Genomic DNA, 57,671 nt, shown 5'->3' with positions numbered 1-57,671 from the left:
GCTTCTGCCATAACACGCAAAAGGGGTTCTGTTCCACTTGGGCGGACAAGGATACGACCGTTCCCTGCCATCTCTTCTTCCATCTTTTCGATGATTGCCTTGATGGCTGGTACTTCCATGGCTTTTTCTTTCATAGCATTTTCCACTCGGATATTAACCAGTTTTTGTGGGTAAATCGTCACTTCTGATGCTAGTTGAGACAAACTCTTACCTGTTTCTTTCATGATTTTAGTCAATTGGACAGCTGATAATTGACCATCACCTGTTGTATTATAATCCATCAAGATAACGTGACCAGACTGTTCACCACCAAGATTGTAGCCTGATTTTCTCATTTCTTCAACGACATAGCGGTCACCAACTGCAGTGACTGCCTTATTAATGCCTGCGCTGTCCAAGGCCTTATGGAAACCAAGGTTAGACATAACGGTTGTTACGATAGTATTTTGGGCTAACTGGCCTTTTTCAGAAAGGTATTTCCCGATGATATACATGATCTTATCACCATCAACGATGTCGCCATTTTCATCAACAGCAATCAAACGGTCACTGTCTCCGTCAAAGGCCAAACCGATAGCTGACCCACTTTCTTTGACCACTCCTTGAAGGGCTTCTGGGTGTGTAGAACCCACATTCAAGTTGATGTTAAGACCATCTGGTGTCTCACCGATAACTGTCAACTGGGCACCAAGATCAGCAAAAATCTGACGGGCACTTGTAGACGCTGCACCGTTTGCTGTGTCCAAGGCCACTTTCATTCCCTCAAGAGGAGCTCCAGTTGAAACAAGGTAGCCTTCATACTTACGTAAGCCTTCTGGGTAATCCACCAAGGTTCCCAAGCCTTCTGCACTTGGACGAGGAAGAGTATCTTCAGCAGCATCCAGCAAGGCTTCGATTTCTGCTTCTTTTTCATCATCAAGTTTGAAGCCATCCCCACCAAAGAATTTAATTCCATTATCAAGGGCTGGGTTGTGGCTAGCGGAAATCATGACACCTGCACTGGCTCCCTCAGTTTTGACCAAATAAGCTACTGCTGGTGTCGCAAGGACACCGAGTTTGTAGACGTGAATTCCTACAGAGAGAAGACCTGCCACCAAGGCAGATTCTAGCATTTCTCCTGAGATACGTGTATCACGTCCTACAAAAACTTTAGGGGCTTCTGTTTCGTGTTGGCTAAGAACATATCCACCAAAACGTCCCAGTTTAAAGGCCAATTCTGGCGTTAGTTCTACGTTTGCTTCTCCACGGACTCCATCAGTCCCAAAATATTTACCCATTTTATTTATCATCCTTTTCTATTATTTATTATTGTTTAGACGAATCTGATTTCGTTTCTGAACTCGTTGAAGACGAACTGCCCTCTGAGGAACTTGTTGACGAGTTACTCGAACTAGACGCTGCTGTTTTTGTTGTAATTTTCATAGTCGTATCAAATGGCATAATGACACTTGGCAAAACATTTCCATTTTTATCAACTGCTTGTAGAGGAACAGAAGCCGAGTAGTTACCTGTTATCCGTTCACTCGTCGGTAATATGGCAATGACACGATCTACTTTGGAGAGGGTTTCCTCATCACTAATAACCGTTACTTTTTCATCTGACACAGTAACTGTATCGATTTTCACACGAGAATCAATCTGGCTAGGATCAATCTCTGGCACAACGATTACATTGCCTCGTTTTGCTTTTTTACCGACCTTCACTGTTATCTTTTGCGGTGTTGCAACAGCGGTCAAACCACTTGGTAGATTTTCTATGTTTAGAGGAACTTCGATGGTCCCTACACTGGCATTGGTTAAGTCAGCTGTCACCTTGAATTTACGCGTACTTTCCTGCATTTCGCTTGCCAAAGCAACTCGATTGGAACCTGTCAAGAAAACCGTTACTTCTGACGTAAAGCCACTAATAAAGTACTGATCACTATCATAGTGGATATCAATTGGTACATTGAGCACCGTATTGGTATAGGTTTCTGTCCGCACCTGTCTGGCACTATTGCTATTCTGATAGTTTGTTGAAGTCGCATAGATAAAGAGAATGCAGGCGAAAAAGAAGGAAGAAATAATATAAAGACTATTTTTTCTCATGTTTCAATCCTCCTAGCAAGCGCTCTTTCAGACCATGTTTTTCCTCTGATGTTGGAAGCAGGATTCTTCTCAACTCAGATTCAAACTCTTCCAAGGTCAAATCGTGCTTAAAGACTCCATTATAGGTGATTGAGATGCCACCCGTTTCTTCCGAAACCACAAAGGTAAGAGCATCTGATACTTCCGACAAACCAATCGCCGCCCTGTGGCGTGTTCCAAACTCTTTGGAAATCTCTGTATTTTCAGTTAGTGGCAAGTAAGCTGAAGTAACAGCAATCCGATCTTCTCGGATAATGACCGCTCCATCGTGCAAGGGAGTGTTAGGAATAAAAATGTTGATGAGCAATTCAGCTGAAATCTTGGCATCTAGGGGAATCCCCGTCGAGATGTATTCCTGCAAGGTTCTCACTCGCTGAACTGCTACCAGCGCACCAATCTTACGCGGGCTCATGTATTCGACTGATTTCACAAAGGCACGAATCATCTGCTCTTCTGCGCTAATCGGAGCATTGGAAAAGAAATCCGTTGCCCGGCCCAACCGCTCTAGACCCGTCCGAATCTCTGGTGAAAAAATGACTACTGCTGCAATGACCCCGTAGGTGATGATCTGATTAATCAACCAGGAAATGGTCGTCAAACCAATCATATTGGACAGAATCTGACCTAAAATAAAGACCAAGACTCCCCGCACCAAAATCATGATTTTGGTCCCTGCAATCGCTTTGGTAAAATGATATAAAATATAAGTCACAATGAGAATATCTATCAGATTGATGACTATCGTCCAAGGACTTGAAAACAAACTCGTCCAGTATTGTAAATTGGATAATTGTTGAAAATTCATCCCTGGCCTCCTCCCTGTCGAAACACTTTCTGTACCATTATACCATTTTTTGCCCATTTTTTCCCTATCCTACCTCATTTTAAATTAAGCAAAAATATGATAAAATAAACTGATTAGAAAAAACGAAGGAGAAATCATGTCTCAACTCTATGATATTACCATTGTCGGTGGCGGTCCTGTCGGGCTCTTTGCTGCCTTTTACGCCCACCTACGCCAAGCCAAAGTCCAAATCATTGACTCCCTTCCCCAGCTCGGTGGTCAACCTGCCATCCTCTACCCTGAAAAGCAAATCCTTGATGTGCCAGGTTTTTCAAACCTAACTGGGGAAGAACTGACCAATCGCTTGATTGAACAGCTAAACGGCTTTGAAACACCTGTTCACCTCAACGAAACCGTTCTTGAAATTGAGAAGCAAGATCAAGGATTCACCATCACAACCAACAAGGGAAGCCATCTGACCAAAACAGTCATCATTGCTATGGGTGGAGGTGCCTTTAAACCACGTCCGCTCGAATTGGAGAACGTTGAGGACTATGAAAATATCCACCACCACGTTTCCAACATCCAACAATACGCTGGTAAGAAAGTGACCATCCTTGGTGGTGGGGACTCAGCAGTGGACTGGGCTCTGGCTTTTGAAAAGATTGCCCCAACCACTCTCGTTCACCGCAGAGATAATTTCCGCGCCTTGGAACATAGTGTGCAAGCCTTGCAAGAATCATCTGTGACCATCAAGACACCGTTCGTTCCTAGCCAACTTATCGGAGATGGAAAAACACTCGATAAACTAGAAATCACCAAAGTCAAATCAGATGAAACCGAAACTATCGAAGTAGACCACCTCTTTGTCAACTATGGTTTCAAATCATCTGTTGGCAATCTTAAAAATTGGGGTCTGGATCTCAACCGTCACAAGATTATCGTCAATAGCAAACAAGAATCCAGCCAAGCAGGTATCTATGCTATCGGCGACTGCTGCTACTATGAAGGTAAGATTGATTTGATTGCGACAGGACTGGGTGAAGCTCCAACAGCTGTTAACAATGCCATTAACTACATTGACCCTGACCAAAAAGTACAACCCAAACACTCGACCAGTTTATAATAAAAGAACCACGGATCAACGATTCGTGGTTTTATAGTTCATCTGCAATCTTGTTTATTTTTCTGAGTCTGTGGTTGACACCACTTTTGGTCAGGGGATTGCTCAGGCTATCCGCCAACTGCTGGATAGAGTAGTCTGGGTGCTGGATCCGTAAGCGAGCCACCTCCTGCAAATCCACTGGTAAATTTTCCAAACCCATTCTATCTTTGATTTTACTGATATTGTTGATAGTCTTCATACTAGCAGAAACCGTTCGAGCGATATTGGCTGTTTCAGCGTTATTGGCTCGATTGAGATCATTACGGGTTTCACGCAAAATCTTGACGCGCTCAAAATTATCACGCGCCAGCATGGCCCCAATCACGATCAAAAAATCCATGATGTCTTCTGCACGTTGGAGATAGGTAACTGCACCTTTCTTGCGCTCAATAACCTTGGCGTCCAGCAAAAACTGCTGAAGGAGAGAGGCCAGTCCTTGGGCATGGTCCAGATAAACGGAACTAATCTCCAACTGGTACTTACCAGACTCAGGATCTCGGATGCTACCATTTGCCAGAAAGGCCCCACATAAGTAAGCACGACCGGCTTCTTCATCTGCTAAAATATCGGGATCAATACCCGTCTCCAAACCAAAGAAGGAATCCGCAAGCCGCAAATCAGCTAAAAGCTCCTGCACCCTCTCATCGGTATAGACCGTGTAGACACGATTCTTGCGAAGATTGCTTCTCTGATGGTGACGAATCTCTGACTTGATTTCATAAAAATGGAGAAAGGACTCATAAAGGTGCCGAGCTAACTTAGCATTTTCAGTTACAACTGACAAGGTCAAGCCCGAACTAGATAGACCGATACTGCCAGACATCTTGATAATGGCCGATAGTTCATAACGACTGAGATGGTGTTGACCAAGAATTTCCTCTTTTACTGCGACTGTAAAACTCATTTTCTCACCTGTATAATGCGCATCAATTCGTCTACAATCAAATCGCCATCATGGAAGGCTCCTCCATTTTCCAAACGAAGGAAGTTGGATGAAATCACACGAGGAACCTGCTTGCAAAGACCAGCAAAGTCATGCTCTACCTGTACCAAATATTCATCGAAACGGTTGGTATCCATGTATTCTCTAGGAACCTTTTCAATATTGACTAAGACTGTATCAATAAAAGGCCGACCTAGATGGCGATGGAGGACTTCCACGTGGTCACTGTCTGAAAAGTGCTCTGTTTCCCCACGCTGGGTCATGATATTGCAGACATAGGCGATCTCTGCCTTAGTCTCCAAGAGAGCCTGCCCAATCTCCTCAATGACAATATTGGGCAAAATCGATGTAAAGAGGGAACCAGGCCCCAAGACAATCATGTCACTCTCGAGAATGGTATTGACTACTCGACGGCTGGCTTGGGGTGTTTCATCATCCAAGGTATTGGTCACATAGACATGGTCAATCATGCCTGGGTGATCTGCAATGTGGCTCTCACCTGCCACCTCAGAACCGTCTTTAAAGACTGCATGCAGTGTCAAAGGCTGATCGCTTGATGGGTAGATTTTTCCTGTTGTGTGAAAGAACTTACTAAGTAGTTGCATAGCATTGTAGGTAGATCCTTGCATTTCAGAGAGCCCTGCTATGATGATATTCCCCAGTGGATGACCCGCAAAAGCTCCAGCCTCTTCTGAGAAACGGTACTGAAAAACCTTCTCATAAAATTTAGGCATATCCGACATGGCTACCAGAACATTGCGAAGATCACCTGGTGGTGTCAGCTGTTGAATATTCTTTCTTAGTTCACCAGAAGATCCGCCATCATCGGCAACTGTTACGATGGCTGCGATATCAACATCCTTTTCTCGCAAGCTTTTCAAAATGACGGGGATACCAGTTCCTCCACCAATTACCGTTATCTTTGGTTTTCTCATGAACGGTTTACCGTTTCCTTTCTTCTGTCTTTGTCACGATGGCTTTCATTGACAGGCCAGTTTTTAGCAAGGTCCTCAGCGATTCGTTTTGCAAAGGCCACACTACGGTGCTGTCCACCTGTACATCCTACTGCGATAGTTAAAACAGACTTGCCTTCTTTCTTGTAACTTGGCAAAATGGGCTCAATCAAGGCGAGTAGGTGCTGATAAAAACTTTCAGACTCTTCATGATGCATCACATAGTCATAAACTGCTTGATCCTCACCTGTCTGATTACGGAGTTCCGGAAGGTAGTATGGGTTTGGCAAGAAACGGACATCAAATACCAAGTCCGCATCGATCGGGATCCCATACTTGAATCCAAAAGACATGACCTCGATACGGAAAGACTGGGCTTGTTCTTGGTCTGAAAATTGCTCAGCAATGGTTTTACGAAGTTCACGCGGGGTGAGTTCTGTCGTATCCACCACATTTTGGCTCATGTTTTTCAAAGGTGCCAAAAGTTCACGTTCCAGCTTAATGCCATCTAAAATCCGACCATCCGCTGCTAGAGGGTGACTCCGTCTGGTTTCCTTGTAACGGGCCACCAATTCCTTATCTTTTGCATCCAAAAAGAGAATTTTGAAATCCAATTCATCCTGGTTTTCCAATTCATCCAAAACAGCTTGAATCTCAGAAAAGAAGGAACGACTACGCATATCCACTACCAAGGCCAGTTTGTGGTCATCATCTTTGGTTTCGACCAACTGTAAAAACTTTGGCAAGAGGGCTGGTGGCATGTTGTCAATCGTGAAATATCCTAAATCCTCGAAGGACTGAATGGCTACGGTTTTTCCTGCACCACTCATCCCTGTCACAATTACCAGGTGAAGTTGTTTCTTTGTCATCTATCTCTCCTTATATCAAAAAAAGTTTGGCAGAGCCAAACTTCAACTAGCTTATCCAATCTCTGCGATCACTTCAATTTCGACTTTTACATCACGAGGAAGACGTGCAACCTCTACAGCTGAACGAGCTGGAAACTCCTCTTTAAAGGCAGTCTGGTAAACCTCGTTAAAAGGAACAAAGTCATTCATATCACTCAAGAAGCAAGTTGTTTTGACAACATGGTCAAAGTCTGTTCCTGCTTCTGCCAAAATAGCACCGATATTTTTCAAAACTTGTTTTGTCTGTTCTTGGATCGTTTCTCCTACAATTTCTCCAGTTTCAGGAGATAGGGGAACTTGACCGCTAGCAAACAAAAGATTGCCAACGATTTTTCCTTGAACATAAGGTCCGATTGCTTTTGGAGCTTTGTCTGTATGAATTGTTTTTGCCATTTCTTTCCCTCACAATTTTTCTAATATTGCGTCCCAAGCCTGATCCATCCCTGCCTTGCTGACAGATGAAAAGAGAATGAAGTCGTCACTTGGGTCAAAGTTTAATTTCTTTTTGATTGCTGATTCATGCTTGTTCCACTTACCACGGGGAATCTTATCTGCCTTAGTCGCAACGATGATAACCGGAATCTCATAATACTTGAGAAATTCGTACATCTGCACATCATCTGCTGACGGGTCGTGGCGGAGATCCACCAAACTGACAACCGCACGGAGATTTTCCCGAGTCGTTAGGTACTCCTCAATCATGCGCCCCCATTTTTCACGTTCCTTTTTAGAAACGCGGGCATAGCCATAACCTGGTACATCCACAAAACGCATCTTGTCATCAATGTTGAAGAAGTTGAGTAACTGGGTCTTCCCAGGTTTTCCTGATGTACGAGCAAGATTTTTGCGGTTCAACATGGTGTTGATAAAGCTAGACTTGCCGACATTTGAACGCCCTGCAAGGGCAATCTCTGGCAGTTCATCCTGCGGATAGTGGGACTTGTTTGCCGCACTGAGCAGGATTTCAGCATTGTGTGTATTGATTTCCATAGTCACCTCTAGGCTGTTTCTAGAATGGGTTTTTCCGTTCCATCAACAGCTTCTTTTGTGATGCGGACCAATTTCACATTTTCCTGACTCGGTACTTCAAACATAACATCTAGCATGGTTTCTTCGATAATAGACCGAAGACCACGCGCACCAGTTTTGCGTTCGATAGCCTTATTGGCGATTTCTTGAAGGGCTTCATCTTCAAATTCCAACTCAACATCATCATAAGAAAGTAAGGTCTGATATTGTTTAACCAAGGCATTTCTTGGTTCCTTCAAGATGCGAACCAAATCATCTACAGTCAACTGCTCCAAGGCTGCAAAGACAGGCAAGCGTCCAATTAATTCAGGAATAATACCGAATTTTTGAATGTCTTCTGCGATGATCTCTTGCATGTAAGAACTGTTTTCGTCAATAGCCTTGTTATTTTGTCCAAAACCAATGACTTTTTCTCCCAAACGCTGTTTGACAATTTCTTCAATGCCATCGAAGGCACCACCCACGATGAAGAGGATATTCTTGGTATCCACTTGAATCATTTCTTGTTGTGGATGTTTACGTCCGCCTTGAGGAGGGACGCTAGCTACAGTTCCTTCGATAATCTTGAGGAGGGCTTGTTGCACCCCTTCACCAGAAACATCACGTGTGATAGAAACATTTTCGCTCTTCTTAGCAATCTTGTCAATCTCATCCACATAGATAATTCCACGTTCTGCACGTTCGATGTTAAAGTCAGCTGCCTGCAAGAGTTTGAGGAGGATATTTTCCACGTCCTCACCTACATAACCCGCCTCAGTAAGAGCCGTTGCATCAGCAATAGCAAATGGTACATTCAAACTTCTAGCAAGGGTTTGAGCAAGGAAAGTCTTCCCTGAACCAGTTGGACCAATCATCAAAATGTTTGATTTTTGCAAATCCACATCTTCTGACTCTTCACGAGTGTCATGGAAATTGATGCGTTTGTAGTGATTATATACAGCTACTGCCAAGGCACGTTTAGCACGATCTTGACCAATCACATAGTGGTTCAAGATGTTTAAGAGTTCGATTGGTTTTGGCACCTCAGACAAGTCTGCCAAGACTTCCTCAGCTAACTCTTCACGAATGATTTCCTGGGCTAACTCCACACACTCATTACAGATAAAGGCGTTGTTTCCAGCGATTATTTTTTTAACTTCTTCTTGGCTTTTGCCACAAAATGAGCAATAAACCATCATATCATTTTTCCTATTTGTAGGCATGATTCCCTTCCGTTCTAACTATTCATTCTATCTAAAATAAGGTCATATAAAAAGCATGAATGCTATTCACCAAGTTTGTAAAGGCATTAAGCCAGAGTAGAGTAGCAAGTCCAAAGCGCTTTTTACGAAAAGCGTGTGTTCCAGCTACAAGACAGACAGCACACAAAAGAGCTGTAAAAAATCCAAAAATACTACGCTCCATTAGACTTCCTTTCTCTTTCTATATTCGATGGTAAAATCAAATGCATTTTTCTCATCTTTGCTATAAGATTTGCTTGCAAGAGTCTCAAAAACAGTCAAGTCAAAATCTTCTGGGAAATAGGTATCCCCTTCAACTTGAGCATGAATTTGTGTCACAATAATCTCATCTAAGTAAGGTTCAAAAAGCTGAAAAATCTGCTTGCCACCAAGGATATAAAGATTTTTATCCTGGTTCTGATACCAGTCTAAAACGTCCTCAACATTTTGGAAAACCAGAACACCCTCAATTGACTCTTCAGGGTTGCGCGTCAAAATCAGGGTCTCACGTCCTGGAAGCAAACGTCGTCCCATTCCATCAAAGGTTACACGCCCCATCAAGATGGCATGATTCAAGGTTGTTTCTTTAAAATGTTTTAACTCTGCTGGCAAATGCCAAGGAAGACGGTCTTCTTTACCAATCACACCTTTTTCATCTTGAGCCCAAATGGCTACGATTTTCTTTGTCATGCTTCCGTCCTTTTTATTGATACTACTATTTTATCAAAATTCTCCCAAAAAGGCTGTTTTGAAACGCGCGCAAAAGAGAGAAAAGGAGCAGGCTTCATTTAGCCTGCTCCTCTTGTCCCTAGGACATATATTTTTTTGCTTCTGATTCGATTTTTTCGACCACTTCCTGGATACTTAGTCCAGTTGTGTCAAGGTAAACTGCGTCCTCAGCCTGTTTGAGAGGCGAGGTCTCACGATGACTATCCTTGTAGTCACGCGCCGCAATCTCTTCTTTCAGAGTTTCCAGATCTGTCTCAATACCTTTAGCAATATTTTCCTTGTAACGACGCTCTGCTCTTTCTTCAACAGATGCTACTAGGAAAATCTTGAGTTCAGCTTGTGGTAAAACAACTGTCCCGATATCACGTCCATCCATGACAATGCCACCTTGCTGGGCAATCTTCTGTTGGAGAGAGACCAGTTTCTCACGCACTTCTGGAATAGCCGCAATACTTGAAACCTTGTTGGTCACTTCATTTTCACGGATAGGATGAGTAATATCTACATCACCAACAAAGACAAGTTGTTCACCTGCCTCTGAACGCCCAAAACTAATGGGGTGTTGGTCTAGGAGATGAAGAAGTTGGTCTACAGTTTCAGCATCTACTTGGTGTTTGATGGCCATATAGGTAGCCGCACGGTACATAGCTCCCGTGTCGAGATAAGTGTAGCCAAAATCTTTTGCGACGATCTTTGCGACCGTACTCTTACCACTGGAAGCAGGACCATCAATAGCAATTTGAATTGTCTTCATTTCCGACTCCTATCTTGTCTTGATGACATCACCTGGGTTAGCAAACCAAGAGCCCGATGACATATGAGAAGGATTCAAAGCTTCCAACTGGGCAATGGAAATCCCTGCACGTTGTGCAAGAGCTGCTTCACCCTCTCCTGGCTGAACAGTAATTGTTCCTTCACCGTCGGTGTGCTCTTCAGAGCTACTTTCTGACGGAGTTGTTTCAGAAGAAGCTGTTTCCTCTACCTTGCTACTTGAAGATGATGATTCTTCCACTTTAGAACTTGCACTTGTAGAAGGAGACGATGCATCATAGAAATCCTTCAAAGATGAAGTACGATTGCTTCCACCGGTTGATAGGTAAATCAATACAACTACCATCGCTACAACGATTACAAAGAAGAGGCTAGCTAGAACCGTCAAGACACGATTCGCAACAACGCCTTTCCCTTTTTGTTTCCGGTGTCGACGCTCTGATCTTGTTTCTTCCTCATTGTTTTCGTAGATATCTTCTTGCCACGGTTCTTTTTCCATACCTTACTCCTTGTTTTTTTTACATTTTCTTATTACAATATAAATATGAAAGTCACACTTATACCCGAACGGTGCATCGCCTGCGGGCTTTGCCAAACCTATTCTGAACTCTTTGATTACCATGATAATGGAATTGTTCGATTTTACGATGATCCAGTCGAATTGCAAAGAGAAATCGCTGAGACCAGCGATGTTCTGGAGGCCATCAAAAATTGTCCTACACGTGCACTCCTAAAAGATCCATCGTAGGAAGCAGGGAATAAATATAATTGATTTTTTCTCATTTTTCCCACACTTATTAGTTTAGCATATTTCTAGGTAAAATTATAGTCTTTTTTGGTTATTTTTTCCTTCAATAATAGAAAGGTCACTTTTTTCTTTGACGAGATAGAGTGGTCTTTTTTTGGTCTCTAGATAAATCTTACTGATATACTTGCCGAGAATCCCAATCGTCAGGAGTTGAATGCCTCCAAGAAAGAGAATGACAGCCATCAAAGACGTCCAACCAGATGTCGGATTTCCCAAGATAAGAGTCCGAAACACTACAAAAAATGTCATCACAAAAGAAAGAAAACAAGATAGGAGTCCCGCTACAAAGGCTATACTCAAGGGGAAATCTGAAAAGTTAAGAATCCCTTCAATCGAGTAGAAAAAGAGTTGTCTAAAACTCCAACTGGTCTTGCCAGCCTGTCGTTCAACGTTTGGATAGTCCAGATAGTGCGTTTTAAAACCCACCCAGGCAAAGAGTCCTTTAGAAAAACGATTGGACTCGGTCAGGGTCAAAATAGCATCTACCACAGACCTTCTCATCATGCGAAAATCACGGACACCTGAGGGTAGAGCCACTGGGCTAATTTTTTTCATGAGGCGGTAAAAGAGGTCCGCACAGAAACTACGGAAAAAGGGTTCTCCCTCCCGACTAGTTCTCCGTGTCCCAACACAGTCTATATCTGCATTTTGGTCTAGTAAGGCTTTCATCTCAAGTAGCATACTTGGAGGATCCTGAAGGTCTGCATCCATCACGACCACCAGGTCTCCAGTTGCATGCTGCAAGCCTGCATACAGAGCTGCTTCTTTCCCAAAATTTCGCGAGAAAGAAATGTAATGTACCGCAGGATTTTGCATCCGATAGGCCTTTAGCAAGTCTAAGGTCCCGTCGCTAGACCCGTCATCCACAAAGACATACTCGATCTCTGCTCCCAATTCTGGAAGCAGTGCTTCAACAGACTGATAAAAAAGAGGAAGTACTTCCTCTTCGTTTAAACATGGGACAATGATTGAAATCATGATCTTAGTCTTCAAATCCATTTGGATGCTTGCTTTGCCAACGCCATGCGTCTTCACACATTTGGGTGATGTCGAGTTCTGCTTCCCAACCCAGTTCTGCTTTAGCTTTTGCAGGGTCTGAGTAGCAGGCAGCAATATCACCTGGGCGGCGTTCTACGATGCGGTATGGAATAGGACGTCCCACCGCTTTTTCCATGTTTTGGATAATTTCAAGAACTGAATAGCCTTTACCTGTTCCAAGGTTGTAAATATTAAGGCCTGAACCTTTTTGGATCTTTTGTAGAGCTGCAACGTGACCTTTGGCTAGGTCCACAACGTGGATATAGTCACGAACACCAGTTCCGTCCTCAGTTTCATAGTCATCACCGAAAACTTGTACTTGTTCTAGTTTGCCCACTGCTACTTGTGAAACATAAGGCAAGAGATTGTTTGGAATTCCGTTAGGATTTTCTCCCAAGTCACCGCTCTCATGTGCTCCGATTGGGTTGAAGTAACGCAGCAAGACCACATTCCATTCTGAGTCTGCCTTGTAGATATCCGTCAAAATTTCCTCTAACATGAGCTTGGTACGACCGTATGGATTGGTCACTGAAAGTGGGAAATCTTCTAGGATTGGCACTGTATGAGGATCACCGTAAACAGTCGCAGAAGAACTGAAGATGATGTTCTTACAGTTGTTCTCTTCCATGGCTTTCAAAAGGCTGACAGTTCCAGCGATATTGTTGTCATAGTAGGTTAGAGGGATACGTGTTGATTCGCCAACAGCCTTCAAACCAGCAAAGTGAATGACACCAGTCGGCTCTTCCTGCTTGAAAATATCTCTGAGAGTATCTGTGTCACGGATATCTGCCTCATAGAAAGGGATCTCAACTCCTGTAATTTTTTCAACAACTTCTAAACTCTTACGATTGCTGTTGACAAGATTATCCACCACAACGACTTGATGACCTGCTTGGATCAATTCAATAACAGTGTGGGTTCCGATAAATCCGGCACCGCCAGTTACCAAAATCTTTTCTTGCATCTTTTTTCCTCGATTCTCGGATTATTTTTTCTTATTTTATCATTTTTGATAGGGAATGTCATTTGCCATCCTAGAGGGTAGGCTAAAATTTCAGTAAAATTCTATTCTCTTTTTACTCGTTTGACATAGTTTGCGATTGGATAATTTACTGGGTCCAAGGTCAACTCCTTGTCTTGGATCAGTTGAGCTAAGTGGTAACCAATGATAGGCCCAGTTGTGAGACCTGATGAACCTAGTCCACTAGCCGCATAGACACCTGCTAAACCTGGCACCTGTCCAAAGAAAGGGGAGAAATCACTGGTATAGGCTCGGATTCCTACTCGCTCACCTCTTATAGTAGCTTCAGCCAAGGCTGGGTAGTATGGCAAGGCTGCTTCCTCCATTTGTTGAAGCAAGGGTTCATCCACCGTCAAGTCAAATCCCATATCATTTTCATGGGTAGCACCTAGGGACAATTTCTCATCTGCAAAAGGAATCAAATCCCACTCCCTTTCTGGCATGACAACAGGGTAAGATGCTAGGTCTTTGGAGAGCTGATAATCTCGGAGTTGTCCTTTTTGGGGACGAACATCTACCTCATATCCTAAAGGTTCTAAAATATCCCCCAACCAAGCTCCTGTCGCCAAAATAACCTGATCAAACATCTCTTCACCAATCTGGTAACCGGATGCTAAAGGTGTCAGACTCACTTTTTCTTTGACCAGCTTGACCTGACTGGCTTCTAGCAAACGAGTCACTAAGAGCTGGCCATCCACCCGTGCCCCACCAGAAGCGTAGATCAGGCGGTCGAATCCCTGCAAGCCAGGAAATAATTCATTTGCAGACGCTTGATCCAGAATAGCTAACTGGCCTATCAAGGGAGATTCTTCCCTACGCTGAAGAGCTAGTTCATAGAGTTCTTCCAACTTGGATTCGTCCTTTTTCAAGAGAAAAACTCCTGAGCGTTGATAAAAGTCGATTTCCTGACCAGACTTTTCTAAATCAGCCAACAAACCCACATAAAAGTCAGCTCCCAAGCGCGCCATCTTGTACCAAGCTTTATTACGGCGTTTGGAAAACCAAGGACTGATAATTCCCGCTGCTGCCTTGGTAGCCTGACCCTGTCCATGATCAAAAACGGTTATCTCTAAGTCAGCTTCTCTAGAGAGGTAGTAGGCAGCAGTTGCCCCTACAATCCCTGCTCCAATAATGGCAACTTTTTTCATTGTCTTCACTTCCTAACTAGATATGGTGGAAAGGATTGGTCGATGCTTGACTAGGCAAAATATCAATGCCCCAGCCCTTCTCTGCCTTCCATTGAGTAAGGAGTGCAGCGGTTTTTTCCACAAAAAGCACTTCGATATAATGTCCTGGATCCAATGCCAGTAGGCCATCAGAAAGCATATCCTGAGCTGTATGATAGTAGATATCCCCAGTGATGTAGACATCTGCTCCCTTAGCTAAAGCATCCTTATAGAAAGACTGCCCGCTACCACCACAGATGGCTACTCTTGAAATAGGCTTCTGCAAATCACTCTCTTGATAATGGACCATGCGAAGGCTATCTAGACCAAAGACTTGCTTGACATGCTGGGCCAATTCCCCAAAGGTCTGAGGCTGAATATTCCCAATCCGTCCAATTCCACGTTCAGGACCTGTCTCCTGAAGATAAGTGGTCTCCTCGATTCCTAGCATCTGGCAGAACCAGTCATTGAGACCATTCTCAACGATGTCAATATTGGTGTGACTGACATAAACGGCAATGTCATGCTTAATCAAATCAATGTAAATCTGATTTTGTGGACGGCTGGCTACCAAATCCTTAATCGGACGGAAAATTGGCGCGTGCTTAACGATAATCAAATCCACACCCTTTTCAATAGCCTCTGCCACCGTCTCTTCTCGAATGTCGAGGGCAACCATAACCCTTTGAATATCCTTGTCCAAAGTACCGATTTGCAGGCCACGACTGTCACCCTCCATGGAAAATTCCTGAGGGCAAAAGGCTTCATAAGCTTGTATCACTTCACTTGCTAGCATGGAGTACCTCCTTGATGGCTTGAATTTTATCTACTAGAACTTGACGTTCTTCTCGATTTTTCTCTGGGATTTGTCCGAGGGCAAATTCTAGCTTAGTAGATTCTTTTTGCCATTTTTTGATAAAGACTGGGCTGACTTCTTTGGACAAGAAGGGTCCAAAGCGAACATCACTAGCTGATAGATTCATTTGTCCAGCTTCCACCACTAGAATTTCATAAAACTTGCCAGCCTCTTCTAGGATGCTTTCTGCTACAATCTGAAATCCGTACTCTTGTAACCAAATGCGCAAGTCGTCTTCACGATTATTGGGCTGGAGGATCAAACGTTCTACATTAGCTAGCTTTTCCAAACCTTCTTCCAATATGGTAGCAATCAAACGGCCTCCCATACCAGCAATGGTGATAACCGAGACTTGGTCTACCTCCTCAAATGCTGCCAAGCCATTGGCTAAACGAACCTGAATTTTCTCCTTTAGACCGTGAGTCTCAACATTTTTCACCGCTGACTGGTAGGGGCCTTCCACCACCTCACCTGCAATGGCGCTTTTGATTTGGCCTCTCTCGACTAACTCGATCGGCAGATAAGCATGGTCACTCCCCACATCTAGTAAAATGGCACCTTGTGGCACAAAGGACGCCACCAATTCTAATCTCTTTGAAATCATCTTCTCTCGCTTTCCAAAACTCTATTACCTCTTATTATACCACATTTCAGCTAGCAATCTTGCACCTAAAAAGACCGCAATCCACAGATTGCAGTCTTTCTTTATTTTTTAACTTGGTAGCGACTGGTTAGAATGAAAATCACAGTAAATACCAACATCATAACCCCATAGACAGGCAACGTTTGTTCAGTTAAGGTCGAAATTTCAAGTAGCTTTTGAATCATTGGGAAAAGAGCTGTGGCTAGGAAACCACCTACTGACCAGACAACCAAGAGGACACGCCAGAGGGTAAATGGCATGCAAGCTCTAAATACGGATAAGAAACCGATAGACCCAAGGAGATAATAGAGTAGGGTTGAGATTTCTATCTCAGACCAACCTTGACTACTTCCAAATAGTTTCACAAAAAGAACGCTGAACACAACCATCAGTGCGCTTGGTAGGGCACGAAGCATGGATTTTCTGAGGAAGTTTGGTTCAACAGGTTTGATATTTCGCTCAAAAGTCAGAACGAATGGTGGGAACCCTTCCACAAACTGGTCGATCATGGTAATCTGAATCGGAATGAAAGGGAAAATCAAGATCCACTCAGACCGCCCTAGTAAAACACTAGCAATACAAATCACCGCAAGCAAAAAGGAATAAATGGTCTTAATCAAGAAAATCGGTGCGATATGGGCGATGTTATTGACTACGCGACGGCCTTCAAAGAGAATCTCAGGAACATCATTAAAGTCTGAGTTCAAAAGAACCAGATTGGCAATCTGACGAGTCGCAGGATCCCCCTCAGCCATCACGATAGAACAATCCGCCTCACGAAGAGCCAGGATATCATTGACCCCGTCCCCTGTCATAGCCGTTGTATGACCCGCTTTTTTCAGCGTTTGGATGATGAGTTTCTTTTGATGAGGGGAAACACGCCCGAAAATAGCTGTTCCCTCAGCCATAGCAATCAATTCCTCATCCGTAATTTTTGAGCAATCTACATAGCTGTGATAGTCGGCAAAACCAGCTTTCTGGGCAATACTGGACACTGTAACGGGATTGTCACCAGAGATAATCTTGAGTCCCACTTCCTGAGAACGGAGATAGTCTAGCGTCTCAGCTGCTCCTTCTCGAATGGGGTCCAAAATCTCCAGCAAGGCCAGAGCCTGAATATCAGATGGTTTCTGTGGTTTGTGATGGTCTAGTTTTTCCTGACTGAGGGCTAAGACCAAGACTCGTGACCCTCTCTCCAAGGCCTCTCTGGCTTCAGGGACTTCAGAGTCAAGCAACATCTCAGGTGCCCCTAGGAAAACCGTTCCCAGACCTTCCAATTCCATTGCACCCCACTTGCGGTCGCTAGAGAAGGGAAGATTCGAGAGCATAGGATAGGCAACCTGTCTTTGAAAACGCTGGCGAATGGCTTGGGCTGTTGGATTTTTATCCTCACTATGAGCTATATAGCTGGTCAAAATGCTGGCAATAGCCTCGTCATCATACGTTTCCGTCAGAGGAAGAACCGCCTCCACCTGCATCTTTCCTTGGGTGATGGTGCCTGTCTTGTCCAGACAGAGCATATCCACGCGCGCCAAGGTCTCAACAGAGTACATCTCCTGCACCAAGACCTTTTTCAAACCCAGTTTGATCACAGCTGTTAAGAGCGAAGTGATGGTTAAAAGGGCAATTCCCTTGGGCAACATACCCAAAAGGGCTGTTGACGAATTTACTACGGATGACTTGAGGGGTAAGCCTTTTAAAATAAAGGCTTCTAGCAAGAGAGCAAGACCAAAGGGAATGATAATCTTCCCAGTAAAACCAGCTAGCTTGTCCAGCGATTTCATGATACGGGAGTTGATTGGTTTCACTGTCTTAGCTTCCAACATGAGTTTGGCAGCATAGTTGTCTGCCCCGACATGGTGGACTTGAGCCAAAACTGCGCCACTGGCTAGGAAACTCCCTGATAAAAGCAAGGCATCCACTTCCTTTTGCACCAAATCACTCTCCCCCGTCAACATGGCTTCATTGACTTCTGCAAATCCTTCTAAAACCCGCGCATCACTAGGAATCTGCTCTCCCGCAGACAAACGAATAACATCTCCTAGAACCAACTCTTCTGGATTGAGAGCAACTTCTTGACCATCACGAATGGTTTTGACCTTTTCCTTGGTCATGAGATTGAGCTTGTCCACCATGTGTTTGGCTCGCAGCTCAGTCACAATCCCAGAAAAAGCGTTAAAGCAAATAACGGCAAAGAAAACCAAATTGCTCCAAGCCTGTACAAAGGCAAGCGCTAGGGCAATAACAAAGTTTAATGCGTTAAAAAGTGTAAAAACATTTCGTTTGATGATTTGCCAAGTACTGGTACTGGCCGAAGCGGTAAAGTCATTGACCAAACCTTGAGCCTGTCTTTCCTTGACTTCTCTTTGGGTTAATCCCATTATCTTATTTTTATCCATAAACTCTATCATATCATTTTTTTTAAAAGAATTCTAATCCCATCTAAAACTGTGGGCTGATAACTGAAAAAGTTTGCCAGTAGTCTTTTGATAATGTATAATAATAAAAGCAATACAATCGAAGGAGATCTCATGTTTTATACTTATTTGCGTGGACTAGTCATGCTGATCTTGTGGTCCATCAATGGCAATGCCCACTATCACAATACTGATAAAATCCCTAGCCGAGACGAAAACTATATCCTCGTCGCACCTCACCGTACCTGGTGGGATCCTGTTTACATGGCCTTTGCGACCAAGCCAAAACAGTTCATCTTTATGGCCAAAAAAGAGCTGTTTAACAACCGTATCTTTGGCTGGTGGATCCGTATGTGTGGCGCCTTTCCTATCGACCGGGAAAAACCTAACGCCTCTGCCATCAAGTACCCTATCAACGTCCTCAAAAAAAGCGACCGCTCTCTCATCATGTTTCCAAGTGGGAGCCGTCACTCAAACGATGTCAAGGGTGGAGTTGCCTTGATTGCCAAAATGGCCAAGGTTCGTATCATGCCTGTTACCTACACCGGTCCCATGAACTTGAAAGGCTTGATTAGCCGTGAACGTGTCGATATGAACTTTGGAAATCCTATCGATATCTCGGACATCAAGAAAATGAATGATGAAGGAATCGAAATGGTTGCAGATCGTATCCAAGCAGAATTCCAACGTTTGGACGAAGAAACCAAGCAATGGCACAATGATAAAAAACCAAATCCACTCTGGTGGTTTATCCGCATCCCTGCCCTTATCCTTGCAGTGTTTGTTGGTATCCTAACGATTATCTTTAGCTTTATCGCAAGCTTTATCTGGAATCCAGATAAGAAGAGAGAGGCTCTTGGTTAAAAAATACAATTATCCCTTGGCTTTTGCCAAGGGATAATTCTTTTATTTGATTTTCCATTTTTGGACCAACCAACTGGAAAAGGCTAGAAATCGCTCAGCCACTTGCTCATGATGCCCATAGGGATCAAAGACAAACCGACCAGTCGGATAGCATTGCTGAAGACTAGTATGGATTTCCTCAGCATAAACTGGCGCTTGAGCCAGACGATTACTATGATGGGCTCCTTCTGTTTGTCCATTCTGTAAATACAGTAAACAGTCCAAATTTTTCACCTTTTCTTCCTTACAATAAGTCACAAAATCAGGATACCAAAAGGAACCACAGATAGAGAAGACACAGGAGACCTTGTCAAAGCTGAAAAGACTGTATACTGCCACCAAACCACCTAGTGAGTATCCTCCATAAGCAAGGCGATTTTTGTCCAGACGATAAAGTGACTGCAACTTATCTAAAAGACCTCCAAATAAATGACCATGATAGGCATTTGCCTGACCGCCAAAATCTGGAGCCCCATCTCTCAGAGCAGATGCCTTCCATGGAGTGTAGTCATCTAGGCGATGTTTAGAGGTCAAACCAACTAAAATCACAGATTCTGAAAGTGAAGATAGGAAATCCAAGTTTCCATCATTCAAGAGGATAGCTGGATAGGTTTGATTGGGGTCATAGGTCGAAGGAAGGCTGACCTTGACTTGGATCCCTTCCCAATCAAACTCATTATTTATTGACAAAGTCATTGATTTTCTCAAGGGAATCAATCACTGCTGGACCATAATCCATCAACTCATCGTAAGAAATGGTCATGATTTTTTGATTCTTAATTGCAGGAACATTTTCCAAAACAGCATTTTTCTTCATCAACTCTACTGCGTTGGCATCCAATTTTTTATTGCGGTCGCTAGTCACATAAATAATCAACTCAGGATCCATTGACACGAGATTTTCCAAGGTCAAGCCTGATGTTCCCGTTGCAACGTTGGTATAACCAAGTTGATTCAACAAGCTTTCTTGCAAAGCAGACTTGTAAGCACCAAAGGTTTCGTCATTATAAGCAACCATAATCAAAGCCTTTTTCTTTTCACCTTGGCTTGCTGGGTTTGCTTTCTTAACAGCGTCAATTTTAGCTTGTAATTGGGCTGCGTATTCATTGGCCTTGTCCTGCACATTAAAAATCATTCCAAAATTTTTAACGTCTTCTACGATATTTCCCAAATCTTGCTGAATCGTTGAGAGAGAAGCTTTTTGCGTATAGACTGGGATTTTGTTTTCATTCCAAGTGCTAACTGTTCCCAAGGATTTTTCAGAAAACATCATGTTTCGACCCATCACAGCATCTGGCTCATAAGAAAGGACTGTCTCTTGAGAGACTGTTTTTTTATCCCCAATTTGAGGAATCGTCGCAATCGCGTCCTTGTATTTGTCCGTCACAGCATTGTCAGGGTTGAGCATGCCAGCAATTTTATCCTTCAAGCCTAACTCCAACAAAATTTCAGTGGTTGAAAGATTGTTGGTGATAACTTTTTCAGGTGCCTTGTCAAAGACTTGTTCGACTTCATTTCCCTTAGCGTCATAGGTCTTGACCGTTAACGGATAAGTCGTCTCTGTGCTGGCCTTCTGACTTGTTTCTGTGCTAGACTGTGTGGTAGCTTTTTCTGTAGTAGTATTACCACAAGCTGCCATGGTTAGGGTAGCTACTGTTACCAGTAAAATGCTTAGTGTTTTTTTCATCTTGTTTTCCTTTTCATTCTTATAAATAGTGAATCATGGCTTGCTGATCCTCTGTCCAAGTAACCTGACTTTGAACTCCGTATACAGTTTTCAATGACTCAGGGGTGATGGTCTCCTTTGGAGTCCCTTGGTAAAGGATTTCTCCCTCTTTCATCAGATAGAGATAATCCGAATAGCGACAAGCAAGTTGAATATCATGTAGGACAGCTAGAACATTGACCTTGAGATTTTTCACAATGGCCAACAAGTCTAGCTGATACTTGATATCCAGGTGATTGGTTGGTTCATCCAGGAGCAAGAGAGTTGGTTCTTGCGCCAAGGCGCGGGCTAATAAGACTCGTTGTTTCTCTCCCCCTGAAAGAGACGAATAGAGACGAGTTTTCTTCTCAAGCATATCCACCTTGACGAGAGCATCTTGAACGAGGGCATAATCCCTTTCCCTTTCCTTCTGTAGAAAAGAGAGGTGGGGCGTTCTTCCCAGCAAGACGATTTCCTCAACTGTACAATCAAACTGCAATTGATTAAACTGGGTGACAACTGCCATTTGCTTGGCTGTTTCTTTGAGTGACCAATGCTCCAGTGGCTTTCCATCTAAACTTATCAAGCCTTTGTCCGCCTTTTCCTGACGATAGAGGAGTTTAAGCAGGCTGGTTTTTCCACTTCCATTTGGCCCAAGTATCGTATGAAATTGATGCCCCTCAACCTTAAGAGAAACTCCTTTGAGGATTTTTTTCTCTCCTAGTCCAAAGTGGATATCCTGACAAATCAAGTCCATATCAGACCCTCACCTCCCTTCGCCTACCACCAACAATATAGATAAAGAAGGGAGCGCCTACCAAGGCTGTGAAAATACCAATTGGCAACTCGGCATTTGGAATGACGACACGAGAGAGTACATCTGCCCAGACGACAAAGAGGGCACCCAGTAAGGTCGCAACGGGAAAAAGTCTCCTGTAATTCGTTCCTACTAACCCTCGAGCTAAGTGAGGAGTAATTAGACCAACAAATCCAATAATCCCACAAGTTGCTACTAAGACTGCTGTCAGCACAGCTACCATGGTCACATAAAGATACCAATAAAAGCGTAAGGGAATCCCTAAAGTTAAAGCAGCCTCATCTCCCATCATCATCGCATTAAAAACACGATACTGAGTAGAGAAAAATAGAAAGGCCATTCCTACTACTATAGTTGGCAGGACCAAGTCTGCCCAGGTAGTCCCAGCAAGCGAGCCCATGGTCCAAAACTTAATGGTCATCACACTGTCAGCATTAGCACCAACTGAGATAATAAAGTTGGAAAATGCCAGAAAAAGGGCATTGACCACCGTTCCTGATAAGATTAGACTGGAAGTTGTCATCCTGCCCTGCATAGAGGCAATGATGAGGACAGCAATTGTTGCCAAAATAGCTCCAAGAAAAGCTCCAAGGCTAATCATCACTTTTAAGCCAAGAATGATGCTCAAAGTTGCCCCTAGAGTTGCACCCGCAGAGATTCCTAAGACATAGGGCTCAGCAATAGGATTATTCACTGTAGACTGCATCACGCTACCACACATAGAAAGTCCAGCCCCTACTATCAGACCTAACAATACTCGGGGGAATCTCATGTTCCATACAATAGCAAGAGTAGACTTGGAAACCTCTCCTATCTCAAGAGGAATCCCCAATCTGCTCAAAATAATCCGATAGGTATCTCCTAGATCAATCGCAACAGACCCCATAGAAACAGCTAGAAAGAGGGAAATTCCTAAAACACTTAGCAAAATAACCAAAAACAACACAAATTGCAGGTCCCGTCGGCTTCCAGAAAATTTGGAAAGCATGCAAACCTCCTTTGATAGAATCTTAAAAATTTAGAAAATTCTCATAAAAAGTATACCATATTTTCATTAGATGAACAAGGATAGAAATATATATAGAAAAAGCCCTCTGATATCAGAGAGCTGATTTGAGCTCGGGCTAAAATCCTAGCGAAAAAGACGAAACTCCTTGTATTCATCGAACACTGTGTCGTTTCCCTATTTTCATACGGATTTTTAACTCCCTTAGCATCCTATTTATTGCTGGATAAAATGTTTATAGATTAGGCGACAAGCCGAAGATTGTACGAAAATTTTAGTGTAACAAAAAATCTCCCCGAAGGGAGACATATCTGGTTTATTTTACCTTACAGTGCTAGGAAACATAACCGAAGATTATACTTGAGTATATTGAGGTATGGTAACAACATAAAAAGCTCTCTGAAATCAGAGAGCTTTATTCTTGCTGGATAAAACGTTTATAGACTAGGCGACAAGCCGAAGATTGTACTGATGGTACATCGAGGCGAAGGCAACGAAGTATAGAAACGTTTTAGACGTAAGATTAGCGACGAAGTCCTAGAGAGTTGATCAACTCACGGTAACGGTTAACGTCGTTCTTACGCAAGTATGCAAGCAAGTTACGACGGCGACCGATTTTCTTCATCAATCCACGGTAAGTAGCGTGGTCTTTTTTGTGTTGTTTGATGTGTTCGTTAAGGTGGTTGATTTCCCAAGTAAGGACAGCAACTTGAACCTCTACTGAACCTGTATCACCTTCGTGACGTGCATATTGTGCGATGATTTCATTTTTTTTCTCTTTTGAGATTGCCATGATGTTTCTCCTTTTTATTTGGCTTCATCCGAGTGACAGGTTGGCATGCCTGTGACCAAGAAGAAGTTATTTGTCTTTACGACAGTTCTTATTCTACCAAGAAGCAGGGACTTTGTCAACTGATTTACTGTTTAAAAGTTTGAATTACTCTACTGATTTCAGGGCTTCAAGCATATCCACTTTTCTCAAGTGGCGATTGACAAAGAGACCTAGTAAAGTCAAAATCACAGTCACTGCGACGATTGGAAGAGCATAGACTTCCCAGCTGACTTGTGGATAAAAGAGTATAGCGGCTGGTGAAATCATTTGAATCAAAAATTGATGTAAATAGTGACCAGCTACCAAACCGAGAACAATCCCCACAAAGGACAGCACCATGGTCTCGCGGTAGATATAGAGGGTCACTTCTTTATTGTGGAAACCGAGAACCTTGATAGTCGAAAGTTCACGGATACGTTCTGCCACATTGATATTATTGAGATTGTAAAGAATAACAATGGCTAGCAAGACGGAAACAAGGACAAGGATTGCCATAGTTTTATTGAGCGAACTAGCCACGGATTCAAAGAGATGGATGGCCGTTGCATTTTGGATGACCCCAGAAACAGCAGCTTTTTCCATGAAGGTAGCAGCTTCTTTCTCCGTATTGGAAGGTGTTGGGTCTTTTAATTTTACTAGGTAGGTATTGTCTTGTGGACTGGTGCCATAGACTTGTTCGTAAGTCGCTCGGTTGAGATAAACAAAGTGTCCAACATAGTTTTCAGAAATAGCCGCGACCTTAATTTCCTTCCCATCAAGCTCCAGCTTGTCTCCAATCGTAACACCTGCTAGTTGGGCTAATTTTTGACTCACGACCGCTCCATCAGTGACCTGCACCTCTCGCCCATTTTCCTCTAATGTGATAAAGGGTTTGAAGTCTTCGCCACTAGTAACCATCATGGTAATCGTTTGAAGTCCTGCTTTTCCTTTGAAATCTTTTTCAATGGATTTAGAGTAAATCTTTTGGTAAGCATGGATACGGTCCGCTTGCAAGGCACTTTCTAAATCGGCCTTTTCTTGCTCCGTTGCACTGCTCTTTTCCGCTACAATCATCTGGTATTGCTGAATTTGTTCAAATTGGCGCTCCACAACCCCTCCCACAGAAGACTGAATGCCCAGACCTGCAAATAAGAGAGCAACTGAACCTGCAACTCCAAAAATGGTCATCAACATTCGTTGCTTATAACGGAAAATATTTCGCGCAGTAACCTTATGAGTAAAACTCAGACGACTCCAAATAAAGCTCAGGCGTTCCAGTAAAATCTTTGCTCCCTTAACGGGAGGTTTGGGAAGCAAGAGTTGGGCTGCTTCATCGTGTAATTCCCTCCGCGCCACCAGATAAGCTGGCAAGACACTGGATACCCAACTCAAGGCTAGGGCAAGGAGGCTATAAGACCAGTAAAAATACTCCTGGCTTTTACCAACGACCATTCCTGCTGTTATAACATCCGAAATCACTCCTGCAAGGAGATAATGTCCAAGAAGTGTTCCTATAACGGTCCCCACAGTTCCTGCAAGAAAACCATAGAGGACAAACTTGGCAACAATATCTCGATTCCGGTAACCTAGAGCCTTAAAAATACCAGCATTGGTACGCTCTTCATCTACAAAGCGAGTCATCGTTGTAAAGGTCACCATTGCAGCGACCATATAAAGCACAACGGGGAAGATATTCCCGACTGATCGAATGCTTGACGATGCATTACTGTACATGAGATAACCTTGACCCCCTGGCATGGTTTGACGATTGTATACGTGGTATTTCGGCTCTGCCAGTTCATCAAGCTCTTTCTGACGCTGTTCTAGCTTCCATTTTTCCTTAGATAGATCACTCTCCGTCTGAGCCAGTTTTTCTTTTTTAGTCGCCAATTCTTCCTTAGCTTTTGTCAGCTGTCCCTCGATTTGACTCTTTTGCGGTTCTGGTAAAGCGGTCGCTTGTTCTTCTTGCGTTTTCAAGCGACTTTCGGCCTGTTCTAACTGACTCTTTCCTTTTTGAAGGTTACCTTCTGCTGTTTGGAGCTGTTCTTTGCCCTCTTCTAGGCTCTTTTGCCCATTTGCTTTGATACTTGCCAATCTTTTTTGACCATTATCGGCAAGCAAATCTTGCAACTCTTCCTGATGTTGGGTTCGTTTGGCCTTATAGTCTGATGAAAAAGCATCCAGATTTTTTAAATCATCATAGCGCACACGCGCAATACTGTAGACTTCTGTATCAAACTGACTGGGTAAAATCACTCCATAGCCAGCCAAGCTTCCATTTCCACTACTAGCACTTCCTAAATCTTTTTGAGAAAGCATCTCGCCCGACTGAACAAATCCAGTAATTGTGAAAGTTTGGGATTTTACGACGGACTTTTCTTCTTTCTTAGTAAAGGTAATGGTCTGCCCAATCTGATAGCGGTCTTTCCAGAAGTCGGCTAGGGCAATTTCCTCACCAGCTTCTGGCAGTCGCCCTTCTGTCACTTGAAAGGTTGAAATGCTCTCTGGTTTGGAATAAAGTCGAACCGCTTCTTCACTATTTTCAACGGTTAGGTCTGCCATATAGCCAAACTCAACACTCGCTCCTTGAAGTGTCTTTAGTTCGTCTTGGTCTTCTTTGTCCAAGCCATAATCAGCTATCACGGCCAGATCCAGAGTATTGGCTTTACGGAGATAATCTTCTGCCGTACGTTCCATGTTTGGACTGGCCACTTTGAGGCCAACTAGAGCTAAAGAACCCAGCATCATCAAGGTCAAGATAGAAACAAAGCGTCCCTTTGAAGTCGTCACTGACTGAAATAGGTCTTTCCGATATGTTTTTTTCATGCTAATACTCCAAGGTATCGATATCCTGCGGACGCTCATTGATCGTCATGCTCTTAACCGTGGCATCGCGCATGTGAATCACCCGATCTGCAATAGGAGCTAGCGCGCCATTGTGGGTCACGATAATCACCGTCGCTCCTTTTTGACGTGACATGTCTTGGAGAATCTTCAAGACTTGCTTCCCCGTCTGATAATCCAAGGCACCCGTCGGTTCATCACAGAGGAGAATTTTAGGATTTTTGGCTACAGCGCGTGCGATGGAGACTCGCTGTTGCTCCCCTCCAGAAAGCTGGGCTGGAAAGTTATTCAGGCGATGACCTAGCCCTACGTCTTTTAGCACTTGCTCTGGATCTAGGGCATCCGCTACGATTTCCGAGGCCAACTCCACGTTTTCCTTGGCTGTCAGATTGGAGACTAGATTGTAAAACTGAAAAACAAAACCTACATCTTCACGACGGTAGTTTGTTCGTTGGTGCGAAGTGTAGTTGGCAATATTGGCACCATCAATCCAAATCTCCCCCTCATCATTGGTATCCATACCTCCTAGGAGATTGAGAACAGTTGATTTTCCAGCACCTGAAGCACCAAGTATGATAACCAGCTCCCCCTTTTCAATTTCAAAATTCACATCGCGATTAGCCACAATCTCCGTATCCCCAACCTGGTAACGCTTGTAGCTGTGTTTCATCTCAATATAAGCCATCAGACACACCTTCTCTCAAACAAATTGCTTCCTATTATCATTATAACGCTTTTTCAACTAGTTGAAAACTAGGAGCGAATACAAAAAAGCCTAGGAATTCCTAGGCTTTATGTTTATAGATTATTTTCCAAGGTAGTATTCAGCAACCACGTTCAATTTTTCGTCGAATTCGAATACCAATGGTGGGAAGTTAGGGATTTCCACGTCCATGATTTCGTCGTCTGACAAGCGTTTGATGTGTTTTACAAGGGCACGAATTGAGTTACCGTGAGCTCCTACGAATACGTTTTTACCATCTTTAAGTGCTGGAGCGATTTTGTCTTCCCAGAATGGAAGGGCACGTTCCAAAGTCACTTTCAAGTTTTCAGCATCTGGGATTACTGAGTCGTCAAGTGAAGCGTAACGACGGTCAGTGTGAGCTGAGTGCTCATCATCACGGTCCATTGCCGGAGGCAATACATCGTATGAACGACGCCAGATGTGAACTTGCTCATCACCAAATTGTTCAGCAGCTTCAGCCTTGTTTTTACCAGTCAAACCACCGTAGTGACGTTCGTTCAAGCGCCATGATTTTTCAACTGGAACCCACAATTGGTCAGCAGCTTCAAGAGCCAAGTTTGTTGTTTTGATCGCACGTTTCAATACTGAAGTGTAAGCTTGGTCAAATTCGATACCAGCTTCTTTGATCAATTTACCAGCGTCAATCGCTTGTTGTGTTCCTTTTTCAGACAAATCAACATCAGCCCAACCAGTGAAAAGGTTAGCTTTGTTCCATTCAGACTCACCGTGGCGAGCAAAAACCAATTTTACCATTAGATGGATTCTCCTTTTATTTTTCGAGGTTGTCCTCGTTTATCTATTCCATTTTACACAATTTTTCACAAAAAAGCTAGTGAAAATCAACGAAAAAGAGAAGAGCTTCTCAGCCTTCTCTTTATTATATTATCATAATTGTTCTCAACAGAAAATGAAGCAGTCTCTCCTAAATAATTAAAAAACTACTACTCTTCAATTACAAATTTTTTCAATGTTCCAAAGTAGAGTGAACCACCAATAATGGTTAGAATTCCACCTACCCATCCCAAAAGTGGAATCAAACCGACCGCACCACTACAATGAGCAAAACAGAAGGTGCATTCGTAACACGTTCATCATCTTTATAATAAACAATAGCAACAATTCCCAACACCAAAACAGCAATTTAAACCAATAACAAAATAATTGAAATCCCTGTCAATGTTCCAAGTGTTACATCTGAGTCTTCAGTCGCTGCAGCAGCTCCAACAGCCATCATAAACATGATGACTGGCGCTAAAAGCAATACAATTCCTGAATAAGACCAAAATAGCGTTAACACGAGCAAGTGTATTTGTTTTCATAATAATCTCCTTAAAATTTTTATAGGTATTATTCAATCATAATTTCAATAAAAATTAAACATTTCTATAAAATTTTATAATGAATATTAATACCCTTTAAACTCTCTAAAGAATTTTAAGCTCCATAATTCTTTTATAATTATTAGCAAATATAAAATCATGAGAAAACTGAATACTAGATTATGTTAACCATCTACACGTACAGGACAGGAAGAACTTCATTTTAGGAAATGGACTAGTAAATTTTCCCATGATAAAACGCATAATATCAAAGCACTTGAACTCTTGATATTATGCGTTTTTATGATTTTAGCGACCTTTCTCAGTCTCTTTCTGATTATTTTGCTTCAAATCCTTCTGCGACCGCATCCGTAAAGTTTTCTTCTACGATGCTTGCACAATGGTCACAGATGACTGCATGGTAGCTACGATCTGCAGTAGTTGGATCGATACGACGGCAACGGTCACATACTTCACCTGCAGCACGTTCAACTGTGAAGACAACATCCTCAAAGCTAACTGCGCCTTCTGGAGCTGTACCTTCAGCGATGGTCAATTCTGACACGATCAAAAGTTGAGCCACATTGCTATCTACTGCTCCAAGAAGAGTTTTCACCACTTCATTTGGATAAACTGTCAAGTGTGCTTCAAGTGATTTCCCGATAACTTTTGCATTACGCGCTTCTTCCAAGGCTTTTTGAGCTTGTCCGCGGAAATCCATGAAGGCTGACCATGTATCCAAGATTTCTTCTTGGTTGGCAAAAGTTTCCGCTTCTGGCAATTCTGACAATTGCACAAATTCTTCAGCTTCAAACTCAAGATATGACCAGATTTCCTCTGCTGTGTGAGGAAGGATTGGTGTCAAGAGTTTGGTGATTTTGACAAGAACGTCATAGAAGACAGTTTGCATTTGACGACGTTCGAGTGATTTGGCACCTTCGATGTAGACAACATCTTTGGCAAAGTCAAGGTAGAAGGCTGACAAGTCAACGTTGATAAAGTTCACCAAGGCCTTATAGATTGTCAAGAATTCGAAGTTTGCATAAGCATCACGAATCGTTTTCACAAGCTGGTTAAAGCGGATGGTCATGTACTTATCAACTGAACGTAGTTCATCGTAAGCGACTGCGTCCTGAGCTGGATTAAAGTCAGATGTATTGGCAATCAAGAAACGAAGGGTGTTACGGATCTTACGGTAAGTTTCAGAGACTTGGCTCAAGATATCCATAGAGATACGCACATCGTTGCTTGAGTCCACACTTGTTACCCAGAGACGCAAGATTTCCGCACCAAATTGTTTTTCAACATCGCTTGGAGCAATGGTATTCCCAAGGGATTTAGACATCTTCTCACCTTTACCATCAAGGGCAAATCCTTGTGACAAGATTTGTTTGTAAGGAGCCACGCCATGGTTGGCAACAGATGTAATAAGAGATGAGTTGAACCAACCACGGTATTGGTCAGAACCTTCAAGGTAGAGGTCAGCTGGGTATTTGAGTTCTGGACGGTTGACCACCACTCCATTCCATGACGAACCTGAGTCAAACCATACGTCCATGATGTCTGTTTCTTTTTTGAACTCGCCATTTGGTGAACCTGGATGGGTAAATCCTTCTGGCAAGAGATCTTTGGCATTACGCTCCCACCAGATAATAGACCCGTGTTCCTCAAAGAGTTGAGCCACGTGCTCGATCGTTTCAGCAGTCATGATTGGTGTGCCATCTTCAGCGTAGAAGATAGGAAGAGGAACTCCCCAAGCACGTTGACGAGAGATAACCCAGTCGCCACGGTCACGAATCATGTTGTAAAGGCGTACTTTACCCCATTCTGAGTGGAATTTCACTTTTTCAATTTCATCCAAGATTTCTTGGCGGAATTTAGATACTGAGGCAAACCACTGTGGTACTGCACGCCAGATGATTGGTTTTTTCGTACGCCAGTCAAATGGATAGGAGTGAGAAATTTCTTCTTGCGCAAGGAGAAGATTACCAAGTTTTTCGATAACAGTTGGTACAACCTTGTCATAGAATTGACCTTCAAAGTCAGAGCCAGCATTGGCCATCATAATACCGCGTTCGTTAACTGTTACAGCAACTTCAAGACCGTTAGCAACACCGACATTGTAGTCGTCCTCACCAAAACCAGGGGCTGTATGGACGATACCAGTACCAGAGTCAGTCGTAACGTGGTCACCAAGGATTACCAACTCATCTACAGCCGTATCCCAAGGGTGAGCTGTTACGATATGGTTCAATTCTTGACCACGGTAGGTTGCCAAGACCTGAACATCAGCCCAGCCAAATTTTTCAGACAAACTAGTCAACAATTCTGAAGCAACCACAAACTTACGAGATTCACCAGCTGGTTGTACGACTACGTAATCGATATCCGCACCAACAGTCAACCCACGAGATGCTGTAATGGTAAATGGAGTAGTTGTCCAAACAACGATGTAAGTATCAGTATCTAGGACACCTTTTCCGTCTTTGACACGGTTAGCATAGTAAAGGGAAGTTGAAAGCAAGTCATGATATTCAATTTCTGCTTCTGCAAGAGCTGATTCAGATGACCATGACCAGTAAACTGGCTTGGCACCACGGTAGATATAGCCTTTTTTAGCCATTTCACCGAAGACACGGATTTGAGCCGCTTCATAGTCTGGAGTCAAAGTCACATAAGGATTTTCCCAGTCACCAGAAACACCCAAACGTTTAAAGTCTTCACGTTGTTTATCAACTTGAGAAAGAGCGTACTCGCGGCAAAGTTTCAAGTACTCAACCAAGTCCATTTCTTTGCGTTTGACACCTTGTTTTGCCAAAACTTGCTCGATTGGCAGACCATGTGTATCCCAACCTGGAATATAAGGCGCATAAAAACCTGACATCGATTTTGAACGAACAATAATATCTTTAGAAATCTTGTTCATAGCATGTCCAACGTGGATATTTCCGTTGGCATAGGGAGGTCCATCGTGCAAGGTGAAATGCGGTTTTCCTTGGTTCAATTCTTGACGACGTTGGTAAAGTTTCGCTTCGTCCCACTCTTTTTGCCATAGTGGTTCTTTAGTGGGAAGTCCAGCACGCATTGGAAATTCAGTTTTTCCAAGATTTAGGGTATCTTTGAGTTTCATTATATCTCCTTTATTATATAGACAAATTAAAAACCACGAATCGCTAAAAAGGACGAAAATCGTGGTACCACCTTTGTTCGAAAAAAGACAAAGTCTCTTTTCCTCTTTTCCCGTAACGTGGGGAACGTCCAATCTTACTGCTTTCAGACTGGATTACTTGAGAGGATAATCTGACCACTAGGGATTGCAGGACTCACACCATCTCCTACTCGCTGGAAATATAGTTGGCCAGATATTGTTCTCACATTTATTTCTTATAATATTGTAACGGATTCTTGTTGTGCTTCATGTCTAGTAGTTGAAGAAGCAGTTCCAGTTGCTGATGGCGATACTGAGAAATACTCTGTCATCATTTCTGAATCGTCATGTTGTGGTTCAACTGAATGAGACTGTATCTCTTCTACAACCGTATTGATGTCTAACACATGACTTTCCGCTTGACTGTTAGCCTGCTGAGCTTCAAACTCAGCTAATTCTTTGTTACCTGCTTCGATGCGGGCTTGTAACTCAGCCATTTCTTCAGGTGAAAATTGGCGAGTCACATCAATCGGCTCTTCTTCTGGTTGCGAAGGAACAGCTTCTCCCAAGACCTCACCTACGACTTCCTTGAAGGCTTCATCACTTGTTTGGAGATAAGTCGCAGTCGGACGAAGAATATCTTCCCAATCTGAAGATTCGACAATGGCCAACTGGCTCTCAATTGTAGACTTGAGGCGTTGATGGAATACACGGCTTTTGTTTTTCAATTCCTCTGTCTCAACAGCTACTTTCTTAGCATTATCTGTTGCCTGACGTAGGATTTCATTAGCCTTGTATTTCGCCTCTTCAAGGAGACGCTGGGCATCTTGCTCAGCCTGTTGAATAATATTGTTTGAGCGCTCTTGAGCAGCTTGCTTTACACGTTCAGCCGTATCTTGAGCAATCAAAACAGACTGGCTCAACGAATCCTTCATCTCATCAAAGTAAGATAAGCGCTCTTCTAAACTTCTAATGTGTCTTTCCATTTCGTGATTATTGCGAACTAAGTCCTCGTAATCACGAACAACAATATCAAGAAATTCATCTACTTCTTCTGGATCAAACCCTCTGAATTTCGTAGAAAAGGTTTTATCTTTAATTTCTAATGATGTAATTGGCATACTTTTCCTCACTTACTTAATAATAATTGGATAGTCAGTTTTATCTTATCCCTTTTAGTTTGCCCATTTTCTTTGACAATCTTCAGACGACCAAACTTTCTCACACTAATCAAATCCCCTACAGCTACTAGATAATCTAATTTTTCAATGGGGTGGTAGTTTACCTGAACAGATTTTTTCTCTATGAGTTGACTAGCCTGCTTTCTGGATAATTTCAAAGCACTTGATAAGAGGGCATCCAAACGAAAACTGGAAATCAAAATCTCTTGTTCTTGGTAATTGATCTCAGATATGATTTTATCGGTGAAAGGACATTCCTCCAGCGACACAGGTAGTCTGGCAATCTTTTGTATCCCGTCCTGAAACAGAGGGATAAAATCACGATTGACAAAAATCTGTGCTCTCTTTTCATCTACCAAGATATCACCAAAGAGCTTACGATCAATTCCTAGTTGATTGATGATTGTCCCCAAAATCTTTGCATGTGTCAGTTTTTCAAATCTACTTGGATAACGGATCTCTAGCAATGCCATTTCAAAATCTGACAGTGTCGGACTGAAATAGTCCGGATACAGAAGGACACGGACAAATTCCGTATGGATATATTCTCCGCTACTCACACAGCCCAGTCCATAGGTCCCAGCCAAAACCCTCAGTATCTGTTCCTGATGCGGATTGACAAAAGCAGTGAGGACAGGAGTATAGGTATCTTCCACCCGCTTGATCCACTCTAATCCCTTATCAATAAAAGGAGCATCATCAAGAGAAAAGTGCTGGTAAATCGCTTTATTTGTCATCATAGTATCAACAAGAAACGAATCAAGCTGTCACCCAAAAAACGGACGATTAAGATTGCCAGCCAAATGGATAAATCCAAACCTCCAAATTGTAAAGGTAAACGGCGAAGTGGATCAACAATCGGTCTAATCAGCTTTTCCAGTAAACGTTCTAGTGAACTACCATAAGAATTTGGAAACCAAGAGAGGAGTGCATAGATTAACAAAAGCAGGGAATAGATATTCACTGCATTTTGGATCAGACGAATTAGAAAAATCATTATTTCGCTCTACTTCGTTTAATATCAAAACCAAATTCTGCACTTTGAGAATCATCAGGCAACTTGATATCTTCAATATTCACAACCACATTGACTGGTGTCAACAAATACATTGTACTCGCAACTTTTTTCAGATTACCTGCCAAAACATGACGGGCACCGTCCAGATAGTCTAGACAACGACGAGCCTGAACCTCTGTCATGTACTGGAAGTCAATCAAGATACTTTCATTTCCAGCCAATAAATCCACAATTTCTGTTGCATCCTCATATTTTCTAGGATAACGAACATCAATCGTTACTTTTTCATCTGTACGATGGCTTTGCATAGCCAATTCTTGTTGGCGAGCATGTAAGCGAGTGATGTTTGCATCTTTTGAAGTGGTTGATTGAAACTGCGCTGGCAGTTCTTTAGAAGCTGAACTCGATGAAGCAATCATCTGCTCATCCTGAGGTTGATAAGTCGCAGTTGTTTCTTCCCCATCTTCTGTAAAATAATCTATAAATTTATCAAATCTATCTTTTAAAGACATAGATCTCTCCTATTTAAAAAATGCTGTGCCGATTCGAACAAAGGTCGAACCAAATTGAATCGCTTCCTTATAGTCACGACTCATCCCCATGCTCAACTCTGTCATCGGCATATTAGGAATCTGTTTTTCTCTAATCACTGCTTGCAGTTCCTGAGTTTTCTTGAAAATTTGTTTCAATTCATCAGAATCTGCCTCAAAAGGAGCCATGGTCATCAAACCAACATACTCAATCTGATCTAGCTGAGCCAAGTCCGGCAAAAGTTCTAGTAATTCTTTTTTTGAAAAACCGTGCTTACTTTCTTCTCCTGAAATATTGACCTGTAGGAAACACTTGATAACATGATCTGTTCTCTTTTGAATCTCCTGTGCCAATTTCAAGGAATCTAAAGCATGAAAGTAATCCACAAAAGGGATTACTTCTTTGACCTTCCGTCTTTGTAGCGTCCCAATCAAATGCCAAGTGACAGGGAATTCTTTTAACGTCTGATATTTTTCTAAAAATTTATCAACACGATTTTCACCAATATGATGAACACCCAGGGGAAGCAGGGCTTCCGCTGTTTTTACGTCCACATATTTCGTCACTGCAATAATGGAAACAGAAGCTGGATCACGATTGGCTTCTCGGCTAGCTTCAGCGACCTGCTGAAAAACGAACTCTGTATTTTTTTTCAAATCCATTGATTAACGATTCTTGAAGAATGGAGGTGTGTCCAACTCATCTTCGTCCTGATAAGTCGGTGCTTCGAAACGTTCTACAGGTGATACGACTGAATCAGTTTGACGAACGATTGATTCACGGCGCAAGTCCCAATCACCAAAAGCAGAAGATTGACTTGTTTCAAAGCGTCGTTGGCTTTGTTTTGGTAATTCTGCTGTATCTTCTAGGTCAAAATGACGATCAAAATTTTGAGGGTGCGATTGTCTTGAAGCTTCACGACGAGCCGCTTGTTTTACTGAAGAACCAACAACTTTTTCTACACGTTCTTGACGAACACCAGTCGCTACAACTGTTACACGAATTTCATCTTTCATGCTTTCGTCAATAGAGGTTCCAAGCCAGATATTCACTCCTTGGCCTGCTGCTTGATTGACGATTTCAGAAGCTTCTTCTGCTTCAATCAAGGTCAAATCAAGACCACCAGTAACGTTGACAATGACATCTTCAGCACCGTCAATGGTTGTTTCAAGAAGTGGTGAGTAAATCGCTTTACGAGCTGCTTCAACGACACGCTCTTCTCCACTGCCAATACCGATACCCATAAGGGCATTCCCTTTGTTTGCCATGACAGTTTTCACATCGGCAAAGTCAAGGTTGATCAAACCTGGGTTGGTAATCAAGTCTGTAATCCCTTGAACACCTTGGCGAAGGACGTTATCTGCCTCGCTAAGAGCTTCAAGAAGCGGTGTCTTCTTATCAACAATTTCAAGCAAGTTGTTGTTTGAAATAATCAACAAAGTATCAACATGTTCGCGAAGTTCGTTGATTCCTTCTACAGCGTACTGACCACGTTTGCTTCCTTCAAAGCCAAAAGGACGTGTCACAACACCAACTGTAAGGGCACCTAAATCTTTAGCAATACGTGCAATAACAGGGGCAGCTCCTGTACCAGATCCACCACCCATACCAGCAGTGATAAAGACCATGTCTGCACCGCTAATCGCTGCTGTCAATGCTTCTTCGCTTTCTTCAGCAGCCTTACGACCAACCTCAGGTCGACCTCCAGCACCCAAACCACGAGTCAACTTTGGTCCAAGTTGGATAACTGTTTCAGCTTTTGTACTGCTTAAGGCTTGTACGTCTGTGTTCGCCGCAATGAATTCTACGCCTGAAACACCTTCGTCGATCATGCGGTTAATAGCATTACCACCGCCTCCACCGACACCAATTACTTTAATAACTGCACCTTGAGCAGCTGCTGTATCAAATGAAAATGTCATAATTTCTTTTCCTCTTTTATTCATCAAACATGCTTCCGATCAAGCTACGGAAACGGTCTGTTAATTTCGGTTTATCTTGAGAACTTGCTTGGAATTCGTCTCTTGGAGCAAGGCCACTGTCAGGTGTGATTTCAGTTGCTGCAGTAGCTGGTTGCACTGGAGTTGATTGTATAGTTGGTGTCACACTTTGATTTGAAACACCAAAATTAATTGGTTTTTGGCGAAGGAATTCATCTCCTCTGACTGCCTTTTGAGCCAGAAGATTCACTTCTGTCAATTTACCTGCAAACTCAGACAAGCTGATTACATGTGCAAAAGCAGGGTTGCGAATTCCCACTTGATTTGGCACATAGAGTTTCACTCGAACACCAAACACTTCTTGCGCCAATTCGACAACTCCTGGCAAAATCGCATTTCCGCCGATCAGAACGATACCACCTGGTAGATCCAACAAGTGTCTTCTGTCTAACTCCTGTTTAATTTGATCAAAAATATGTTTGATACGTGCTGAGATAATTTCTGCCAAGTAACTTTCTGTCACTTCAACGGGTTCTACTTCACCAATGACTTCAACTTGGAAAGTCTCGTTACTTGCTAGTGGAACATAAGCTTCACCATAGTTGAGTTTCAAACTTTCTGCGATTTTTTGGGAAGTTTTTAAGACTTTGGAAATGTCTTTAGTGACATATTCTCCACCTTCTTGGTAGATATTTGTAAATTGCAATTCTTGATTGCGAATAGTTGCAACTGTAGTCTGTCCACCACCCATATCAATCACTGTCGCGCCAAACTCACGTTCCCCCTCATTGAGAACTGAATTTACAATCGCTAATGGTGAGATGATGACGTTGTCAACATGAATTCCCACACGCTCCACGGTTTTACGAAGGTTATGAAGAATGGTACGAGGTCCTGTGTAAAGTAAGCCACGCATTTCCAAACGCACCCCCATCATGCCACGAGGGTCACGAATACCTTGGAAGCCATCTACGATAAATTCTTCTGGAATGAAAGTAATCACTTCACGATCAGGCGTCATGCTCTTAGTCAAAGCTGATTTGACAACATTCTCTACGTCTTGATCTGTAATTTCTTTTGTATCTGATGTTACAGGAATCATTCCTTGAGTTGGTTCAACCTGCAAGAGATTTGCTGGTAAACCAACATTGACAGACTTGATTGAAATTCCTGCCTTCTCTTCTGCCTGGGAAATTGCGGATTTAATTGCTGAAGCAGCAGCCTCAATATCAACGATAATCCCGTCTTTGACACCTTTACTCTTGGCATTGCTAACGCCAATTACATTTACTTCACCATCTCTATGTTCGGCAACCAGCACTTTGATGGAGCTAGTTCCGATATCTAAGCCTGTAAAAAAACCATCTCTAGTCATTACATTGCGTCCTCTCTGTCTTCCAAGTTTCTCACTTCTATTTTCAATAACTGTGACGAGACACAGCTATTCACAAAATATTATAACACAAAAAATCCAATCGTGCTTAGTTTTTCATAAATTTCCTCTAGGTTTTTTGTAAAAGTCTTTTAAACAATTTTTCTCAGGAGCAATCATTATTTTTATATCCTTACAGCTATATTTTGCATATTTAATCAAAAAAAAGAGAAGGCCTTTTTAAGCTTTCTCTTGAATCATTTTTTCTGCTCTTTGTTGCAAAAAGACCTCTAGTACTTTTGCAGTCAAGCTGATAGCTGCTACCAACACACTGGACACGATGATGTAATTCGCCAATAGTCCGTGATTCCCCACTAATGGTGGTTTATTTAAAAACCCATAATCTCCACCTACAACCAAATTGACAACTCCTATCAAGGCATTTAGAGAAAATGTAATCACTGTCACATTTTTCAAATTGAGCAGGGAAGCTTCATAATTCTTAAACAAGTATAGGAGCGCATTCCCCAAAAGTGCCACGTGCCCGATGATAAAGGACAGGATGGTCACGTGCGGGAACGGATAAGGGTCAAAGAGTGGGTATGCCAGAGCAGCGGTTGCTCCAAAAGTTCCTAGAAGGGCAAAGTATTGCTTGTACTTGGAAGTCCCTGGAATCAAGAGCATAACAAACATGGCGATACGGCAATGATAGAAGGGCAAACTTTCTGATAGGGGCATTTGATTGCCCCAATACCAGCTATACAGAACAATCAGTTGAAGTGACTGAAGGATCTGAATGAAGCGCTGGTAAGCCACCTTGTCGCGGTAACGATAAGAAATATAGAAAGTAAGAGCCAGTAAACATAACAAACCAATATACCAGTGGAGTTCAAACTGGGGCGGTTCTGATATCTGTGTGGTAAATAATTGTTCCCACAAATTCATATTCTATTCCTCGTTCATCTAGCCAGAGTAGTAGAAAGCTCACTATTCTAGCTTTTAAAATTTTTTGAAAAAGCTTGACTCTATACCATGCATAGAATCCTTGCTGCTTAAATTCGCAACCTATTATATCATTTGTATCGCAGAAATGCATCTTACAAACACCCTTTTTTGATTTGCAGATTTCTCTAGCATAACCTAATCAATATATTGCTCTCTTTGTCCCTGATAAACCTGCCAAAGAATCTCCATCTGCTCCTTGGTGATGCGTTTTTCAGACAAGGCTGGCAGTTGGTCAATGGCAAAAAATTGAAGGTCAGCAATCTCTTGATTTTCTTGAAATCGTCCGTCAAGAAGCTTACATTCAAAGACAAACTTTGCATATTGTTTGCTCTGAAGTTGGAAACGATTGGTGTCAAAAACTGCAAGTAACCTTTCAACTTTAGCTGTAAAACCGGTTTCTTCTTTAATTTCTTTGAGAATATTTTCGGTTGGAGAGTAGCCGACTTCACCAAATCCACCTGGCAAAGCCCAACTTTCCTCTCCTTGTCCTCTGACTAGACATACTTTTTCATTCTCAACAATCCAAGCACGGACGTCCATCAGAGGAGTTGCGTAAGCGGAAGTTGGTCTCAGGAGCTCTGTTACTTCCTCTTGCTTTAGTTCTGTAGTTTCTCTCAAAATATCAGATAAGATCGCACGCAAATCCTCGTATCGCTCACAGTCAAAAGGATCTTTTGTGAAGGTTAATCCAGTATCCGTAATGGCTAGCATTCTTTGCAGATACTTGGTAAAATCACTTGCATTCATTTTCTAAACTTTCTACCAACTTGGCTAGATTCATGGAGTTAGAGCCTTTAAGCAAAATTTGGTCATTGGCACCGAGGCTTTCCTTGACTTGCTTGACAAGGTCTTCAAATTGGTCCTCATCAGCTGTTTTCTTGAAGTAGAAAACGTGACCGATTGGGAACATTTGACTAGCCAGCTGGCTTAATTCCGCAATATCTTCTCCGTAGAAAATAACGGTATCCAGCACATCTGGCGATAGGCTCAAAATCATCTGGTTATGGAGTTGGACAGACTGGTCTCCGAGTTCCTTCATGTCTGCCAAGACAGCGATTTTCTTGCCTCCTTCGTTGGCTGGGATGGCAGAGAATGTCTCCAAAATCAACTTCATAGCTGTTGGATTAGCATTGTATACGTCAGACAGAATATCTGCTCCATTGGCTGCTTTCTTCCACTCAGTACGATTGCGGGTCAATTCTAGGTTCTGAAAGGCCTGATGAATTTGCTCCTCTGACACTCCTTCTTGAAGAGCCACATAAGCAGCAATCATAGCATTGGTGGCATTGTACTTACCTGTCACTGGCAAATCGAGGGCTTGCTCCAAGAAATTGGCCTTAAAGGTCAGACTATTCTTGCGCTCAACCAAGTCTGTGATTTCCAGCTCTGCTCCTGGCCCAAAACGAACCACCTTTTTATCTGTAGGCAAGTAGTCCTCTACAATCGAGTCAGCTGGTGCCAGAAGCAAAGAACCTGAAGCCATACCATCTGCAATCTGCATTTTTCCTTTGGCAATCTCAGAACGGTCTTTGAAAAAGGCCAAATGAGCCTCTCCAACCAAGGTCACAATGGCTGTCTTAGGATGAGCCAATTCAGACAAGAGATGGATATCCCCCAAGTGATCCTGCCCCATTTCCAAGACCAATTTTTCAGTATCATCTGGCATATGAAGAACTGTGTAAGGAAGACCAATCTCGTTATTGTAATTGCCTTGAGTTTTGTAGGTCTTGTAGGTTGTTGACAGTAAATGCGCCAACATATCCTTGGTCGTTGTCTTACCATTTGAACCCGTAACGGCAAAGACATCAACTGCCGTTTTTTCAAGATAGTAGGCGGCGAGGGTTTGAAAGGCAGTCAAAACGTCGTCTACTAGAATGTAGGGATGATTTGCAACCTCTTTCTCAGACAAGGTTACTACTGCACCATTTTCAAAAGCTGTTTCGATAAAGTCATGACCGTCACGCGCTCCTTTAAGTGGCACAAACAAATCACCTGTCCCAATCAAACGACTGTCAAACTCAGCTTTTTCTAACTGAACGTCCGCAAAAAGACTAACATCATTTTTAGCTCCAACAGCTTGGGCAACTTCGTGGATTGTTAATTTCATTTCTACTCCTTTAAAAAGGGTTGAAGTCCAAGAACTCTAGTCACCATGCAGTGATAGTTCCGGCTTCTACCCTCTCTTTCATTTTATAGCAAATGCGCTTCGCGCTTGTCAAAACTTTGCTTAGCAAGGTCAACCAAGTGCTCGATTAGTTCTGGGTAGCTGATCCCCATATTGTCCCAAAGCAGTGGATACATAGACCACTGGGTGAAACCTGGCATGGTATTAAGCTCGTTTAGGAAAATCTCGCCCTTATCTGTATAGAAGAAATCACAACGAGACAGACCAAGTCCACCAATCGCACGGAAGGCTGTTTCAGCATTTTGACGCATGACAGCTACTACATCATCACTAATCTTGGCTGGGATGTCCATGGTAATCTTGTTATCGATATATTTGGCATCGTAGTCATAAAAGGCAACATCCTTGACCACTTCACCAGGAAGCGTGCTCTTCACATCGTAGTTGCCCAAGAGACCAACCTCGATTTCACGGGCATTCACCCCTTGCTCTACCAAGACACGGCTGTCATATTGGAAGGCAAGCTCCAAGGCTTGACGGAGTTCTTCTTGGTTTTCAGACTTAGAAATACCGACACTTGAACCCATATTTGACGGCTTCGTGAAGACTGGATAAGTCAGTTTTTCTTCAACTTCAGCTATTTTAGCAGTCACATCATCACCTTCGACGATAGCCACATAAGGTACTTGGGCAATCCCGGCAGACTCCAAGACACGCTTAGTCGTAATTTTATCCATGGCAAGGCTGGATGACAAGATGTTACAACCAACGTAAGGCATTTTCAAAACTTCCAAGAATCCTTGAACAGAGCCATCTTCTCCCATCGGACCATGAAGAACCGGAAAGACCACTGCGCCTTCTTCGTAGATGGCACTTGGCGCTATTTTCTTATCCCAATCAATAGTTTCATTGGTCATGAGACGGTCTTCTTGACCTGGGGTCTGGCTAAATTCCTGTGTTTTAATAAAGTCACCTGACTGGCTGATGAAGAAAGTCTTGACTGTGAAACGATCGTAGTTGACCGCACGCATAACACTTTCAGCTGAAAGGACAGAGACTTCACGCTCTGCACTACGCCCACCGTATAAAAGAATAATTGTTTGTTTCATATTGCTTGTCCTAATTCTAATAGAATACTCGTTCTTTAGTATATCATATTTGCTTCTTTTTTGAAACTTGAACATGATACTGGTCTTCAATAAATCTAAAAAGAGACCGATAAAACAACTATCGGTCTCCTTGATTTTTGTATAAATGAATTTGAGTTTCTTAATTGTCTACACTTACAACTCTGTCCGATTTTCAATGGCTCGTAAGAGTGTGACTTCGTCCGCATACTCGATATCTGCTCCCACGGCTAGACCTCGTGCTAGGCGAGTGACCTTGATACCAGCTGGCTTGAGAAGACGAGAGATATACATAGATGTCGCTTCTCCATCCGCTGTCGCATTGGTTGCCACAATCACCTCTGAAACCTCACTATCCATGAGACGGGTCATAAGACTCTTGAGATTGATATCGTCTGGACTGATGCCATTCATAGGAGAAATGAGGCCATGCAAGACATGATAGAGTCCGTGATATTCTTGGATATTTTCCATGGCAGCCACATCGCGACTATCTTCTAGCACTAAGATGGTTGTCTGGTCACGAGTTGGATCTGTACAGATAGAGCAAGGATCATCGTCAGTCAAGCGACCGCAAATGGAACAATAGGTCAATTCCCGCTTAGCAGACAGGAGGTTTTTGGCAAATTCATTGACATCGTCATCAGACATTCCAATAGTATAGAAGGCTAGGCGGGTAGCCGTTTTGATCCCGATACCCGGAAGCTTTGAATAGCTATCGATCAGCTTGGCAATAGGTGTTGGATACAGCATAAGTTCCTTTCTAATTCATTGGATGGTGTTGGTGATAAAGATTGATAATATCGCGTGCAATCGAAGGTCCGACACCATTTGTAAGATTAGTGTTATGAGGAAAGACAACTGCAACCGCGATTTGGGGATTTTCGGTTGGTGCATAGGCGACTGCGTTGGTATTATCGGCGTTTTGACCGCCATTAACGTAACTTTCGGCTGTACCTGTCTTCCCACTAATGGATACGGCTGCGCCATTTGAAAAGGCACGACCAGTTGTCAGAGCGCTCGTTCCATGAGAAACTTGATAGAAACCTTGTTGCAAGATAGCCATATCTGCTTCTGAGATATTAACCTTGTTCATTTCCTTGGTGGCTGTTTCTTGAACCAGACTTCCCAACCCACCTTGGTCATTGTTTCCATAAACCCCTTCAACGATATGGGGAGCCAGACGCACACCATTGTTTGCAATGGTTGCAACATACTGAGCTAACTGCATCGGAGTATAGTTATCAAACTGACCAAAAGCATTATTTAGATAGTTGGCCAAATCAAATTCTTTTGGTATAAATCCTGTTGATTCATCTGGAAGATCAATTCCCGTTGAAGCCCCGAGTCCGTATTCTCCAAAGGTTGATCGCAATTTGCCCATTGCTGTCTCCAGTTGGCTCGTTGCTACCATCATATTGGGTTTATAGGTCTGTCCCATAATTCCCAAAGCTGTTTGCACCATGTAAGTATTGGATGAGTATTCCAAAGCCTCAACAGCTGTAATAGGGAAGGAGCCATAGGATAAGGTATACCATGAATTGATAGGGGCCGAACCTTGGAAAACAATCGGCTGGTCTGTCAAGGTTTGATTGCCTGACAAAACTCCATTTTCCCAGCCAGAGCTGATGGTTGCTGCCTTAACGACAGATCCTGGCACAAAGACATTGGTTATCGTTCCAAGCGAATCTGAACTTAATTTACCAGATTCGACATCATGCTTGACACCTGACATCGCCAAAACTGCTCCGGTTTTAGGATTAAGAGCTACAGCGTAGACTCCTTCAGAATATTTGGCTCCACCGTTACCCAACTCGGAGTTAAAGTAGCTCTTGAGTAGATCATCCACACCATTCTGGAAAGCGAGGTCAATCGTTAATTTGATGTTGTTTCCTTTGCTTCCTTCCTCGACATTTTCCACACTTTCCATGTTTCCATGTTTGTCGAGATGCACTTCTTTGACAGAGCGTTTGCCTTGGAGGACATCTTCATATTGCTTTTCAAGATAAGAAGTTCCCACTCGGTCATTGAGAGAGTAGCCTTTCTTGAGATAAGCGTCAACTTCCTCAGCTGGAAGACCTGACTTTTCACTTGAAACGCTACCGACGATAGACGATAGAGAAGTGTCCAGTACTTTTCGGTCCCATGAGGTTGAAATGCTAATGCCCGGTAATTCCTTGGATGCAGAAGCCACAAGAGCAACCTGAGTATCATCTAAAGCATCTGTTGAAATGGTGCCCGTTGCAAAATTTTCAACAGCATTGAGTTGACTAAAGAGATAGATTTCTTTTTTCTGGTCATCTGTATAATTGAGTTGACTCACGTCTATGCTTTCAATCGCATTATTGTAGAGCGTCGCTTCCGATAAACGGTTCCCATCTGAATCCAGACGTTTATCGCTTGGCAAGGATTCGACTGTTTTTTTGTAAATATCCTGGTCCGCCAGGTAATAGTCTGCAATCTGTCGATCAGTCAGATCAGGGGAGGTTACATTTACATAAGTCAGCAGTTTTTTAGCCGTCTCCTTCAACTCTGCCGCCGTCATCTTATTGTTTCGTGTGAAAGAAACAACTTGCTTGAGTGTGTTTTCTACCAAGGGTTTACCTGTTGCATCATAAATCTGCCCTCGAGCTGAACTGGTTGTCACCCTAGTCTGGCTGGCTGATGCCAACTTTGCTTCATAGAAATCTTTATTCAGTACCTGCATGTATAACAATCGACCGATAATGGTCATAAACAGTAGGATAACAATGGCAAACAGTAAATTAAGCCGAATCGGAATCGAATGGCTATTGAATTTTCTCATACAACTAAGACTCTTTTCTAGAAAAATTCCCGATTTTCACCTTCATTTTCAGCTAAAATAATAGAGCAAACGGGTGAAGCTCGGTACTTTTCATTGTACCATATTTTACGGAGAAACTCTTGGAAAAGTCGAAGCATTTTTTGACTTTTAACTGAAAATGCCTTTTTATTTGGTTATCCTAACTTCTATGATATAATGATGTTAATAAGCTGGCAATCGTCAACTTTTAAGAGTTTGACTTATGAAAAGGAGCTCCATGAAAAAGCAGGATATCGCAACTATTATTGATCTTCATTTTGAAGAATTAACAGAGTTAGAGCAGGAAATCGCTCGTTATTTCTTGCAGGTAGATACGATTGTGGATGATCTATCATCGCAACAGGTTACTCAAAAACTGCATGTTTCCCAAGCTGCCCTTACCCGTTTTGCAAAAAAATGTGGCTTTACTGGCTATCGAGAATTTGTTTTTCAATACCAGCACCAGGCTAGTAAACCGGACACTCATTCGCACAAACACAGTCCTTTGACCAAACGTGTTTTACGAAGCTACAGCAACTTACGGGAACAAACACAGGATTTAATTGACGAAGAACAACTGGAACGAGTTGCCCAATTAATCGATGACGCTGAACGAGTTTACTTTTTTGGGACGGGAAGTTCTGGTCTGATTGCTCGTGAGATGAAGCTCCGTTTTATGCGATTAGGTGTGGTCTGTGAAGCTTTGACCGATCAGGATGGCTTTGCATGGACGACCAGTATCATGGATGAAAATTGTTTGGTGCTTGGCTTTTCCCTATCTGGCACTACCCAATCCGTCCTCGATAGTTTGTTGGATGCCAAGGAAATGGGGGCTAAGACCATTCTCTTTACCAGCGCTCCAAACAAAAATAGTCAGGCTTATACCGAAACAGTCCTCGTCGCAAATCATAGCCAATCTTCTTACATCCAGCGTATTTCCGCTCAGCTCCCTATGCTCATTTTAATAGATTTGATTTATGCCTACTTTTTGGAAATCAATCGAGATAGCAAGGAAAAAATCTTTAACAGCTATTGGGAAAATAAAAAACTCAACGGCTATCGTAGACAAAAACGCGTTAGAAAATCCTAGTTTGGTTGGACCAAACTAGGATTGTTTTGTTTTGAAATGGTAATTGGCTCATAGGTGGTCTTTCCAATCTTTCTCTTTGTGCTAATGCCTTGTTTATCTGTATTTTCAGTTCTTCCATAAATTCTCCTTATCGTTTTTGAATGTTTGACAACAAAAAAAGGAAGTATCGACTATTTGCTTTTACTTCCTTTCTTTAATTTTATTTAATTGTTTTGCTTCGACAAACTGGGATTTAGATTTTAACCCTTACAGAAAATAAAACGGGCTATTCTCCTGAAATGTGTTCTATAAGATTATAGTTTAATGCAAAGTGTAGCTATGTAGTCATTTCCATAAGGTGATAATCGATGTCTTTTGTCACAAGATTCATAAAAATCGATCATAGCGAGACCGTTTTTTAGTTGTCCTCTAATCTGAGTTTCTAAGGTATGGCTAAATTCATATCCATATTCTGGATTGATGGTGATTTCGCCTTCCTCTTCAAGCTCTCTTGAATTAAAAGGTAGTGAAAACTTTAACAGTAATTCCTCATCGGGTTTGTCCCATACAGTGTCAGCATCATACATGTAGATCCAAGGATTCATAAATCCGACCATTAAGAGACCACCCTTTTTCAATACGCGAGAGGCTTCTTTATACATGTTTTCTAAATCTTCTATATATACATTTGAAACTGGATTAAAAATAATATCAAAAGTTTCATTTTCAAATGGAAATGGTTTTGTCATATCGCCTTGAACGGTATTGATTTTTAAGCCTTCTCTTTTGGCAACCAACTCATCTCTTTCTAATTGTGATGTAGAAAAATCCATGATGGTGACATCATAACCTTTTGCAGCAAAAACGGGACCCTGCTGACCACCACCACAAGCTAAACCTAATATCTTTTTTCCCTTGGCTTTTTCAAACCATTCTATCGGAACTTTTTTCCCAACAGTTAAGGCAACAGAAATTGGATGTTTTCTAGCTTCTTCTAATTCTTCATGTGTCAACGGCTCAGTGTAGTCATTTTTTACATTATTCCATCTATCTTCATTTAATTTTATATAATTGTTCATCTTATCATCTCCTCGTAATTTTATCTGATTTCGATTTCAGGGTGAATAGGTTGCCAATACATTTTTTCACCTCTACAAATTCTAATTTGTCAATTTTTCGTCAATCTCATTATATCATTTTTTCTTCTTGGCTTAGCTTTAGTATTTAGAGAGCTTGCGCCGTCTTCTAAGATTATCTTAAAGGATATCTCCTCTCATATATTCTTCTACGGTAGGAACTCTGCTCCTATCGTTCGTTTTTCTAATTCTTCATTGGTTTTATCATACCAATGAAGCAAGGTCGCATAATGGTCTTGATAGGTATCTCCGCTACTTTTCATATACCTTGACAGTTTTTCTATCATCAAAAAAAGAATTAAGCAAAACAGTTTTCACTCAAGTAGTGATTAAAAGTTCTTCTTAATTCTATAATTCCAAACTAGGATTGTTTTGTTTTGAAATGGTAATATGCACCGAGCATCCCTGCTGTATTTTGGTGATGGGCAAATTCTAATCGTGTTTTTTCGGTTAAGCTTGGCACCAAGGCCGCCTTCAAGGCTGTGCGGATCTTCGGTTTGAGAATAGCCTCTTGCCCCATGATGCCGCCACCAAGAATGACTACTTCTGGATTGGCAACGTAGCAAATATTTGCCAGACCTTTTCCTAGATAGTCTACCATGCGGTCAATACCAGCCATGCAGATTTTATTTCCTTCAGTAGCTTCCTTGAAAATGCGTCGGCCATTCCACTGGTCAACTGGATCTCCGTGAGCTGCTGCTACATATTCTACCAAGGCTGTCGTAGAAGCGAGATCTTGGAAAGCTCCATCCTGCATATGCATATAACCGACTTCGCAAGCTGAGTTGCTAAATCCATGGAAGACTTTCCCGTCCATAATCAAGCAACCACCGATACCTGTTCCAATGGTCAAGCAAAGAGTGACACTCGCTCCCTTACCTGAACCAGAAACTGCTTCAGCAAGACCTGCACAGTTGACGTCATTTTCAATTTCACAAGGAATCGAAAAGTTCGTCTCGATTTCCTTCTTGAACTGGGTTCCTGCATAGTTAGGGATTTGAGGACCAGCGTAGAAAATCTCACCCTTATCTGGATCCACCATCCCAGCAGAAGAAATGGCAACACCTGCTACTGGGCCCTTTTCTAAATAGCTGGCTACGATATCTTTTGTCTTTTGTAAGATATGAGGTCCACCCTTATGCGCCTCAGTTGGCATTTCATGCGATTCAACAAGTTGGCCTTCTTGGTCAATCAAACCATATTTGATATTGGTTCCACCGATATCAATTGCAACGTAGTGTGTCATAAATACCTCCTTATGGATTAGAGGAAGCGCTCCTTGGTTTCACGAATCAAGGCTGCAGCTGCTTCTACAACTGGTCGATCTTCTTCTGTCACTGGCGTCAATGGTGAACGAACTGATCCAATATTCAAGCCTTCATTGATCTTCAAGACTTCTTTGATAACACCGTACATATTTCCATGTGCAGAAGTGAGCTTGCCAATGATTACGTTGATAGCGTATTGCAATTCACGCGCTGTTTCCAAATCTTTCTCAGCAATCAACTGATTGAGTTTCAAGAAGAGTTCTGGCATCGCACCATAAGTACCACCGATACCAGCTTTAGCACCCATGAGGCGACCACCTAGGAACTGTTCATCTGGACCATTGAATACGATGTGGTCTTCTCCACCAAGGCTGACAAAGGTTTGGATATCTTGAACTGGCATAGAAGAGTTCTTAACACCGATAACACGAGGATTCTTCAACATTTCAGTATAAAGACTTGGAGTCAAAGCAACACCTGCTAACTGAGGAATGTTGTAAATAACATAGTCTGTGTTTGGAGCTGCAGCACTGATATCGTTCCAGTATTTGGCAACTGAGTATTCTGGCAAGCGGAAGTAAATCGGTGGAATCGTTGCAATGGCATCTACACCCAAGCTTTCCGCATGGCGAGCAAGCTCCATACTATCTTTGGTATTGTTGCAAGCTACGTGAGCGATGATGGTCAATTTTCCTTTGGCAACTGCCATGACTTCTTCCAAAATCAACTTGCGGTCTTCCACACTTTGATAGATACATTCACCAGAAGAACCATTGACATAGAGACCTTGAACTCCCTTATCAATGAAGTATTGAACCAAGGCACGCGTACGCTCTGGACTTACTTCTCCTTGATCATCATAACATGCGTAGAAGGCTGGAATGACACCTTCGTATTTTTTCAAATCTGACATAGATTTTCTCCTAAGATTTCTTTTTTCTGCTGAGAGCAGTTCTATTCTTTACAAGTTTAGTATACACCTTGTGAAAATCGCTTTCAATATCTTGTATACACTTAGATTTTAGTTTCTACTTGTATTTTAGAAACTGTAACGATTGAAAGTAGTTTCAGAAACAAGCCATCCTACTGATATTTGGCAAAAATTTTCTCCATCAAACCTGCTTGGAGAAAGACTAGCAAACCAAAACCAAAGAGGATAAAGGCTGACCCACCCAAAAGGAGAGTAAAAGCGGATAGATAAAGAACCATCACTATAAGAAAGAGAATGGCTAACATGAGGAAGAACCATGGAAAGTTAAAACTTGCTAAGATAAGCCCTTTTTGTAGCACTTCTTTCCAAGACAAATCATAGCGCGCAGCGATGGGATAGCTAGCCAGCATCACGAGAGTGAGGAAGATGAGAATCCCCAAACAAATAGCTTTCACAATCTGGAAAGGCAAAGCTGCCTGGCCCCAGAAGAGATAAAGGTCTAAAAGACTCAGCAGAACAATGCCTAACTCCAGCAAACCTAACTGAAGCCCCAATTTCAGATTTTGCTTGAAAGCTCTCAGATAAGTTCTAAAGACTGGTACCCGTCTGCTTCTCTTAATCTCAAACATGGTCTCATAGAGGCTGATTTTCGCCACTCCAATCGTCACGATGGGCAAACAAGAGACGACAAAAAGCAGATTGGCTGTGACGATATCCAAAACCTTCTCACTGAAACGCATGAGAAAATTATCTGTATCAAATGCTGCCTTGATAAGGCTTACTCCTTTTTGTGCCATGTTTGCTCCTCCTGATTCTTTTAATCAATCAAAATTTTAAAGAGATACTTGTGAACTTTTTCTTCCATACCTGCGTAGCCATTTGGCTGGTGTGGTTCTCCTGGGAAGAAAATCGCAAAATTGTGATAGCCCAACAAGAGTGGGTATTTTTCATGACAATGGACAAAGCCAATGTCGCTCGCTTTGTCGAATGCTACTGCCTCGTCTTTGATACGTGAACCGTAGCTCGAATATTCATGACCTTCTACCAGCAAATGCAAGTCTGCATAGTTCTTATGATGCTCAAATTGATCATTTTCAGCTTGATTGAGGACATTTTCCTGAACAACTAGAAAGACCTTGTCCCCGTCAATCTCATACTTACCGAGTTCGAAAGAATCCTTACGGTGCTGATATAGATAATCGATAGCCTTGTCTAGATTGGGATGGATTCCCTTGTAAAAGGCGATGTTTTTCAAATCGTCAAAAATCATACTGTTTCCTTCGTTTCTGATAGTTAACTAAAATCATAAATTAAGTTGATAAGTGTCTGACAAAACTTCACGAAGTAACTGCATACTCTCCATTTTGTAGACACTTATAACTCTCTATTTCCATAGCATGTCAAGACCATTTCCGTAATCTTGATACACTAGTTTATTTTTCTTATCCCTTAACAGCTCCCATAGTGATACCCTGAGTGAAGGATTTTTGGAAGACAAGGAAGACGGTTACGATTGGCACGGCTGCTAAAGCTGCACCCGCCATGATTAAACCATAGTTGGTCGCCATTTCGGCCTGCATGGTCGCAACCCCGAGTGAGATGGTTAAGTTTTGACGTGAAGTCAACATAACCAACTGCATGAAGTAGTCGTTCCAAGTATTGATGAAGGTAAAGATTGCAAGGGCTGCAAATCCTGGCTTCACAATAGGGAAGGCTACGCTCCAGAAAGTACGAATTTCACCACAACCGTCGATTTTAGCTGATTCAAGCAATTCTGTTGGGATGTTTTCGCTGAACTGTTTCATGAGGAAAACCCCAAATGGCCATCCAATCAAAGGCAAGATAACTGCCCAAAGAGTATCGTGAATTCCCATGAAGTTGACGATACGTACGAGTGGTACAAGGACAACTTGTTTTGGAAGTGCCATGGCAGCGATAAAGACTGCAAAGAGGATGCGTTGACCATAGAAACGTTTTTTAGCCAAGACATAACCTGCTAGAGAAGAGGTAGCACACACTAGGAACATGGTTACCAGTGAGATAAATACAGAGTTCCACATCCACTGCATAGCAGGGTTTTGCACCATGAGTTGTTGGAAGTTCTCCATGGTTGGCATTTTAGGGAACCACTGTGGTGGAATCATAATGGTATCTGGTTGTGATTTGAAGGCCCCTGTCAAAATCCAGTAGAATGGAAAGATGAACAGCACGGTCAACAAGAGCAAGATAATCGTTGAAATAACAGTGAAAGCTGTTAAAGGTTTCTTTTGTGTAGGTTGCATAGCTGTCTCCTTTCTTTAGTATTCTACGTCGTTTCCGAGGATCTTGAACTGAGCAAAGCTGACAATGGCAATCATCACTGCCAAGAAGACACCGATGGTATTTGCATAGCCGTACTCTGTCAATTGGAAGGCTTTTTCGTAAAGGTAGTACATAAGTGTACTTGTTGAGTAGTTTGGACCACCAGATGTCAAGAGCTGAATCAAGGCGAAACATTGGAATGAGTTGATGGTTGTAATAATCGCGATGTAAAGAGTTGTTGGAAGAAGGCTAGGCCATTTGATCTTCCAGAAGACTTGGAACTCAGTCGCACCGTCAACACGCGCTGCTTCAACTAGTGAGTTATCAATATTTCCCATGGCAGCGATATAAAGGATAATCGGTTGACCGACAGATGTTGTCAAAAGGATGATCATAATCGCTAGCAAAGCCCAGTTTTTATCACCCAACCAAGAAATGTTTTGGCTGATGATGTGGCTTGACTTAAGGACAAAGTTTAGAATCCCTGACAGAGGGTCATAGATCCATTTCCATACAACCGTTACGGCAACACTACCTGTAACTACAGGAAGGAAGAAGACAAAACGATAGAAAGATCGAGCAATAGCATTTTGATGATAAGTTTGAGATGCTACAAAGAGAGAGAAAAGTACAACAATCGGAACTGATCCAATAACCAGAATAACGGTATTAATCAAAGACTTGGTAAAGACAGGGTCTTTAAACATGCGAATGTAGTTATCCAAGCCAACAAACTCAAAGCTGGTCATGGAGTAGTTAAAGAAACTTGTAATGAATCCCATAATCATAGGAGCCAAGACAAAGATTACAAAGAAGAACAATACTGGTGCTAGGAAAGCGTAGGAAATCACTGTTTCCCGCATACGAATTTTATTGACTTTCACAGTCGGCACCTCTCTTTCAAATAGAATAGTTTTTTGATTTTCTTGAACTGTTTTAAAACCAAAATGAAATTTTTTAAGATTCGCTTATGTAAGAACTTCATTTTAATTTCGTGACAGTTCCTTACATTTCAAACAAAAGTCCCCCTTTTCTTACACCATAGTGCACAGGGAAAAGGGGGGAATCAATCTGACTTAGTGCTTATTGTTTTGTAGCTTTTTTGATTGTTTCGTTAGCTTTTTCAGTGAAGGCTTTCAAAGCATCCGCTGGTTTTTCGTCACCATTTGATACAGATTGCAACATTGGGAACCAAAGTGTTCTCATTTCAGCAAATCCATCGATAGTGTTGTAGTATGGTGAGTAGTATTTAGTCCAGCCACTGATTGTTTCCATACGTTTGTCATCATAAAGTTTGCCAAATGATGTACGAACTGGGAAGGCACCTGTACGAACTACGTCTTTAGGACCCCATTCTTTGTCATCTGCGATGAATTGAACGAATTTCTTAGCTGCTGCGACTTTCTTGTCGTCTTTGTTGTTAAATACTGCAAATCCGTTTACAAGGTATTCAAGAGATGGTTTACCAGAGTCTGATGGGAATGGTACTTCTACCACGTCTACCTTACTTGCTTCCAAGAGTTTAGCTTGGATACCGTTTTGAGCTGGAGCCCAAAGGATTGTGTATGAAGTTTGACCGTTTGCAAAGTTTTGGATGTCTGCTCCACCGTCAAATTGTGAACCATTGTTCAATAAACCGTCTTTGATCCAGCTAGCAGCTTTTTCAAGACCTTTGACGAATTTAGGATCGTCAGTTGTATATTTTGTTACATCTTTATCTGTTACAGAACCGCCATAAAGGTTTGCAATGAAGGCACGTGTTCCTTGGTCTCCCCCTTGACCAGAACTGAACAATGAACCTGGTGTATATCCTTTATCTTTAAGCGCTTTCAAAACTTTTTCAAAGTCATCAGTTGTCCAACCTTCTTTGACAAGGTTTGCAACTCCAGCATCTTCCAACATTTTCTTGTTCATAGCCATGTAGAATGGAGCTGAACTGATTGGATACATGTAAGCTTTGTCTCCAGCCTTACTTGCTTGTACGATGTTTTCGTTGTTGACATCTTTGACGAATTCGTCTGTGAAGAGGTCGTTCAACTCAGCCAATTTACCATTTTTACCGTATTGGATGATACGCCCTGGTGCGTCAAAGAGTACGTCTGGCGCTGTTCCTGCTTCGATGGCTGTTGTGATCTTTTCTGGACCTGACTTGAAGTCGATGGTTTCCAATTTCACTTTTACATCTGGATTTGCTTTTTCAAAAGCTTCGATGATTGATTTTTCATAAGTTCCAACACCGTCACCAGTTTTTTCTTGTGTGAAGACTGGGAATGCCCACCAAGTGATTTCTGTTTTTCCGCTATCGCTTCCTGATTTTCCAGCATCTTTACTTCCACCAGAGTTACCACAAGCAGCAAGGCCAAGAATCGCAGCACTCGCAAGTACTGTACAAGCTAGTTTTCTAAATTTCATTTGTATTCTCCTAATTGATAAGCGTGTCCATATTGGATAGTGAGTAAGCTTCTGTTTGTATACGTTTTCATTTCATCCGACGCATCGACCACTCTCCTCTGTTTTGAGATTGTATTATTTAAGACCGGCAACAAAGCGTTCCGTAATCTCTTTTGGTCTAGTAATAGCTCCACCAACAACGATACCTCGCACCCCATACTCAAGGATTTGCTTAGCTTGTTCTGGTGTATGAATTTTTCCTTCAGCGATGACATCCACACCGGCATCGCAGAGTTTTTTGATCAGTTCAAAGTCTGGACCATCTACCTTAGGACTATAAGAGGTATAACCTGATAGGGTTGTTCCAACAAAATCAATCCCTGCTTCAACTGCTGCAATTCCTTCTTCAAAAGTACTGGTATCAGCCATCAAGAGTTGATGCGGATATTTTTCTTTGACTTGTCGGATAAAGTCCTGAATTTCTAAACCGTCGTAACGTTCACGTTTGGTACAATCCAGAGCAATGACCTCAATGTCTAGTTCAGCCAGCTCATCAACTTCTTTCATAGTAGCTGTAATGAATGGCTCCTGCGGCGGATAGTCACGTTTGATAATCCCGATAATCGGGAGTTTCGTAACCTCCTTAATCTCCTTGATATCGCGAACACTGTTTGCTCGGATACCGACTGCTCCACCTTGCTCAGCCGCTTTGACTAGCAAGGGAATGACTCCTCCCGCTTCTGTATAAAGCGGTTCGTGAGGAAGTGCCTGGCAAGAGACAATGATTCCATCTTTGATTTGTTCAATCAAGGCTTCTTTGCTAATCTGTGGCATCCTCTTTCCTCCCTTTCTTGTTCTTATGGGCTTATTATATATCATTTGTTAAGCGCTTTCAATAGTTTGTAGTGGAATAGATTTCAGTTTCAAAACTATTTTATAGAACAGACTATCCTGAAAGTAGTTTCAGACATCTTAGAATTTCTTATTAGCACACCTTGAGCCGAAAGAAAAAGATAACAGACTGAAAAACCTGCTATCTCCTTCTATTTTTACAAAGTCAAATGATTAGAATTATTCTCTTACTTTTCTCTCTTTTTCCCCATTGCAAACAAGCCAAGGAAGAAAGCTGTTAATCCTAGTGAGGCAAGGAGGCTACTCTCCTTGTTACCTGTATCAGGAAGTGTCTGCTGAGCAAGAGGAGCTTTGTAAGTATAATCTTCTGCAGCAAGAGTTACAAGCGAATCAGCTCCCTTATATTCTGCAATTTCATGTACAGCTGCATCGGCTGCATTCACGCCACCTGTGTACTCAGGGAGTTCATGTACTGCAGCCTCAACAGCATTAACCCCGCCTGTAAATTCTGGCTTATCTACTTTTGGTGCTGCTTCTTCGCCTACTGTTGCCAAAGGACCTGTGTACTCTGGGACTTCATGAACTGCGGCCTCAACAGCATTAACTCCGCCTGTGTATTCTGGCTTCTCGACTGTTGGGGCTGGCTCTTTGCCGGATGTCCCTAGTGGGCCTGTGTACTCTGGTACTTCATGGGCTGCGGCTTCAACAGCATTAACCCCGCCTGTAAATTCTGGCTTTTCAACTGTTGGTGCTGGTTCTTCGCCGGATGTCCCTAGTGGGCCTGTGTACTCTGGTACTTCATGAACTGCGGCCTCTTCACCATTCACACCGCCTGTAAATTCTGGTTTTTCAACTGTTGGTGCTGGTTCCTCACCCGCTGTCCCTAGTGGGCCTGTATATTCTGGCTTCTCGACTGTCGGAGCTGCCTCTTCACCCGCTGTCCCTAGTGGGTCTGTATATTCTGGCACTTCATGAACAGCAGCTTCACTTCCGTTCATTCCATTCGAAAGCTTAGTGCCCGCTACAGAGACTGGTAAATTATGCATACTCTCAATAGCACCTTCTGCCAGACCTGTAACTTTTTGACCCATATCCTCTGAATCCACCGTAAATAGGAGGGTTTTTGTGTCATACTGGGTCATAAAGCGTGCTGTTTTACCGTTTGCCAATTGAAGGGTTGGTGCCTTGTTGACCAATACTTCCGAATCAAACTCCATAGCAAGGATGCCTGGCCATTTTTCAATCGCATATTTCACTTTTGCTTCCTTAGGAGAAATCCAATCCTTGGTCAAGAAATCCCAGTTGAATTTCTTATAGGATAAAGTATAATCGTTTTGATTGCCATCCGCATGCTCATAAAGCAAACCATATTCGCCATTTCCGAGTTCTTGGAGTGAGTTGTAAGCAAACTTACCACTTTGTATAGGATTGTGTTTCAACCATGTCAACTCACCATTCTCCTCAACACGAGCCAGGTGAACCAAACCATTGTTGCGTCCAGGACCACCAGCATTGCTGAGTAGAATGTATTCCTTTCCTTCATGCATGGTGTGAATAGCGGACATTTGAACATAAACGTCTTTTACTTGAGGATAACGTTTGATTTCCTTATCCCACGTTGCTCCCCCATCATGACTGGTCGCAACCTGAAGATCGCCAGTCAACCCACGCATAAAGAGCTTGAGGTCCCCATTATTCAACTGAACAACAGTTGACTCCGTATTTTGGGCACCTGGATTATTCATGGTAGAAGAGTGAATGGTTTGGTTGCCTACTGGGCGGTTATCATTAACTGCTTCCCCTGCTTGCCATGTTTCTCCATGATCATCTGAGTAAATTACACGAGATGATTGAGAACCACTTAGGTAGGAAACGTTGTTTGTTGTATAAACTGGAATCACCAGTCTTCCCTTATGAGGTCCTGTACGCAAGGCAATCCCAGTACCAGGTCCAGTTCCTAGGAAGTGCATCCAATCTTTCCGAATCCCATGAGTAATATCTTTTGGTGCAGACCAAGTCTTCCCATCGTCATCACTGTAGGACATCCATAGGTAGTTGGTATTGGAAACTCTAAAAATATTCTTCTCGCTATACTCAAAATAAATATTTCCGACTAGCTCATTCCCTTTATACAAATCCCCCTTATCGCTGTAGGCTGGTTTTTTAGGGTCAACGACAACACGATAATCTGTCTTTCTATTTTGAGGGTCGAAAACCTCTCCGTTTTCTCGAATCGTATAGCGACCTGATTCTCCTTGCTTATATAAAACTTGATAAACTTTATCTCCCACTTGTTCATAAGCTTTCGGAGCTTGCCCCGGCAATGAAAATACTGCCTTACTCTCAAGGAACATGTCATAAATTGCAAAAATTCTCTTTGTTTCAGGGTCTTGTACCAAGGCCATATCAATATTGACTGGAGATGGCCAATCTGCATGTTTAGCGTGCTCATTGTCACGAGGATTTGAGATTACGATTCGGTCTCCCCATGTTTTTCCATTATCTGAGCTACGACGAACAACCATCCCAATATCTCCCCAGTCAGAATGGTGCAAACGTCTTTCATCCGTTCCAGCAATCAGCGTTCCTTTATCTGTCTTGAGAAGAGCTGGGATACGATAACTCTTGATACCATCTTTATTTGGTTGATTGTTCCTACCACCTTCAAAGACGTCTTCTTTCTCAGTGACTTTTGCTCCCTCAGGAAGTTTCTGTTCTAATTCA

At 42.4% G+C, this 57,671-nt stretch carries 56 protein-coding genes and 1 pseudogene (2 of these 57 cut by a window edge); 4 read left to right on the top strand and 53 right to left on the bottom strand.

Annotated elements, in window-relative coordinates; all coding sequences use genetic code 11:
• The 3 genes in view from glmM to cdaA are tightly spaced (at most 28 nt apart) and all read right to left on the bottom strand, a layout consistent with a single transcriptional unit that may run on beyond the window.
• Window positions 1-1,277 carry the 5' portion of a phosphoglucosamine mutase gene (glmM, locus tag GOM48_RS03115; protein ID WP_235098314.1) on the bottom strand. 76 nt of this gene lie to the left of the window's left edge, so only the first 1,277 of its 1,353 coding nucleotides appear in the window; the start codon lies at window positions 1,275-1,277; its stop codon lies beyond the left edge, outside the window.
• Between the two features lie 28 nt (window positions 1,278-1,305).
• A complete protein-coding gene (locus GOM48_RS03110) occupies window positions 1,306-2,088 on the bottom strand; it encodes a YbbR-like domain-containing protein (RefSeq protein ID WP_235098312.1) in 783 nt (260 codons plus the stop codon).
• Window positions 2,075-2,932, bottom strand: coding sequence for a diadenylate cyclase CdaA (gene cdaA, locus GOM48_RS03105; RefSeq protein WP_235098310.1), 858 nt, complete (start codon window positions 2,930-2,932; stop codon window positions 2,075-2,077). Before cdaA ends, GOM48_RS03110 begins: the two co-directional genes overlap by 14 nt.
• A 136-nt stretch (window positions 2,933-3,068) precedes the next feature.
• Here cdaA and GOM48_RS03100 point away from each other — a divergent pair, with 136 nt between their 5' ends.
• A complete protein-coding gene (locus GOM48_RS03100; protein WP_000081039.1) occupies window positions 3,069-4,037 on the top strand; it encodes an NAD(P)/FAD-dependent oxidoreductase in 969 nt (322 codons plus the stop codon).
• Window positions 4,038-4,068: 31 nt separating this feature from the next.
• Here the strand turns inward: GOM48_RS03100 and whiA are convergent, their stop codons facing one another.
• The 10 genes from whiA to GOM48_RS03050 form a co-directional block, all read right to left on the bottom strand.
• On the bottom strand, window positions 4,069-4,980 hold the full coding sequence (whiA, locus tag GOM48_RS03095) for a DNA-binding protein WhiA (RefSeq protein WP_235098308.1): 912 nt from the start codon (window positions 4,978-4,980) through the stop codon (window positions 4,069-4,071).
• Entirely contained in the window at window positions 4,977-5,954 is a 978-nt protein-coding gene (locus GOM48_RS03090) for a YvcK family protein (RefSeq protein ID WP_001231058.1), read from the bottom strand. Before GOM48_RS03090 ends, whiA begins: the two co-directional genes overlap by 4 nt.
• Window positions 5,951-6,841, bottom strand: a complete 891-nt coding sequence (gene rapZ / locus GOM48_RS03085) for an RNase adapter RapZ (RefSeq protein ID WP_235098306.1) — start codon at window positions 6,839-6,841, stop codon at window positions 5,951-5,953. The genes GOM48_RS03090 and rapZ overlap by 4 nt, the downstream gene beginning before the upstream one ends.
• Window positions 6,842-6,892: 51 nt before the next feature.
• On the bottom strand, window positions 6,893-7,273 hold the full coding sequence (locus GOM48_RS03080; RefSeq protein ID WP_235098303.1) for a RidA family protein: 381 nt from the start codon (window positions 7,271-7,273) through the stop codon (window positions 6,893-6,895).
• A gap of 9 nt (window positions 7,274-7,282) precedes the next feature.
• Entirely contained in the window at window positions 7,283-7,870 is a 588-nt protein-coding gene (gene yihA, locus GOM48_RS03075; RefSeq protein ID WP_000405203.1) for a ribosome biogenesis GTP-binding protein YihA/YsxC, read from the bottom strand.
• A gap of 8 nt (window positions 7,871-7,878) precedes the next feature.
• Entirely contained in the window at window positions 7,879-9,111 is a 1,233-nt protein-coding gene (gene clpX / locus GOM48_RS03070) for an ATP-dependent Clp protease ATP-binding subunit ClpX (protein ID WP_235098301.1), read from the bottom strand.
• A gap of 31 nt (window positions 9,112-9,142) precedes the next feature.
• Window positions 9,143-9,313 (bottom strand): hypothetical protein, encoded by a 171-nt coding sequence (locus GOM48_RS03065; RefSeq protein WP_000442255.1) that lies wholly within the window; start codon window positions 9,311-9,313, stop codon window positions 9,143-9,145.
• Window positions 9,313-9,819: a dihydrofolate reductase gene (locus GOM48_RS03060; protein WP_235098298.1), complete on the bottom strand. Its 507-nt coding sequence runs from the start codon at window positions 9,817-9,819 to the stop codon at window positions 9,313-9,315. The genes GOM48_RS03065 and GOM48_RS03060 overlap by 1 nt, the downstream gene beginning before the upstream one ends.
• Before the next feature lie 118 nt (window positions 9,820-9,937).
• Window positions 9,938-10,612, bottom strand: coding sequence for a (d)CMP kinase (cmk, locus tag GOM48_RS03055; protein WP_235098296.1), 675 nt, complete (start codon window positions 10,610-10,612; stop codon window positions 9,938-9,940).
• A 9-nt stretch (window positions 10,613-10,621) separates the two neighbouring features.
• Entirely contained in the window at window positions 10,622-11,128 is a 507-nt protein-coding gene (locus GOM48_RS03050; RefSeq protein WP_235098294.1) for an SAG1386/EF1546 family surface-associated protein, read from the bottom strand.
• Window positions 11,129-11,173: 45 nt separating this feature from the next.
• Here GOM48_RS03050 and GOM48_RS03045 point away from each other — a divergent pair, with 45 nt between their 5' ends.
• Window positions 11,174-11,377, top strand: coding sequence for a ferredoxin (locus GOM48_RS03045; RefSeq protein WP_002874767.1), 204 nt, complete (start codon window positions 11,174-11,176; stop codon window positions 11,375-11,377).
• A 75-nt stretch (window positions 11,378-11,452) separates the two neighbouring features.
• Here GOM48_RS03045 and GOM48_RS03040 read toward each other — a convergent pair whose 3' ends face one another.
• From GOM48_RS03040 to GOM48_RS03015, 6 genes are all read right to left on the bottom strand, one after another.
• Window positions 11,453-12,436 carry a glycosyltransferase family 2 protein gene (locus GOM48_RS03040; RefSeq protein WP_235098292.1) on the bottom strand — a complete coding sequence of 328 codons (984 nt, stop codon included), beginning with the start codon at window positions 12,434-12,436 and terminating at the stop codon, window positions 11,453-11,455.
• Window positions 12,420-13,439 carry a UDP-glucose 4-epimerase GalE gene (gene galE / locus GOM48_RS03035; protein WP_235098291.1) on the bottom strand — a complete coding sequence of 340 codons (1,020 nt, stop codon included), beginning with the start codon at window positions 13,437-13,439 and terminating at the stop codon, window positions 12,420-12,422. The genes GOM48_RS03040 and galE overlap by 17 nt, the downstream gene beginning before the upstream one ends.
• A gap of 101 nt (window positions 13,440-13,540) precedes the next feature.
• Window positions 13,541-14,644: an NAD(P)/FAD-dependent oxidoreductase gene (locus GOM48_RS03030; RefSeq protein ID WP_235098289.1), complete on the bottom strand. Its 1,104-nt coding sequence runs from the start codon at window positions 14,642-14,644 to the stop codon at window positions 13,541-13,543.
• Window positions 14,645-14,660: 16 nt separating this feature from the next.
• Window positions 14,661-15,458: a Nif3-like dinuclear metal center hexameric protein gene (locus GOM48_RS03025; RefSeq protein WP_235098287.1), complete on the bottom strand. Its 798-nt coding sequence runs from the start codon at window positions 15,456-15,458 to the stop codon at window positions 14,661-14,663.
• Window positions 15,445-16,122 (bottom strand): tRNA (adenine(22)-N(1))-methyltransferase, encoded by a 678-nt coding sequence (locus GOM48_RS03020; RefSeq protein WP_235098284.1) that lies wholly within the window; start codon window positions 16,120-16,122, stop codon window positions 15,445-15,447. The genes GOM48_RS03025 and GOM48_RS03020 overlap by 14 nt, the downstream gene beginning before the upstream one ends.
• Window positions 16,123-16,223: 101 nt before the next feature.
• Window positions 16,224-18,560, bottom strand: coding sequence for a cation-translocating P-type ATPase (locus GOM48_RS03015; RefSeq protein WP_235098282.1), 2,337 nt, complete (start codon window positions 18,558-18,560; stop codon window positions 16,224-16,226).
• Window positions 18,561-18,692: 132 nt separating this feature from the next.
• Here GOM48_RS03015 and GOM48_RS03010 point away from each other — a divergent pair, with 132 nt between their 5' ends.
• Entirely contained in the window at window positions 18,693-19,442 is a 750-nt protein-coding gene (locus tag GOM48_RS03010; protein ID WP_132973819.1) for a lysophospholipid acyltransferase family protein, read from the top strand.
• Window positions 19,443-19,484: 42 nt separating this feature from the next.
• Here the strand turns inward: GOM48_RS03010 and GOM48_RS03005 are convergent, their stop codons facing one another.
• The 23 genes and pseudogenes from GOM48_RS03005 to pbp2b all read right to left on the bottom strand — a co-directional run bounded on the left by GOM48_RS03005 (window position 19,485) and on the right by pbp2b (window position 44,981).
• The gene (locus tag GOM48_RS03005) at window positions 19,485-20,177 is read right to left on the bottom strand and encodes an alpha/beta hydrolase-fold protein (protein ID WP_235098280.1); all 693 of its coding nucleotides are present in this window, start codon (window positions 20,175-20,177) and stop codon (window positions 19,485-19,487) included.
• Entirely contained in the window at window positions 20,158-21,168 is a 1,011-nt protein-coding gene (locus tag GOM48_RS03000; protein ID WP_235098278.1) for an ABC transporter substrate-binding protein, read from the bottom strand. The genes GOM48_RS03005 and GOM48_RS03000 overlap by 20 nt, the downstream gene beginning before the upstream one ends.
• A 19-nt stretch (window positions 21,169-21,187) precedes the next feature.
• Window positions 21,188-21,943 carry an ABC transporter ATP-binding protein gene (locus GOM48_RS02995; protein ID WP_084948941.1) on the bottom strand — a complete coding sequence of 252 codons (756 nt, stop codon included), beginning with the start codon at window positions 21,941-21,943 and terminating at the stop codon, window positions 21,188-21,190.
• A 1-nt stretch (window position 21,944) separates the two neighbouring features.
• The gene (locus tag GOM48_RS02990) at window positions 21,945-22,991 is read right to left on the bottom strand and encodes a FecCD family ABC transporter permease (protein WP_084948942.1); all 1,047 of its coding nucleotides are present in this window, start codon (window positions 22,989-22,991) and stop codon (window positions 21,945-21,947) included.
• A gap of 541 nt (window positions 22,992-23,532) precedes the next feature.
• Entirely contained in the window at window positions 23,533-23,802 is a 270-nt protein-coding gene (gene rpsO / locus GOM48_RS02985) for a 30S ribosomal protein S15 (RefSeq protein ID WP_001018251.1), read from the bottom strand.
• Window positions 23,803-23,946: 144 nt separating this feature from the next.
• On the bottom strand, window positions 23,947-26,652 hold the full coding sequence (locus GOM48_RS02980) for an FtsX-like permease family protein (protein WP_235098728.1): 2,706 nt from the start codon (window positions 26,650-26,652) through the stop codon (window positions 23,947-23,949).
• Entirely contained in the window at window positions 26,648-27,349 is a 702-nt protein-coding gene (locus tag GOM48_RS02975) for an ABC transporter ATP-binding protein (RefSeq protein WP_235098276.1), read from the bottom strand. The genes GOM48_RS02980 and GOM48_RS02975 overlap by 5 nt, the downstream gene beginning before the upstream one ends.
• A gap of 120 nt (window positions 27,350-27,469) precedes the next feature.
• Window positions 27,470-28,162 carry a phosphoglycerate mutase gene (locus GOM48_RS02970; RefSeq protein ID WP_235098274.1) on the bottom strand — a complete coding sequence of 231 codons (693 nt, stop codon included), beginning with the start codon at window positions 28,160-28,162 and terminating at the stop codon, window positions 27,470-27,472.
• Window positions 28,163-28,350: 188 nt separating this feature from the next.
• A pseudogene (locus GOM48_RS02965) lies at window positions 28,351-28,728 on the bottom strand (hypothetical protein).
• 337 nt (window positions 28,729-29,065) lie between these two features.
• Window positions 29,066-31,858 carry an isoleucine--tRNA ligase gene (gene ileS, locus GOM48_RS02960; RefSeq protein ID WP_235098272.1) on the bottom strand — a complete coding sequence of 931 codons (2,793 nt, stop codon included), beginning with the start codon at window positions 31,856-31,858 and terminating at the stop codon, window positions 29,066-29,068.
• Between the two features lie 254 nt (window positions 31,859-32,112).
• On the bottom strand, window positions 32,113-32,997 hold the full coding sequence (locus GOM48_RS02955; protein WP_321159613.1) for a DivIVA domain-containing protein: 885 nt from the start codon (window positions 32,995-32,997) through the stop codon (window positions 32,113-32,115).
• A gap of 8 nt (window positions 32,998-33,005) precedes the next feature.
• Window positions 33,006-33,797, bottom strand: a complete 792-nt coding sequence (locus tag GOM48_RS02950) for an RNA-binding protein (RefSeq protein ID WP_235098271.1) — start codon at window positions 33,795-33,797, stop codon at window positions 33,006-33,008.
• On the bottom strand, window positions 33,794-34,054 hold the full coding sequence (locus GOM48_RS02945; RefSeq protein ID WP_000576497.1) for a YggT family protein: 261 nt from the start codon (window positions 34,052-34,054) through the stop codon (window positions 33,794-33,796). Before GOM48_RS02945 ends, GOM48_RS02950 begins: the two co-directional genes overlap by 4 nt.
• A complete protein-coding gene (locus GOM48_RS02940) occupies window positions 34,054-34,587 on the bottom strand; it encodes a cell division protein SepF (RefSeq protein ID WP_000053360.1) in 534 nt (177 codons plus the stop codon). The genes GOM48_RS02945 and GOM48_RS02940 overlap by 1 nt, the downstream gene beginning before the upstream one ends.
• A 9-nt stretch (window positions 34,588-34,596) precedes the next feature.
• Window positions 34,597-35,268, bottom strand: coding sequence for a YggS family pyridoxal phosphate-dependent enzyme (locus GOM48_RS02935; RefSeq protein ID WP_235098269.1), 672 nt, complete (start codon window positions 35,266-35,268; stop codon window positions 34,597-34,599).
• 3 nt (window positions 35,269-35,271) lie between these two features.
• Window positions 35,272-36,528, bottom strand: coding sequence for a cell division protein FtsZ (gene ftsZ, locus GOM48_RS02930; RefSeq protein WP_125394622.1), 1,257 nt, complete (start codon window positions 36,526-36,528; stop codon window positions 35,272-35,274).
• Window positions 36,529-36,544: 16 nt separating this feature from the next.
• Window positions 36,545-37,921 carry a cell division protein FtsA gene (gene ftsA, locus GOM48_RS02925; RefSeq protein ID WP_235098267.1) on the bottom strand — a complete coding sequence of 459 codons (1,377 nt, stop codon included), beginning with the start codon at window positions 37,919-37,921 and terminating at the stop codon, window positions 36,545-36,547.
• A 237-nt stretch (window positions 37,922-38,158) separates the two neighbouring features.
• A complete protein-coding gene (locus tag GOM48_RS02920) occupies window positions 38,159-38,863 on the bottom strand; it encodes a TIGR02206 family membrane protein (RefSeq protein WP_235098265.1) in 705 nt (234 codons plus the stop codon).
• A 195-nt stretch (window positions 38,864-39,058) separates the two neighbouring features.
• Window positions 39,059-39,670, bottom strand: coding sequence for an NUDIX hydrolase (locus GOM48_RS02915; protein ID WP_235098262.1), 612 nt, complete (start codon window positions 39,668-39,670; stop codon window positions 39,059-39,061).
• Complete coding sequence (locus GOM48_RS02910) at window positions 39,657-41,030, bottom strand: UDP-N-acetylmuramoyl-tripeptide--D-alanyl-D-alanine ligase (RefSeq protein WP_235098260.1); 1,374 nt, start codon at window positions 41,028-41,030, stop codon at window positions 39,657-39,659. The genes GOM48_RS02915 and GOM48_RS02910 overlap by 14 nt, the downstream gene beginning before the upstream one ends.
• Before the next feature lie 83 nt (window positions 41,031-41,113).
• Window positions 41,114-42,157 (bottom strand): D-alanine--D-alanine ligase, encoded by a 1,044-nt coding sequence (locus GOM48_RS02905; protein WP_235098258.1) that lies wholly within the window; start codon window positions 42,155-42,157, stop codon window positions 41,114-41,116.
• A gap of 174 nt (window positions 42,158-42,331) precedes the next feature.
• A complete protein-coding gene (gene recR / locus GOM48_RS02900; RefSeq protein WP_084945873.1) occupies window positions 42,332-42,928 on the bottom strand; it encodes a recombination mediator RecR in 597 nt (198 codons plus the stop codon).
• A 10-nt stretch (window positions 42,929-42,938) separates the two neighbouring features.
• Window positions 42,939-44,981: a penicillin-binding protein PBP2B gene (gene pbp2b / locus GOM48_RS02895; protein ID WP_235098257.1), complete on the bottom strand. Its 2,043-nt coding sequence runs from the start codon at window positions 44,979-44,981 to the stop codon at window positions 42,939-42,941.
• 256 nt (window positions 44,982-45,237) lie between these two features.
• Here pbp2b and GOM48_RS02890 point away from each other — a divergent pair, with 256 nt between their 5' ends.
• Window positions 45,238-46,089, top strand: coding sequence for a MurR/RpiR family transcriptional regulator (locus GOM48_RS02890; RefSeq protein ID WP_235098255.1), 852 nt, complete (start codon window positions 45,238-45,240; stop codon window positions 46,087-46,089).
• Here the strand turns inward: GOM48_RS02890 and GOM48_RS09750 are convergent.
• From GOM48_RS09750 to GOM48_RS02840, 11 genes are all read right to left on the bottom strand, one after another.
• Window positions 46,076-46,207: a hypothetical protein gene (locus GOM48_RS09750; RefSeq protein ID WP_265324768.1), complete on the bottom strand. Its 132-nt coding sequence runs from the start codon at window positions 46,205-46,207 to the stop codon at window positions 46,076-46,078. The genes GOM48_RS02890 and GOM48_RS09750 overlap by 14 nt on opposite strands.
• 175 nt (window positions 46,208-46,382) lie before the next feature.
• On the bottom strand, window positions 46,383-47,147 hold the full coding sequence (locus GOM48_RS02885; RefSeq protein ID WP_235098253.1) for a class I SAM-dependent methyltransferase: 765 nt from the start codon (window positions 47,145-47,147) through the stop codon (window positions 46,383-46,385).
• A 418-nt stretch (window positions 47,148-47,565) separates the two neighbouring features.
• Window positions 47,566-48,450 carry an ROK family protein gene (locus tag GOM48_RS02880; RefSeq protein ID WP_235098251.1) on the bottom strand — a complete coding sequence of 295 codons (885 nt, stop codon included), beginning with the start codon at window positions 48,448-48,450 and terminating at the stop codon, window positions 47,566-47,568.
• A gap of 17 nt (window positions 48,451-48,467) precedes the next feature.
• The gene (locus tag GOM48_RS02875; protein WP_235098249.1) at window positions 48,468-49,385 is read right to left on the bottom strand and encodes a dihydrodipicolinate synthase family protein; all 918 of its coding nucleotides are present in this window, start codon (window positions 49,383-49,385) and stop codon (window positions 48,468-48,470) included.
• 170 nt (window positions 49,386-49,555) lie between these two features.
• Window positions 49,556-50,200 carry a YesL family protein gene (locus GOM48_RS02870; protein WP_235098246.1) on the bottom strand — a complete coding sequence of 215 codons (645 nt, stop codon included), beginning with the start codon at window positions 50,198-50,200 and terminating at the stop codon, window positions 49,556-49,558.
• Between the two features lie 20 nt (window positions 50,201-50,220).
• Window positions 50,221-50,673 carry a YhcH/YjgK/YiaL family protein gene (locus GOM48_RS02865; protein ID WP_235098245.1) on the bottom strand — a complete coding sequence of 151 codons (453 nt, stop codon included), beginning with the start codon at window positions 50,671-50,673 and terminating at the stop codon, window positions 50,221-50,223.
• A gap of 172 nt (window positions 50,674-50,845) precedes the next feature.
• Window positions 50,846-51,685, bottom strand: coding sequence for a carbohydrate ABC transporter permease (locus GOM48_RS02860; RefSeq protein ID WP_001183243.1), 840 nt, complete (start codon window positions 51,683-51,685; stop codon window positions 50,846-50,848).
• Between the two features lie 15 nt (window positions 51,686-51,700).
• Window positions 51,701-52,567: a carbohydrate ABC transporter permease gene (locus GOM48_RS02855; RefSeq protein ID WP_001209417.1), complete on the bottom strand. Its 867-nt coding sequence runs from the start codon at window positions 52,565-52,567 to the stop codon at window positions 51,701-51,703.
• Between the two features lie 220 nt (window positions 52,568-52,787).
• Entirely contained in the window at window positions 52,788-54,116 is a 1,329-nt protein-coding gene (locus tag GOM48_RS02850) for an ABC transporter substrate-binding protein (RefSeq protein WP_235098242.1), read from the bottom strand.
• Window positions 54,117-54,230: 114 nt separating this feature from the next.
• Complete coding sequence (locus GOM48_RS02845; protein WP_001135644.1) at window positions 54,231-54,929, bottom strand: N-acetylmannosamine-6-phosphate 2-epimerase; 699 nt, start codon at window positions 54,927-54,929, stop codon at window positions 54,231-54,233.
• Window positions 54,930-55,174: 245 nt separating this feature from the next.
• Window positions 55,175-57,671 carry the 3' portion of an SIALI-17 repeat-containing surface protein gene (locus GOM48_RS02840; protein WP_235098240.1) on the bottom strand. The gene runs 1,001 nt beyond the window's last position, so 2,497 of the gene's 3,498 nt are visible here — the last part of the coding sequence; the start codon falls outside the window, past its right edge — the gene reads right to left on this strand; it ends in the stop codon at window positions 55,175-55,177.

It is taken from the genome of Streptococcus oralis (assembly GCF_021497885.1).
GTDB lineage: Bacteria > Bacillota > Bacilli > Lactobacillales > Streptococcaceae > Streptococcus > Streptococcus oralis_BQ.
Note: the sequence above shows the minus strand (reverse complement) of the source record. Positions and strands in the feature narration are given on the sequence as shown.

Coding starts and splice junctions, on each gene's coding strand:
- GOM48_RS03050 (WP_235098294.1), bottom strand. CDS start 11,128: ATGGAAAAAGAACCGTGGCAAGAAGATATCTACGAAAACAATGAGGAA.
- GOM48_RS02935 (WP_235098269.1), bottom strand. CDS start 35,268: ATGGATTTGAAAAAAAATACAGAGTTCGTTTTTCAGCAGGTCGCTGAA.
- GOM48_RS02845 (WP_001135644.1), bottom strand. CDS start 54,929: ATGCCACAGATTAGCAAAGAAGCCTTGATTGAACAAATCAAAGATGGA.
- GOM48_RS02915 (WP_235098262.1), bottom strand. CDS start 39,670: ATGAATGCAAGTGATTTTACCAAGTATCTGCAAAGAATGCTAGCCATT.
- GOM48_RS02880 (WP_235098251.1), bottom strand. CDS start 48,450: ATGACACACTACGTTGCAATTGATATCGGTGGAACCAATATCAAATAT.
- GOM48_RS02885 (WP_235098253.1), bottom strand. CDS start 47,147: ATGAACAATTATATAAAATTAAATGAAGATAGATGGAATAATGTAAAA.
- ftsZ (WP_125394622.1), bottom strand. CDS start 36,528: ATGACATTTTCATTTGATACAGCAGCTGCTCAAGGTGCAGTTATTAAA.
- GOM48_RS02995 (WP_084948941.1), bottom strand. CDS start 21,943: ATGGACTTGATTTGTCAGGATATCCACTTTGGACTAGGAGAGAAAAAA.
- GOM48_RS03030 (WP_235098289.1), bottom strand. CDS start 14,644: ATGAAAAAAGTTGCCATTATTGGAGCAGGGATTGTAGGGGCAACTGCT.
- GOM48_RS02850 (WP_235098242.1), bottom strand. CDS start 54,116: ATGAAATTTAGAAAACTAGCTTGTACAGTACTTGCGAGTGCTGCGATT.
- cmk (WP_235098296.1), bottom strand. CDS start 10,612: ATGAAGACAATTCAAATTGCTATTGATGGTCCTGCTTCCAGTGGTAAG.
- GOM48_RS03045 (WP_002874767.1), top strand. CDS start 11,174: ATGAAAGTCACACTTATACCCGAACGGTGCATCGCCTGCGGGCTTTGC.
- GOM48_RS02865 (WP_235098245.1), bottom strand. CDS start 50,673: ATGATTTTTGACGATTTGAAAAACATCGCCTTTTACAAGGGAATCCAT.
- GOM48_RS03020 (WP_235098284.1), bottom strand. CDS start 16,122: ATGATTTCAAAGAGATTAGAATTGGTGGCGTCCTTTGTGCCACAAGGT.
- galE (WP_235098291.1), bottom strand. CDS start 13,439: ATGCAAGAAAAGATTTTGGTAACTGGCGGTGCCGGATTTATCGGAACC.
- GOM48_RS03040 (WP_235098292.1), bottom strand. CDS start 12,436: ATGGATTTGAAGACTAAGATCATGATTTCAATCATTGTCCCATGTTTA.
- GOM48_RS02950 (WP_235098271.1), bottom strand. CDS start 33,797: ATGATGACAAATAAAGCGATTTACCAGCACTTTTCTCTTGATGATGCT.
- GOM48_RS02955 (WP_321159613.1), bottom strand. CDS start 32,997: ATGCCAATTACATCATTAGAAATTAAAGATAAAACCTTTTCTACGAAA.
- rpsO (WP_001018251.1), bottom strand. CDS start 23,802: ATGGCAATCTCAAAAGAGAAAAAAAATGAAATCATCGCACAATATGCA.
- GOM48_RS02910 (WP_235098260.1), bottom strand. CDS start 41,030: ATGAAATTAACAATCCACGAAGTTGCCCAAGCTGTTGGAGCTAAAAAT.
- clpX (WP_235098301.1), bottom strand. CDS start 9,111: ATGCCTACAAATAGGAAAAATGATATGATGGTTTATTGCTCATTTTGT.
- ileS (WP_235098272.1), bottom strand. CDS start 31,858: ATGAAACTCAAAGATACCCTAAATCTTGGAAAAACTGAATTTCCAATG.
- rapZ (WP_235098306.1), bottom strand. CDS start 6,841: ATGACAAAGAAACAACTTCACCTGGTAATTGTGACAGGGATGAGTGGT.
- GOM48_RS02945 (WP_000576497.1), bottom strand. CDS start 34,054: ATGATTTTTCTAATTCGTCTGATCCAAAATGCAGTGAATATCTATTCC.
- GOM48_RS02975 (WP_235098276.1), bottom strand. CDS start 27,349: ATGGCTTATATTGAGATGAAACACAGCTACAAGCGTTACCAGGTTGGG.
- GOM48_RS02940 (WP_000053360.1), bottom strand. CDS start 34,587: ATGTCTTTAAAAGATAGATTTGATAAATTTATAGATTATTTTACAGAA.
- GOM48_RS02875 (WP_235098249.1), bottom strand. CDS start 49,385: ATGTCAGATTTGAAAAAATACGAAGGTGTCATTCCAGCCTTCTACGCA.
- GOM48_RS02870 (WP_235098246.1), bottom strand. CDS start 50,200: ATGGCACAAAAAGGAGTAAGCCTTATCAAGGCAGCATTTGATACAGAT.
- pbp2b (WP_235098257.1), bottom strand. CDS start 44,981: ATGAGAAAATTCAATAGCCATTCGATTCCGATTCGGCTTAATTTACTG.
- GOM48_RS02905 (WP_235098258.1), bottom strand. CDS start 42,157: ATGAAACAAACAATTATTCTTTTATACGGTGGGCGTAGTGCAGAGCGT.
- GOM48_RS03080 (WP_235098303.1), bottom strand. CDS start 7,273: ATGGCAAAAACAATTCATACAGACAAAGCTCCAAAAGCAATCGGACCT.
- GOM48_RS03060 (WP_235098298.1), bottom strand. CDS start 9,819: ATGACAAAGAAAATCGTAGCCATTTGGGCTCAAGATGAAAAAGGTGTG.
- GOM48_RS02990 (WP_084948942.1), bottom strand. CDS start 22,991: ATGCTTTCCAAATTTTCTGGAAGCCGACGGGACCTGCAATTTGTGTTG.
- GOM48_RS02970 (WP_235098274.1), bottom strand. CDS start 28,162: ATGGTAAAATTGGTTTTTGCTCGCCACGGTGAGTCTGAATGGAACAAA.
- ftsA (WP_235098267.1), bottom strand. CDS start 37,921: ATGACTAGAGATGGTTTTTTTACAGGCTTAGATATCGGAACTAGCTCC.
- cdaA (WP_235098310.1), bottom strand. CDS start 2,932: ATGAATTTTCAACAATTATCCAATTTACAATACTGGACGAGTTTGTTT.
- whiA (WP_235098308.1), bottom strand. CDS start 4,980: ATGAGTTTTACAGTCGCAGTAAAAGAGGAAATTCTTGGTCAACACCAT.
- GOM48_RS03065 (WP_000442255.1), bottom strand. CDS start 9,313: ATGGAGCGTAGTATTTTTGGATTTTTTACAGCTCTTTTGTGTGCTGTC.
- GOM48_RS02855 (WP_001209417.1), bottom strand. CDS start 52,567: ATGCGGGAAACAGTGATTTCCTACGCTTTCCTAGCACCAGTATTGTTC.
- recR (WP_084945873.1), bottom strand. CDS start 42,928: ATGCTGTATCCAACACCTATTGCCAAGCTGATCGATAGCTATTCAAAG.
- GOM48_RS03110 (WP_235098312.1), bottom strand. CDS start 2,088: ATGAGAAAAAATAGTCTTTATATTATTTCTTCCTTCTTTTTCGCCTGC.
- GOM48_RS02860 (WP_001183243.1), bottom strand. CDS start 51,685: ATGCAACCTACACAAAAGAAACCTTTAACAGCTTTCACTGTTATTTCA.
- GOM48_RS02920 (WP_235098265.1), bottom strand. CDS start 38,863: ATGAATTTGTGGGAACAATTATTTACCACACAGATATCAGAACCGCCC.
- GOM48_RS03090 (WP_001231058.1), bottom strand. CDS start 5,954: ATGAGAAAACCAAAGATAACGGTAATTGGTGGAGGAACTGGTATCCCC.
- GOM48_RS03005 (WP_235098280.1), bottom strand. CDS start 20,177: ATGACTTTGTCAATAAATAATGAGTTTGATTGGGAAGGGATCCAAGTC.
- GOM48_RS03010 (WP_132973819.1), top strand. CDS start 18,693: ATGTTTTATACTTATTTGCGTGGACTAGTCATGCTGATCTTGTGGTCC.
- GOM48_RS02890 (WP_235098255.1), top strand. CDS start 45,238: ATGAAAAAGCAGGATATCGCAACTATTATTGATCTTCATTTTGAAGAA.
- GOM48_RS03000 (WP_235098278.1), bottom strand. CDS start 21,168: ATGAAAAAAACACTAAGCATTTTACTGGTAACAGTAGCTACCCTAACC.
- GOM48_RS03100 (WP_000081039.1), top strand. CDS start 3,069: ATGTCTCAACTCTATGATATTACCATTGTCGGTGGCGGTCCTGTCGGG.
- GOM48_RS09750 (WP_265324768.1), bottom strand. CDS start 46,207: ATGGAAGAACTGAAAATACAGATAAACAAGGCATTAGCACAAAGAGAA.
- GOM48_RS03025 (WP_235098287.1), bottom strand. CDS start 15,458: ATGCTAGCAAGTGAAGTGATACAAGCTTATGAAGCCTTTTGCCCTCAG.
- yihA (WP_000405203.1), bottom strand. CDS start 7,870: ATGGAAATCAATACACACAATGCTGAAATCCTGCTCAGTGCGGCAAAC.
- GOM48_RS03015 (WP_235098282.1), bottom strand. CDS start 18,560: ATGGATAAAAATAAGATAATGGGATTAACCCAAAGAGAAGTCAAGGAA.